The sequence below is a fragment of the Bradyrhizobium sp. USDA 3311 genome (assembly GCF_054062495.1).
This window is the reverse complement of sequence record NZ_JBSSFI010000001.1, coordinates 1,703,000-1,759,457: the sequence shown is the minus strand read 5'-3', so window position 1 is coordinate 1,759,457 and position 56,458 is coordinate 1,703,000. Positions and strand designations below refer to the sequence as shown.

Genomic DNA, 56,458 nt, shown 5'->3' with positions numbered 1-56,458 from the left:
CCCCTGCTGCGGACGACCGTCAGCCGGTCGGAGACGCTGCTCGTGGTGAGACCCGTATCATCCTGGGTCCGCAAATGGTCCACCAGCAGCTTCGTCACCGGCGGCAACGATTTGTAGTCGCGCACGCCCATGACCAGCTCGCGTCGCGCCCAGGACTCATCGAGCGCGACGGTGACGAGGCTGTCGACACCGTAGCGGCCGCGAACGATCTCGAGCGGCACGACCCCGACCCCCATCCTGGCATCGATGACGCGGAACAGCGCATCGAAGCTGCTGACGCGGATGCGCACCTTCAGGTGCTGCCCGAGAGCGGCCGCCGCCCTGATACACAGCGTCTCGATCGAGCTGCCCTTCTCCAGGCTGACGAAGTCGAAATCGACCAGCTCGCGGAAGCGAACGCTGCTGCGACCGGCCAGCGGATGGTCGCGCGTGACCAGCGCGACCAGGCTGTCGCTGCGATAGGACAGCAGCTCCAGATCCTGTGCGTCGATGTTGCCGCCGAAAATGCCGATGTCGGCCCGGTTCTCCATCACCGCGCGCACGATCGCGGGGCTTAGATCCTCCTCGATGTCGATATGCACCAGCGGATGCCGCTCCAGGAACAGGCTGAGCTCGTCGGCGAGAGCTTCGAGGATCGCGGACTTGTTGGCGCAGACCCGGATCAGCCCGCGCTTGCCCTGCCGGTATCCGGTCAATTCGGTCTCGAGCCGGCTCAGGTTTCCAAGGACGATGCGGGCATGCTCGAGCAAGGCAAAGCCGGCCGGCGTCGGCTCGATCCCCTTCGAATGGCGATGCAGCAGCTCGACCTGGAAACGGTCCTCGATATCCGAGATGCGCCGGCTGACCGCGGACGCGGCGATGTTCTTCTTCTCCGCCGCCTTCGCGATGCTCTGCTCCTCAACGATCGCCACGAAGAGCTGCAGCGTCAGCAGATCGATTTTGGCCGTCATCCGTCGGGTCCTCGGGGCGGGCTGTCATGACGGACATTGTGGAGAAGCTTGCCGCCCCGCCGCAAGTGCGGTGTCGGATTGCGGTCCCCTGGAGGCGACACCAGAAGCTGCTGCGATCTTGAGGATTCAGTGCTTGAGGCGAGGCTTTGTGGCCGATTGATATGGCGGAGAGGGAGGGATTCGAACCCCCGATAGGCTTGCACCTATGCCGCATTTCGAGTGCGGTGCATTCAACCACTCTGCCACCTCTCCTGAAGGCGCCAAGTAAGGAGCAGGGCCCCTGTGGTTGGGGGCGTTAATAGGCGAGGATGGCGGGCCAGACAAGGCGCGAAAGGGGAAAATCCGCTGCCTCTTTCAACCCCCATCCTTCGCCCGGGAGGAACCGCGATGGAGCATCTGACGATCAAGGCCAATGGCGCCAATTTCCACCTGGTTCGCGCTGGAAAGGGCAAACCGCTGCTTTTGCTGCATGGTTGGCCGGAATTCTGGCTGACCTGGGAGCCGGTGATGGTCCGGCTGGCCGATCGCTTCATGCTGATCGCGCCCGACCTGCGCGGCTTTGGCGACAGCGACAAGCCTGACGGGCCTTACGGGCCGGACGGCCATGCCGCCGACATGCTTGCGCTGATGGAGGGGCTCGGCATCGAGCGATTCGCCGTGGTCGGCCACGATGTCGGCGGCGCCGTGATGCAGCCCCTGGCGCGGCAGGCACCGGGGCGGCTCGCCGGTCTCTTCTTCTTCGATTTCGTCTATCCCGGCATCGGACCGCGCATGGCGGCGCCCGACCGGCTCAACCACATCTGGTACCAGTCCTTCCACCAGATGGAGATCGCCGTGCGGCTCGTCGGCGCGAGCCGCGAGAGCTGCCGGCTCTATATCAGTCACTTCCTGAAGGGCTGGGCGCATCGAAAAGACGCCTTCGACGACGTCCTCGACGCCTTCGTCGACAATTTCTCTAGGGTGGGCAACCTTGCCGGCGGCTTTGCGCATTATCGCGCCTCGCATGCCGGACGCGTCGCGATGATGAAGGGCGAAGCTCCACAGCTTCCGCCGATCGACGTGCCGACCTGCGTCCGCTGGGCCGAGCACGATCCGCTGTTTCCCTATGCGTGGACCGACCGGCTCGGCGAGACGTTCAGCGCGCTCGATCTCGCGATGTTTCCCGGCGCCGGCCACTTCCCGCATCGGGAAAATCCCGACCACGCGGCCGCGGAGATCGCGGCGTTCTTTCAGCGCGTCGGCTGGAGTTGAGTCCGAGGAAGGGGTGGGACCGCCAGACGCGGTAAACACTGGCGGTCCCGTGCCGCTCATTGCAATACTGACCGGGAAGGGCGGCTTCGCCGGCCAGGTGAGGCGACGATTCGACCGTAGCGGGTGCCCCATGCACCGCAACGCAATCCGTCCCTTAACCTAACCAGTCAAGGTTACTCCTTGTCAGACTTGGCCTTTTTCTTCCCATTCTCGGTAGAATCACGGTCTTTCCCATTGTCCTTGCGGCGGTTGGTGAAGCGCGCATTGCCGAGGCCCGTGCCGATGGTGAGCACGCCCCAGCGCTCGACATCCTGCATGAACGGAACCTCCGAGAGGCCCTGAACCACGCCGTCATTGTGCATCAGGATCGCGGTGTCGTGCTCGCCGATCTCGGGAATGCCCTCGATCAGGCTCGCCGGCAGGTTGAACTTGCTGCTCTCCCAATTGCCCGGCAGGTTCTGCGCGCCCTTCTCGATCGAGCCGTCGGCGTCGATCACACCGGGACAGGCGATGCCGATGAAGGGCGCGAGCTTGAAGCCTTCGGTCTCGGCCTCGGCGATCAGCCCCTTCAGCATCTTGGTGAGCCGCTTCACCGCGCCTTCGCGCGTCGGCTCGTCGTCGGCATGACGCCATAGCTCGGATTTCACGACCTTGGCCTTCGACAGGTCTTTTGCCTTTTTCCAGCTCGTTTCCACCAGGCCACAGCGGATATTCGTACCGCCGATATCGACGGCGAGGATGCTGTCATGAGCCTCGAAGATCCATGACGGCGCCAGATGCAGCGCACCTATCAGGCCGGCTTCATCAGGATGATGGCGGATCGGCTGCATGTCGATCTTGAAGTCCTCGGATTTCAGGATGATCTCGGTGCGCGCGATCGCAAGCTCGCCGAGCCTGGAATCACGAAATCCGCCGCCGACCATGATGCGCTCGGTCTTGGCCCAGGCCTTGGTCTTGAGGAAGCGGCGCGTGACATAGGCGAGCTGCTGGGCGAAATCCTCGATCGCGCTGTGGACCAGCGCCGAGGCCTCGGTGTCGTCGCCGATCAGGATCGCATCCAGCGTCTTCTTGCTGATCTGGTCCGAGGGCTCCTTGCCGAACGGGTCCTCGCCGGTCTTGCGCAGCGGCTTGCGCCAGCGGTCGAGGATCTCGCGGAACGCGCCCTTGCTGGCGCGGTCGCCGAGAAAACCGTCCTCGTCCTTGATCTCGATGTTGAAACTGTCGACGTCCACCGACGGCAGGCGGCTCGCGCCGTGCTGCGCAATGCCCGTCGTTGCGACCAGTTCGTCCGTTGCCATGGGACCCTTGCCCGCTTGCGAAATCTGGGGGACAACGGCGCGGGAACCCGTTGGTTGCAACGCCGGGGGAGAATCGGCGGATGGGCGGGCGGCCAAATCCTTCAAATCCGGGCCTTTTTCAGCGGTTTTCCTTGACTTGCGGCGTCCGGCGGCTATAAGTCCCACACCCGGCGCGGGGCGTTTCTCGCGCCGCTTGTTTTTGCGTGGGTTTTCAAAGGGATAACTCCCGCCCGCACAAAACTCGCATAAACCCATAGCGACTGACAAAAAGCCGGCCCCGACAGACTGTCGCGAGGCCGGGATTGAACACGAAGGAAAACAACGATGTTCGCAGTCATCAAAACCGGCGGCCGGCAGTACCGCGTCGCTCCGGATGATGTCCTGGAAGTAGGCAAGATCGAAGGCGAAGTCGGCTCGATCGTGCAGCTGAATGAAGTTCTGGTGGTCGGCGGCGACACGCCGATCCTGGGTCTGCCCACGGTGGCCGGCGCGTCCGTTGCGGTCGAGGTGCTCGACCACAAGCGCGGCCCCAAGGTCATCGCGTTCAAGAAGCGCCGCCGCAAGAATTCGCGCCGCAAGCGCGGCTACCGCGACGAGATCACGGTGCTGCGCGTCAGCGAGATCCTGACGGACAACGCCAAGCCCACCAAGGGGCCGCGTCCGAAGAAGGAGAAGGTCGCCAAGGAAGCGACCAAGGAAGACGCCGCCGCATAAATTGATCACGCCAATTCACGAATTGATGCGTGAGAAATTATGAAATGATTCCGTCAAGGAATTGATCTAGAACTACTCAGGATTTCGGAGACGAGCCATGGCTCACAAAAAAGCAGGCGGTTCATCGCGCAACGGTCGCGATTCAAAGGGCAAGCGCCTCGGCATCAAGGCGTTCGGCGGGGAAGTTGTGATTCCCGGCAACATCATTGCGCGTCAGCGCGGCACCACCTGGCATCCCGGCCTTAATGTCGGCATGGGCACGGACCACACTTTGTTCGCCAAGATCGAGGGTCGCGTCACGTTCCAAGCCAAAGCCAACGGCCGCACATTCGTATCGGTACTCCCGATCGCAGAGGCGGCTGAATAGACGGTGGATCAAATTTGGAGTCCGCCGGGTCCTGACCAAACCGGCGGAGTCCACAAATAGGCTCCAGGGGAGGCGGGAAACCGGCCTCCCCTTTCGTTTTGTCTTAGTGACTTCGACGGAGCCGGACATGTTGCAGGATTTTTCGAGCACCACCTTGCGGGAGGCGAGACCGAGCGTCGTCGCCACCGAACGGCTGACCTTGCGGCGGCCGACCCTCGCCGACGTCAGGACCATCGCCCGGCTCGCCAATGATCGCCGCGTCGCCGAGAACACGCGCCGCCTGCCGCATCCCTATTCGCAGGACGACGCCATCGAATTCGTCCGTGCCACCGCCGAGATCGGCAGCGAGACCGTGTTCCTGATCGAGCACGACAGCGGGCCGGTCGGCATGGTCGGGATCGACTGCTCGAAGCCCGACAATGCCGAGCTCGGCTACTGGCTCGGCGTCGAGCATTGGGGCCAGGGCTTCGCCACCGAGGCCGCGCGCGGCGCGATCGACTTCTTCTTCGAGGAGTTCGAGGACGACCACCTCTATGCCGGCGCGCGCGTCACCAACCCCGCCTCGCGCAAAGTGCTGGAGAAGTGCGGCTTCCAGTGGAGCGGCGTCCAGCTGCACCGCTTCCTGGCGCTGGGCTCGTCCACGCCCGTCGATTGCTTCCGCCTGTCGCGCGGGGTGTGGGCGTCGCTGAAGAGCTGGAGCAGCGCAAGACGGGTGAGGTAGGGCGCAGGCCGCGCCACAATCGACACTGTCGTCCCGGGGCGCGACGAAGTCGCGAGCCCGGGACCCATAATCCCAGGGAGAAGTGCGAGGCGAAGCGCCCACTCCGAGTCTTCGTCAAACCACTCCCTGTGGGTATGGGTCCCGGGCTCGCGCTGTGCGCGCCCCGGGACGACGGTGTGCGCGTGGCTACGCCGGCGGATTTACCTCGTTGCTTGGGCGCCCCAGATCGCGCTCACGCAAGTAGATATAGAACCCGGCGCCGATGATGATCGCGGCGCCGACGATCGTTGCTATCGACGGCACGTCGCCGAACACGACGAAGCCGAAGATCACGGCCCAGACGATCATCGAATATTGATAGGGCACGACGACGCTGGCCGGCGCGAGCTTGAGGGACCGGTTGACGCAGAACAGCGCCGTCACCGAGATGCATCCGGCCAGGGCGAAGATGACGAGGCTGCCTGATGTCGGCGGCACCCAGTGGAATGCCGACAACACCGCGCCCAGCAAAAACGTGCCGACGAATTGCGAGGACGCCATCACGATGTCGGGGGTCTTGCGCAGGCTGCGGGTGATCAGCATCAGGGTTGCAAAGGACAGGCTGCCGCCGAGCGCGATCAGCGCCGGCAGGCTGACGGTCTGCGCCGACGGCCGCAGCGCGATCACGACGCCGCAGAAACCGATCAAAATCGCCGTCCAGCGCCGCCAACCCACCTTCTCGCCCAGGAAGATCGCCGACATCGCGGTGACGAAGATGGGGCCGGCGAGGTAGTACGTGATGACGTCGGCGAGCGGCAGATAGACCGTCGCAAGGAAGAAGGCCGCCACTTCCAGCGTCGAGAGCACGACGCGGAACAGCTGCAAGCGCGGCCGCTCCAGATGCAGGAACTGGCGACGCTGCCGCCAGATCAGCGGCGACAGCAGCAACAGCGCCGCGCAGGCGCGCAGGAACAGCAGCTGCCCCACCGAATAGGTCCCCACCAGGAACTTGCCCATGGCGTCGCCGAACGAAAACATGAAGATCGACAGCACCATCAGCGCAATGCCGGCGAGGCGCGCGGAGCGGTCGTCATAGGCGGAGAGGTTCTTGAAGAAGGGCATTGAAACGAGTCGGAGTGTGAGAGGTCGTCATTGCGAGCGAAGCGAAGCAATCCAGACTGTCTCCACCGCGGCAGTCTGGATCGCTTCGTCGCTTCGCTCCTCGCAATGACGGGCGGAGAGAGCACGGAAAACCCGCGATTAGCGTCGCTTGCGGTCGTTTTAATGACGTGAGCGACTGGGACAAGCCCGCCACCGCCGAATTGAACGGATTGTCGCACTCTTCGCGTCGCGGTAGCGATAGGCGCCTCATCGACAAAGAGAGCTTTGACATGACCGACTTCGATCCGGCCCGGCACCGCATGATCCCCACGCAACGCTGGTTTGAGGATTTCGTCGTCGGCGAACGCTTCGTGCTGCCGAGCCGGACCCAGACCTCGGCGGTGTTCGCGGCGTTCCAGACCGCGAGCGGCGACACCCACCCCGTGCATTACGACGTGGAATATTGCCGCAGCCGCGGCATGCCGCATCTGCTCGCCCACGGCTTCCAGACCTTGATCCACACCGCGCCGGGCGCCGGCCTGTTTCCGTTCATGGTCGAGGACTCCCTGGTCGGCTTCCTCGAGCAATCGAGCCGGTTCCTCAAACCCGTGTTCGCCGACGACACCATCTATCCCGCGCTCGAGGTCACCGAACTCGCGCCGGGACGCTCGACCGGCGTGGTGACGCTCAAAAGCACCGTGTTCAACCAGCGCAAGGAGCTGGTGCTGGAGGGTACGCAGAAATTCCTGATCCGGCGACGGCCCCACTGAAGTCGTCTTGGGTTAAGCAAGGGGCGAAATTCGCGGAATTTCGGCCGGTTTGCGGGTAAGTCCGGGTTGCCGCGGGGGACCGGCTGGCCTACCTATGGCCCATGAAATTCCTCGACGAAGCAAAGGTCTATATCCGCTCCGGTGACGGTGGGAACGGCTGCGTGGCGTTCCGCCGCGAGAAGTTCATCGAATTCGGCGGCCCCTCCGGCGGCAATGGAGGCCGCGGCGGCAACGTCATCATCGAGGTCGCGGACGGGCTCAACACGCTGATCGACTACCGCTACCAGCAGCATTTCAAGGCCCAGAAGGGCGAGAATGGCGCAGGCTCGGACCGTCACGGCGCCAACGGCAAGAACATCGTGCTGAAGGTGCCGATGGGCACGCAGATCTTCGATGAAGACCGCGAGACGCTAATCCACGACTTCACCAATGTCGGCGAGAAATTCGTGCTCGCCGAGGGCGGCAATGGCGGCTTCGGCAACGCGCATTTCAAATCCTCGACCAACCGCGCGCCGCGCAACGCCAATCCCGGCCAGCCCGGCGAGGAGCGCTGGATCTGGCTGCGGCTGAAACTGATCGCGGATGCGGGTCTCGTCGGCCTCCCCAATGCCGGCAAGTCGACCTTCCTCTCCAAGGTCAGCGCGGCCAAGCCGAAGATCGCCGACTATCCCTTCACCACGCTGCATCCGCAGCTCGGCGTCGTGAATGCCGACGGCCGCGAATTCGTGCTGGCCGACATTCCCGGTCTGATCGAGGGCGCGCATGAAGGCGCGGGCCTCGGCGACCGCTTCCTCGGCCATGTCGAGCGCTGCCGCGTGCTGCTGCATCTCGTCGATGCGACCTGCGAGCACGCCGGCAAAGCCTACAAGACCGTGCGCACAGAGCTCGATGCCTATGGCGGGCTGCTCACCGACAAGATCGAGATCGTCGCGCTGAACAAGATCGACGCGGTCGAGCCGGACGAGCTCAAGAAGCAGAAGGACCGGCTGAAGCGCGCCGCCAAGAAGACGCCGCTGCTGCTCTCCGCCGTGACCGGAGAGGGCGTCAAGGAAGCGTTGCGCGCGCTGGTCGCAGTGATCGGCGAGGCCCCGGTGTCCGCCAAGGCGAAGAGCGCCGCCGAAGCCGAGCCCTGGTCGGCTTAAACTATCTCCCCTGGGTCGTCCCGGCGAAGGCCGGGACCCATAACCACCGAATGCGATTTGGCGAAGATTGGTCATTGCCATCTCGCGCCATAACATCTTCTGAGGAGTATGGGTCCCGGCCTTCGCCGGGACGACATTGGAGTGTAGGTTGCGGGCACCCGCATCACTGGCAGGTTGTCACCGGCGCTCTAATATCGCAGCATTAAACAAGCAAGAAACGGCAGGGATGACGCATGGCGCGCGCGAAGAACGTTCTCTGGATCATGTGCGACCAGCTTCGCTATGACTATCTCGGCTGCACCGGCCATCCCACGCTGAAGACGCCCAACATCGACGCCATGGCGAAGCGCGGCGTGCTCTTCAGCAAGGCCTACGTGCAGTCGCCGATCTGCGGGCCCTCGCGGATGTCGTTCTACACCGGCCGCTACATGCGCTCGCACGGCTCGCACTGGAACGGCTGGCCGCTGCGCGTCGGCGAGCCCACGCTCGGCGATCACCTCAAGAAGATCGGCGTGCGCAATGTGCTGGTCGGCAAGACCCACATGGCGCCCGACCTCGAAGGCATGAAGGCGCTCGGCATCCCGCCGGAGTCGATGATCGGCGTGCATGTCGCCGAATGCGGTTTCGAGCCTTATGAGCGCGACGACGGCCTGCACCCGACGGGACGGCCGCGCCCGAAATACGATGAATATCTGCGCAAGCAGGGATTCGAAGCCACCAATCCCTGGGAGCATTGGGCGAATTCAGGTGCGGCGGAAGATGGCAGTTTGCAGAACGGCTGGCTGCTGGTGCACGCCGACAAGGCCGCGCGGGTGCCGGAGGAGCATTCCGAGACGCCCTACATGACGCGGCGCGCGATGGACTTCATCAGTGAGGCCGAGACCGACGGCAAGCCGTGGTGCCTGCATCTGTCCTACATCAAGCCGCACTGGCCCTACATCGCGCCCGAACCCTACGCCAGCATGTATTCGACCGATGACATGATCCCGGTGATCCGCTCCGAGCGCGAGCGCCAGAATCCGCATCCGGTGTTCGGCGCCTATATGGACATGCGCTACTCCCGCAACATGGCGCGCGACGACGCTCGCGAGAAGGTGATCCCGACCTATATGGGCCTGATCACGCAGATCGACGACCAGATGGGCGCGCTGATGAAATTCCTGGAAGAGCGCGGCCTGCTGGACACCACCATGATCGTGTTCACCTCCGATCATGGCGACTATCTCGGCGATCACTGGATGGGCGAGAAGGATCTGTTCCACGAGCAGTCGGCAAAGATTCCGCTGATCATCATCGATCCCTCCCGGGAAGCCGACGCCACGCGCGGCACGCGCAGCGACGCGCTGGTGGAGGGCATCGATCTTGCGCCGACCTTCGTCGATTATTTCGGCGGCAAGGTGCTGGGCCACATTCTCGAAGGACGCTCGTTGCTGCCGCTGCTGCGCGGCGAAAAGCCGGAATGGCGCAAGGTCGCGTTCTCCGAATACGACTACGCCATGCAGGACGTGCGGCTGAAGCTGAACCAGCCGATCGAACGCTGCCGCCTGTTCATGGTGTTCGACGGCCGCTGGAAATACATCCACGCCTCGGGCTTCCGTCCGATGCTGTACGATCTCGAGACCGATCCGGAAGAGTTTTTGGATCGCGGCGATGATCCTGATTGCGCCGGCATCATCGCGCGGTTGCAGGCCGAGCTGTTCGACTGGGCGCTGCATCCCAACGACCACATCACCACGCCGCGCGAGAAGATCGCGGCTTATGCCGACAACCAGCTCCAGGTGAAGGGCGGCGTTTTGATCGGCATCTGGGACGAGGCCGAGCTTGCAGCGATCAAGGACGGCATCGCCCAGCGCGCGAAGCTTTGAGTCTGTCTTCGCCTCTCCCCGCTTGCGGGGAGAGGGAGAAGAATTCAATTCTCGATCTTGTATCCCGTCGCCTTCACGATCGGCTGCCAGAACGCCGTGTTGGCGGCGAGCTCCTTCGTCAGCTCATCCGGGCTGCTGCCGACCGGGATCAGTCCGATCGCAGTGAGCTTCTCCTTCACCTCGGCCTTGGCGAGGGCAGCGCTCGCGGCGGCGCCGAGCTTGCTGGCGAATTCCGGCGGACTCCCGGTGGGAAGCCACATGCCGTACCAGGCATCCGCAACGAGAGCGATGCCGCTCTCCTTCAGCGTCGGCACCTCCGGCGCGAAGGGCGACCGTTCCGCGCTCGAGACCGCGATGATCTTCACGCCCTTGGCGCGGTGCTGCGGCAGCGCATCCGCCAATGTCACGATGCCGAACGACAGATGGCCGCCGATGAGATCGTTGAGGATCGGCGCGCTGCCGCGATAGGGCACGCGGGTCAGGGGAATGCCGAGATCCTTCTCGAGCTTGGAGCCCATGAAATGCGGAATGGTGCCGTTGCTCGGCACCCCGAACGACGTCTCGTCCGGATGCGCCTTCAGCCAGGCCACGAATGACTTGAAATCGGCAGCATCGATCGCCGGGCCGATCACGACGGCGAATTCGAACCGCGCCAGCAGCGACACCGGCATGAAATCCTTGGCCGTGTCGAAGCTCGGCGTCGTCTCCACCATCGGCAGCAGATACATGGTGGGGCCCGTCGTCACCAGCACCATGCTGCCATCGGAGTTCGCACCCTTCACCGCCTTGATGCCGATCAGGCCGTCGCCGCCAGTGCGGTTCTCGACCACGATGGTCCGTTGCAGCACCGGCGCCATCTCCTGCGCGATCAGCCGGCACAGCGTGTCGCCGCCGGCGCCCGCCGCGAACGGAAAGATGATTTTTGAAAGCCCCGCCTGCGCTTGCGCCCCGCCCGCCTCTGCCAGCAGCGGCAGCCCAAGACCTCCTCCAAGACATCCGGCCATGAATTTGCGGCGATCCATACGTTTCCCCTTCCAGCCCGTTATTGGTTGCCGGCATTAGAACCGCCCCCGCGCTCAAGACAAGGCCGAAGACCAAGCCACGTTGCGCCGTTTACCGGGCCAGCCGCCTTGCGCCGGCCATCGTCCTGCTGCAAAAGCAGGCCTTATCGGAGCCGCTTGTTTGCTCCGCCGTTCCCGAACCCGAGCAATTCGTCACACGCGCCAACACATACACACATGGCCAGCCCCGAACTCAGTCAATTCCGCCGCATCGTCGTCAAGGTCGGCTCCGCTCTGCTGGTCGATTCCGACAAGGGCGAGGTGCGGACGTCCTGGCTCGCCGCGCTCGCCGACGACATGGCCAAGCTGCACAAGGAGGGACGCGACGTCCTCGTCGTCTCCTCGGGCTCGATCGCGCTCGGCCGCAGCCGGCTCAAGCTGCCGCGCGGCCCGCTGAAGCTGGAGGAGAGCCAGGCCGCCGCGGCCGTCGGACAGATCGCGCTGGCGCGGATCTGGTCGGAGGTGCTAGGGGCCCACGGCATCGACGCCGGGCAGATTCTTGTGACGCTCCAGGATACCGAGGAGCGCCGCCGCTATCTCAATGCGCGCTCCACCATCGGCAAGCTCCTGGAGTGGCGCGCCATCCCCGTGATCAACGAGAACGACACGGTCGCCACCACCGAGATCCGCTACGGCGACAACGACCGCCTCGCCGCGCGCGTCGCGACCATGGCGAGCGCCGATCTCCTGGTGCTGCTCTCCGATATCGACGGGCTCTACGACGCGCCGCCGAAGAACAACCCGAACGCAAAGCTCATTCCCGTCGTCGACAGCATCTCCTCGGAGATCGAGGCGGTGGCGGGCGACGCCGAGTCCGAGCTCTCGCGCGGCGGCATGCGCACCAAGGTCGAGGCGGCCAAGATCGCGACCACCGGCGGCACGCATATGCTGATCGCCTCCGGCAAGATCGAGCATCCGCTCCGGGCGATCGCCGATGGCGGCCGCTGCACCTGGTTCCTGACGCCGGCCAATCCCATTACCTCGCGCAAGCGCTGGATCGCGGGCACGCTGGAGCCGAAGGGCACGCTGACGATCGACGCCGGCGCGGTGACGGCGCTGCGTGCCGGCGCCAGCCTGCTGCCGGCCGGCGTGATCAAGGTCGAGGGCCAGTTCGCCCGCGGCGATGCCGTGATCGTGCGCGGCCCCGATACGAGCGAGATCGGCCGCGGCCTGATCGCCTATGACGCCGACGACGCCGAACGCATCAAGGGCCGCTCCTCCCCTGATGTGATGACCATCCTCGGCATCAGCGGCCGCGCAGAGATGATCCACCGTGACGATCTGGTGGTGGGCGGGTAAACCCGTTGCTCCGTCATTCCGGGATGGTCCGAAGGACCAGAGCCGGAATCTCGAGATTCCGGGTTCAATGCTCCGCATCGCCCCGGAATGACGCCCAAGGAAAACATGGACAAGCCCGCCACAACGTCGGGGCTGGGCCAATGACCCAGCCGTCGCGCGGCTGGGGAGACCTGCCATACCCTCCCCGCCCTTCGCAAAAGCGGGATTTCCGTGCTAGGACACCGTCTTAGCAGAAGGTTGAAACCCCATGGCCGCCCCCCTCAAAGCCGTTGACGGCAATGCCGATCTCCAGGCGCTGATGTCCGATCTCGCCGCCCAAGCCCGCGCTGCCGCGCGCGTGCTGGCGCTGGCGCCGCCGGAGCAGAAGAACCGGGCGCTGGAGGCCATGGAGCGGGCGATCCGCGCGAACGCGGCTCCGATTCTCGCCGCCAATGCCGAGGACGTCGCTGAGGCTCGCGCCTCCAGCAACATGACCGCGTCCTTCATCGACCGCCTGACGCTGACACCGGCGCGTGTGGAGAGCATGGCCGAGGGTATCGGCATCGTGCGCGGCATCGCCGATCCGGTCGGAATCGTCACCGAGAGCTGGCAGCGGCCGAACGGCATGACCATCGAGCGCGTGCGCGTGCCGCTCGGCGTCGTCGGCGTGATCTTCGAAAGCCGGCCGAACGTCGCAGCGGATGCCGGCGTGCTGTGCCTGAAGTCCGGCAATGCCGTGATCCTGCGCGGCGGCTCCGACAGTTTCCGCTCCTGCCGCGCCATCCATGAATGCCTGGTGCAGGGCCTGCGCGAAGCGGGCCTCCCCGAGGCCGCGATCACGCTGGTGCCGACGCGCGACCGCGCGGCGGTCGGCATGATGCTGTCGGGGTTGAACGGCGCGATCGACGTCATCGTGCCGCGCGGCGGCAAGAGCCTCGTCGCGCGCGTCGAGCAGGAAGCGCGCGTGCCGGTGTTCGCGCATCTCGAAGGCGTCAACCACGTCTATGTCGATGCCAGCGCCGACCTCGCCATGGCGAAGTCGATCGTGCTCAACGCCAAGATGCGGCGCACCGGCGTCTGCGGCGCAGCCGAGACGCTGCTGGTCGATCGCGCGGCTGCTGCAACGAGCCTGAAGCCGCTGGTCGAGATGCTGATCGAGGCCGGCTGCGAAGTGCGCGGCGACGACGTCGTGCAGAAGACAGACGCGCGCGTAAAGCCTGCGAACGACGACGATTGGGACACCGAATATCTCGACGCGATCATCGCGGCGAAGGTGGTGGACGGCGTCGACGGCGCGATCGCGCATATCCAGAACCACGGCTCGCATCACACCGATGCGATCGTGAGCGAGAACGGGGCCGCTGCGAAGAAATTCCTGAGCGAGGTCGATTCCGCCATCGTGCTGCACAACGCCTCGACGCAATTTGCCGATGGCGGCGAGTTCGGCTTCGGCGCCGAGATCGGCATCGCCACCGGCCGCTTTCACGCCCGGGGACCTGTCGGCGCCGAGCAGTTGACGAGCTTCAAATATCGCGTTCACGGCACCGGGCAGACGCGGCCGTAGATAACGTCGCGAGGCGCGGGCAATTGAGCAACAATTTCGTCGTGCCGCGTTTCGTGGCGCAAGCGATCCCGCCCTCGACCCCGGGCATGCGCGTCGGCCTGCTCGGCGGCTCCTTCAATCCACCGCATCAGGCCCATCGCGCGATCAGTCAGTTCGCGCTCAAGCGATTGCAACTCGATCGCGTCTGGTGGCTGGTCACGCCCGGCAACCCGCTGAAGGAGAACGGCACGCTGCATGAACTCGGCGCGCGCATGCAGGCCGCGCGCGACGTCGCCAACGATCCCAGGATCGAGGTGAGCTGTCTCGAATCCGTCATTCGCACGCGCTACACTATCGACACGATCAACACCTTGCGCCGCCGTCTCCGCGGCCTGCGCTTTGTCTGGATCATGGGCGCCGACAACCTCGCTCAATTCCACCGTTGGCAGGACTGGCGGCGCATCGCCGGCCAGGTGCCGATCGCGGTCATCGATCGCCCGCCGCAGAGTTTTCGTGCCCTCGCCTCTCCTGCCGCCAAGGCACTATCGCGCTACCGCCTCCCCGAGAATGAGGCGGCGTTGCTGGCGGATCGGCCGGCGCCGGCCTGGGTCTTCCTCACCGGACTGAAGCTGAACCTGTCCTCGACGGGCCTGCGGAACCCGGACGGGAGCTGGAAAGGTACGAAGTGAGACAGACTGTGCGGATCGGGGCTCTCTGGCATATTGAAACCCTTAACCCCACATGATGTAGTGTAACCCGCGAGGGTCGGATTCGGCTCTCGCGATACAGTGAAAGGAATGGTCCCTGGCCACATCTGTATTGTCCAAGTCTGTTTTACCCAAGGTTGCTAAGCCTACGCGTAAAACATCGACCAAAGCTGCGGCCTTGAAGGCGCAACCCGACGCCGACAAGACGCTGAGCCTGATCCTCTCCCGCCTCGAGGACATGAAGGCGGAAGAGACGGTCACAATCGACCTTCGCGGCAAATCGGCGTACTCCGACTACATGATCGTCACCACGGGCCGGGCCAACCGGCACGTCGGCGCGATCGCGGAAAACGTCACGAAGAGCCTCAAGGAAACCGGCATCAAGAACATCCACGTCGAGGGCTTGCCCAATTGCGACTGGGTGCTGATCGATTCCGGCGATGTGATCGTGCACGTGTTCAGACCCGAGGTCCGCGAGTTCTACAATCTCGAGAGATTGTACACGCAGGGCCCAGGGGCGGCGAAGGCGATCTAGAGGCTCAAAGAGCCGATTTCGAATCGGCTGACGCGCATGCTAGCGTCGTGCGCGCGCGAGATGCGCGCGGCCTCGAAAACACGACTCTGAACACATGCGTGTTGCTGTCATTGCGGTGGGCCGGCTGAAGCAGGGCCCCGAACGGGAGCTTGCCGACCGCTATTTCGAGCGGTTCGATGAGGCCGGCCGCAAGCTCGGATTCCGCGAGCTGTCGATCCACGAAATTCCCGAGAGCCGCGCGCGCGACGCCGCGACGCGGATGGCCGAAGAGGCTGCGGCGATCGGTGCGCACATCCCGGACAAGTCGATCCTGGTGGCGCTGGACGAACGCGGCCAGAATCTCGATTCCACCGTATTCGCACGGCACCTCGGGCGCTGGCGCGACGAGGGTGCCGGTCATACTATCTTCGTGATCGGAGGGGCGGACGGACTTTCGCCCGAATTGCGCCGTAAGGCCAAGCTCGCGATCGCGTTCGGCTCTGCGACCTGGCCGCACCAAATGGTCCGCGTCATGCTTCTGGAACAGCTTTATCGGGCCGCCACCATCCTGGCCGGCCACCCCTATCACCGCGCGTGATCCGCGCCACAACGAGCACCTTTGCCTAAAGCGATGCGAGCGCCTGTCCTCAACCTGCTGCTGATCGCGAGCGTCTCAGGCGCAAGTGTCTTGGATGCAAGTGTCTTGGGCGCAAGCCTCGCGCAAGCTCAGACGCCGGCACCGCAGACGGCAGCCGTCTCGCCCGATGCGATCAAGCAGCGCGAGCAGGAGCTGGAGGCCGCGCGCGCCAGGCAGAAGAGCGCGGAGGAGGCGCAGGCCAAGCTCAAGGCCGAGATCACCTCGCTCGGCCAGGACCGCACCCAGCTCAACCAGCAGCTGATCGACACTGCCGCCAATGTGCGCAGCGTCGAGACCAAGATCGACGAAGCCGAAGCGCGGCTGAAGACGCTCAACGGCCGCGAGCAGGCGATGCGCACCTCGCTTGATTCGCGCCGCGCCGACATCGTCGAGGTACTGGCGGCCTTGCAGCGCGCCGGCCGGCGCACGCCGCCCGCGCTGCTGGTGCGGCCCGAGGACGCGCTGCAATCGCTGCGCACGGCGATGCTGCTCGGCGCCGTCGTGCCGGAACTGCGCGGCCGCGCCGAAAAGATCGCGAGCGAGCTCGGCGAGCTCGTGGCTCTGCGCAAGAACATCGCCACCGAACGCGACCAGCTCGCTTCCGATCGCGACAGGGTCCGCAACGACCAGAGCCGGCTCGCCGCATTGGTCGACGAACGGCAGCGCCAGCAGGCCGCGCGCGAGAAGGACCTCGATGCCGAGAACTCGCGCGCCATCATGCTTTCAAGGCAGGTCGGCGATCTCCAGGGCCTGATCGCCAAGATGGAGCAGGACCTGCAAAGCGCCGCCAAGGCGGCGGAGAAGGCAGCCGAGGCCGCCAGGCAGGCGGAGGCAAAAGCGGCCGCCGGCGCCAAGTCGGGCCCTGGCGCTTTCAAGGACCGGTCCCGGACCAGCCCCGCGATCGCCTTCGCTTCGGCCAAGGGCCTGCTGCCGCTTCCGGTTAACGGTAACAAGATCAGGGACTTTGGCGGTTCCGATGGGGTCGGCGGGGTCCAGAAGGGCATTTCGCTGGCCACCAAGCCGGGCTCCCAGGTCACGACGCCGTGTGATGGCTGGGTGGTCTATGCCGGCCCGTTCCGCAGTTATGGACAACTCTTGATCCTCAACGCCGGGGGCGGGTATCATGTCCTGATCGCCGGGATGGAGCGCATTTCGGTCAACATCGGACAGTTTGTGCTCACGGGGGAGCCGGTCGCGACCATGGGGTCGACCTCTCAAGTCGCCTCCATTCTCGCCACGAACGCGAGTCAACCTGTGCTGTATGTCGAGTTCCGCAAAGACGGCACTCCAATCGATCCAGGCCCATGGTGGGCCGCAAATGAAGGCGAGAAGGTTCGCGGATGATGCGCAAGACTTCAGTTATCCTCCTCAGCGCGGCCACCGGTGCGGCGCTGACGCTGTTCGTGACCCAGCCGCGCGCGGTCTTCATGGGCTCCAGCGCGCGGGCCGCCACCGCGGACACCTATCGCCAGCTCAATCTGTTCGGCGACGTCTTCGAGCGCGTGCGCTCCGACTATGTCGAGAAGCCCGACGACACCAAGCTGATCGAATCCGCCATCAGCGGCATGCTCACCGGCCTCGATCCGCATTCGAGCTACATGGACGCCAAGAGCTTCCGCGACATGCAGGTGCAGACCCGCGGTGAGTTCGGAGGCCTCGGCATCGAGGTCACGATGGAAGACGGCCTGATCAAGGTCGTCTCGCCGATCGACGACACACCGGCCTCGCGCGCCGGCATCATGGCCAACGACATCATCACCAATCTCGACGACGAAGCGGTGCAGGGCCTGACCCTGAACCAGGCGGTCGAGAAGATGCGCGGTCCGGTCAACACCAAGATCAAGCTCAAGATCATCCGCAAGGGCCAGGACAATCCGCTCGACGTCACCTTGGTGCGCGACAACATCCGCGTCCGCTCGGTGCGCGCCCGCATCGAGGCCGACGACATCGCCTATATCCGCATCACCACCTTCAACGAGCAGACCACCGAAGGCCTGAAGCGCGAGGTCGCCAACCTCTCGAATCAGATCGGCGACAAGCTGAAGGGCTACATCATCGACCTGCGCAACAATCCGGGCGGCCTGCTCGAGGAAGCGGTCACCGTCTCCGACTCGTTCCTGGAGAAGGGCGAGATCGTGTCGACCCGCGGCCGCAATGCCGAGGAGACCCAGCGCCGCACCGCGCATGCCGGCGACCTCACCAAGGGCAAGCCGGTCATCGTTCTGGTCAATGGCGGCTCGGCCTCGGCGTCCGAAATCGTCGCCGGCGCGCTGCAGGACCACAAGCGCGCGACCATCGTCGGCACGCGCTCGTTCGGCAAGGGCTCGGTGCAGACCATCATCCCGCTCGGCTCGGGCAACGGCGCGCTGCGCCTGACCACGGCGCGCTACTACACGCCGTCGGGCAAGTCGATCCAGGCCAAGGGCATCGTGCCCGACATCGAAGTGCTGCAGGACGTGCCGGACGAGCTGAAGTCGCGCACCGACACCAAGGGCGAGGCTTCGCTGCGCGGCCATCTGAAGAACGACGGCGACGAGAAGACCGGCTCGCAGTCCTACGTCCCGCCGGACGCCAAGGACGACAAGGCGCTGAAGCTCGCCGACGACCTGCTCCACGGCATCAAGAACAGCGCCTCCGCGGCGCCCACGCCGGGTACCGACAAGGCCGCGGCCGACAAGCCCAAAGCGGCGAACTGAGTCGGCGCGACCCGCGCGATCCAACGCAAAGGGCGGCTCCCGGAGCCGCCCTTTTTGCTTGGATCTCCTGGCATCCCCGGCCTATCCCGGCCTGCCGCCGCTTGACCTCGGCGTGGTATCGTCGGCAGCAGTGATTCGGGATCGCGCATGACTGAAACGGCCGATGATCTGAGCGCCCCGCTCGGACAGGACAAGCTGCGCCGGAAACGCCGGCTGCGGCTGCCGTTCACGGCCATGCAGGCGCTCGCCATGCTGCTCGGCCTGTTCCTCGTCACCTTTGCCGGCTTCGCCATCTTCAACAAGGATCCGCTCGGCGGCGAGCCGATGACGCGGATCGCGATCCGCGAGCCCAAAGCCACGGACGAGAAGCCGGCCGCCTCCGGCCACGGCCAGGACAGCAAGCAAGAGAGCAAGCACGAGACCAGGGAGGCGCCGAAGCAGGCCGCTCCCGGCGAGCAGAAGACCGTCACCATGATCGACGGCTCCACCGGCGCGCGCCATGACGTGGTGATCGGCGCCGGCGAGGCCGCCGACAAGGGCGAGGCGGCGTCCGCACCGCCGCCCGTCATGGCCGGAATTGACCCGAAGCTGCTGGAGAAGTCGCGCTACGGTATGATCCCGGTGGTCGCCGACGGATCGAAGCCGTTCAACGTCTACGCGGCCGACGCCGACCGCGCCAAGGCCGCCAAGATGCCGGTCGTCGCGATCGTGATCGGCGGGCTCGGCGTCGGCGCCGCCAAGACCACCGACGCGATCATGAAGCTGCCGGCCGCGGTGACGCTGGCCTTCACGCCCTATGGCTCTGATCCAGGAAAACTCGCCGAGCGGGCCCGCGCCCAGCGCCACGAGATCTTCCTCCAGATCCCGATGGAGCCCTACGACTTCCCTGACAACGACCCGGGCCCGCAGACGCTGCTGACCTCGCTCAGCGCCGACCAGAACATGGACCGCCTGTACTGGCACCTGAGCCGGATGCAGGGCTATGCCGGCATCACCAATTTCATGGGCGCCCGCTTCGTGGCGACGGACGCGGCGATGCAGCCGATCATCCGCGAGGCGGCCAAGCGCGGCCTCGGCTTCTTCGACGACGGCTCCTCGCCCCGCAGCATCGCACCCCAGGCCGCAGCGAGCCAGGCGATGCCGTTCGGCAAGGGCGACATCGCTATCGACGTGGTGCCGACCCCGGCCGAGATCGACCGTGCCCTGAACAAGCTCGAATCGGCGGCGCGCGAGCGCGGCACGGCCATCGGCACCGCCTCCGCCCTACCCGTCTCGATCGAGCGCATCGGCGCCTGGACCAAGACATTGGGCGACCGGGGTATCCTTTTGGTGCCATTGACAACCGCGATGCTGAAATCAAAATCCAGCTAAATCAACGAATTGGTACGGTACGGGTCCCGCGGGGCCGAGATGCCCTGCCGGAAGCACGCGAGAGGTTTGGCGGAATGGCGCGTTACGAGGATCTGCCCTACCGGACTTGCGTCGGAGTGATGCTGATTAACGCGAAGGGACTGGTGTTCATCGGCCGCCGCGCCGGTGGCATCGAACATATCGACGACACCCATGTCTGGCAGATGCCGCAAGGCGGCGTCGATCCCGGCGAGGACACCTGGGCGGCCGCCAAGCGCGAGCTCTATGAGGAGACCAGCGTGCGCTCGGTCGAGCGGCTCGGCGAGGTTCCGGACTGGCTGATCTACGACATCCCGCGCACGGTCGCGGGACGCGCCTGGAAGGGCCGCTACCGCGGCCAGCGCCAGAAATGGTTCGCGGTGCGCTTCACCGGCAAGGACAGCGAGATCAATGTCGAGAACCCCGGCGGCGGCCACAAGGCCGAGTTCGTCAGCTGGCGCTGGGAGCCGATGAAGAATCTTCCCGGGCTGATCATCCCCTTCAAGCGCCCGGTCTATGAGCGCGTGGTGAAGGAGTTTTCCGCGCTGGCGGAGGAATAGTTTGCACCGTCACTCCGGGGCGTGCGAAGCACGACCCCGGGATCTCGGAATTCCGGGGCTGGTCTTTCGGACCATCCCGGAATGACGATCAGAGAAGTGACCGCATGTCGAACGACAACAAACCCTACCGTCCCAATGTCGGGATCGCGCTGTTCAATGCCGAAGGCCGCGTGCTGATCGGCCACCGCTTCAAGGGCGACGGCCCCGAGATCATCCTGCCGGGTCTCGACTGGCAGATGCCGCAGGGCGGCGTCGACGAGGGCGAGGACCTGCGCGATGCGGCGATGCGCGAGCTCTGGGAGGAGACCAATGTCGTCAGCGCGAGCTATCTCGGCGAGACCGACTGGCTCACCTACGAATTCCCGCCCTATGACGGACCGCAGACGCATCGACTGGCGAAGTTTCGCGGCCAGCGCCAGAAATGGTTCGCGCTGCGCTTCACCGGCAAGGATGACGAGATCGATCCGCTGACGCCGCAGAACGGGCAGCCCGCGGAATTCGACGCGTGGCGCTGGGAGCATCTCGATCGCGTCGCCGATCTCGTGGTGCCGTTCCGCCGCGAGGTCTATCGGGCCGTGGCGCAGCAGTTCGCGCCCTTCGCGAGCTAAACTGCGAAAACAACCCCATGCACAGTAGAATGGTGGTTGAAATCATTGGGACATTCTCGACGGAAATTTGCGCGTGCGGGCCGCACGATTCTCTCGTTCCTCCCCCCTTGTTGGGGAGGGAACGCACCTTTGTTGGCGCGTTCGTCGGGCCCAATCAGAGCAAGCGCTAGTTCGTCGGCCCGACCGTAAACGGGCCGATCGCGATCACGTGGCAGTCGCTGTCGCGCCTGGCGCAATCAGCTAGCGCGGAATTGACCGCGGTCTGCTCGTCCGCGGCCTTGAGGCCGAGGCCGGGGCGGCCTGCGGTGCCGACGGCGACGGCATTCCAGCCCATGCCATCGGCGAGCTTGCGCACGACCTCGTCGCGGGCGTCGGCCACGATCGAGGCATTGCTCGCAGCATGGAAGAAGCCGGTGATCCTGAGCAGGGTCGGAATCGGCACGACGAAATTATCGTCCACCGCGACGATCATGCAGGCGACGCCCGCGATCGCGCCGCACGATTCCAGCGCACGCCGCGCCGATTCCTCGGGCGATGATGAGCCCAGCACCATGAAATATTGTCCGCCCGGGCCGAGCGCGACCGACCGGGATTTCGCCGCCGGCACGAACATGTTCTCGAGCCGGACCTTTTGCGGATCGCGCACCATCGGAAAGTCCTTCGACGCAAAGGTTCGCTCGGTCATCGCGTCATGCCGAAAATAGGGAGACGGCGGCATCGGCGGCTTGCCATGCGTGTAGACGACATTGTTGCCGACCGCATAGAGCTCGCAGCGCCGCGGCGATTGCGCGGCATCGGCGCGCTTCTGGCACTGATCGAGCGCGGCGTTACGCGCGGCCTCCTCGTTCGGCTGGTTCAACGCTGAACCAGTGAAGCCGCCGATATTGAGCGCGAAGGCCTTGTAGTCGCCGGCGGCGGAATAGTCCCCGGCCAGGTAGTTGCGGATGCGCTCGTTGATGAAGGGCACGCTGTCGGCAGCAAACTTGCCCGTCATCGGCGAGGCGGATGGCGACGGTGCGGGCATCGGCGCCATCGCAGCGCCGGCATTCGGCGGCGCCGTCGGCGCTACCTGCGCCTTTGCGAGCTGGGTCGGCGTCGCGCTCGGCGCCGCACTTGGCGTCGCGGCCGGCGTCACCACGGCGGTCGCCGTCTGCTTGAGCTTGGTGTTGTAGAGGAAGCCGGTGACAACGATGGCAACGACCGAGACGACTGCCACCACCAGCGGCCACATCCACACGGGTGCGGCGGCGAGCCTGGAGGCGGGCTTCTTCAACTGCGGCTTCGAATAGGTGCCGTCCTCGCGCCGCATCGCCACCATGTAGGCATGCACCGGCGTCGGGATGTTCTTCACCTCCTGCGCGCCGATATCGGCGAACTGCACCGACAGCTTGTTGGCGACCTGCTCGTGCACGGCACGGGAAACGCAGATGCCGCCGACCTCGGCGAGGCCTTCCAGCCGCGCGGCGATGTTGACGCCGTCGCCGAGCAGATCGCCGTTGCGCTCGACCACGTCGCCGATGGTGATGCCGATGCGGAACGACATCTGCCGGCTCGGCGGATAGGCCATGTTGCGGGTCCGCAAGGACTCCTGGATGTCGATCGCGCAGCGCACCGCGTCCACCGCGCTCGGAAATTCCGCGAGCACGGCATCGCCGGCGGTGTTGAAGATGCGACCGTTCGCCTTTGCGATGAAATCGTCGATGACTTCGCGGTAGGAGGCCAGGCGCCGCAGCGTCTCCTCCTCGTCTTCCGCGACCAGCCTCGAATACCCGGCAATATCGGCTGCGAAAATCGCTGCGATCTTGCGTTTCATCTGTGACCCGCCCCGGAACAAATTCGCGGGCGAAGAATGCCGCTATCGGCTGCGCAGTGCAACAAAGTTTCAGCGCCCGCCACTTCCGTGACGAGCGCTGAACTTATTCAGGAATTTCTTGCAGGAATTTCGCGTTCGAGCCCCGAAGCGATGCCTCGGGGCTTAATGCATAGCCGTCGAGCTGAGCTGCTGCTGGATGCTCTTGTAGTGGTCCAGCCGCTCGATGGCCAGATCGAGCTCGCCGCCTTCGTGCTCCTTCAGGCCCTCCTCCATCTCCGCGATGGTCTCGGCGAACTGGGCACGATCGAGCTCGTCCAGCGAGGTCGCGACGTCGGCGAGCACGGTGAGGCCCTTTTCGGAGACTTCGGCGAGGCCGCCGAGCACGATGATCTTCTCGTGGCGGCCGGCGGTGGTGACGGTGAGGATGCCCGGCCGGATTGCAGCCACGACCGGCGCATGTCCCGCCAGCACGCCGAAGTCGCCCTCGACGCCGGGGATGTCGACCTGGTCGACCTCACCCGAGAATGCGAGCTTTTCCGGCGAGACGAGATCGAAGTGGAAGGTGGCCATGAGAAACCTGCGAATAGCGAGTGGCGAATGGCGAGCGGCGAGTGGGAGCGGCGACTATTCGCTACTCCCCATTCGCCATTCGCTTCTTAGGCCGCTTCAGCGGCGAGCTTCTTGCCCTTCTCGACCGCCTCTTCGATGGTGCCGACCATGTAGAAGGCAGCTTCCGGCAGGTGGTCGTACTTGCCTTCCACCAGGCCCTTGAAGCCCTTGATGGTGTCGGCGAGGTCGACGAACTTGCCGGGCGAGCCGGTGAAGATTTCGGCGACGTGGAACGGCTGCGACATGAAGCGCTCGACCTTGCGGGCGCGGGCCACCGTCAGCTTGTCCTCTTCCGAAAGCTCGTCCATGCCGAGAATGGCGATGATGTCCTGAAGCGCCTTGTAGCGCTGCAGCACCTGCTGGACCTGACGGGCGACCGCGTAGTGCTCCTCGCCGACGACCAGCGGCGAGAGCATGCGCGAGGTCGAGTCGAGCGGGTCCACCGCCGGGTAGATGCCCTTTTCGGCGATCGAGCGCGACAGCGTGGTGGTCGCGTCCAGATGCGCGAACGAGGTCGCGGGCGCCGGGTCGGTCAAGTCGTCGGCCGGAACGTAGATGGCCTGCACCGAGGTGATCGAGCCCTTCTGCGTGGTGGTGATGCGCTCCTGCAGCGCGCCCATGTCGGTCGCGAGCGTCGGCTGATAACCCACCGCCGAAGGAATACGGCCGAGCAGCGCCGACACTTCCGAGCCGGCCTGGGTGAAGCGGAAGATGTTGTCGACGAAGAACAGCACGTCCTGGCCCTTGTCGCGGAAGTCTTCCGCGATGGTCAGACCGGTGAGCGCGACGCGGGCGCGGGCGCCCGGCGGCTCGTTCATCTGGCCGAACACCAGCGCGCACTTCGACTTCACGCTCGGATCCGGATTGTGCGGATCGGCGTTGACCTTGGACTCGATGAACTCGTGATAGAGGTCGTTGCCCTCGCGGGTACGCTCGCCGACGCCGGCGAACACGGAGTAACCACCGTGCGCCTTCGCGACGTTGTTGATCAGCTCCTGAATCAGCACGGTCTTGCCGACGCCGGCGCCGCCGAACAGGCCGATCTTGCCGCCCTTCGCATAGGGAGCCAGGAGATCGACGACCTTGATGCCGGTGACGAGAATTTCAGCTTCGGTGGACTGGTCGGTGTAGGTCGGCGCTTCCTGGTGGATGGCGCGCAGGCCTTCCGACTTGACCGGGCCGGCTTCGTCGATCGGCTCGCCGATGACGTTGATGATGCGGCCGAGCGTGCCTTCGCCGACGGGAACGCGGATCGGCGAACCGGTGTCGGTCACTTCCTGGCCGCGGACCAGACCCTCGGTGGTGTCCATCGCGATCGTGCGCACGGTGGATTCGCCGAGATGCTGGGCGACTTCGAGCACCAGGCGGTTGCCGCCGTTCTTGGTCTCGAGCGAATTGAGAATGGCCGGGAGGTGGCCTTCGAACTGCACGTCGACGACGGCGCCGATGACCTGGGTGACGCGACCGGACTGGGCTGCCATTGAATGTCTCCTTCGATCCGAACTTCTAGACCACGGTCAACTGACCGGGATGTTGGGTTTAACGGGCAATGAAGCGCCTTGATCAGACGGCCTCGGCACCCGAGATGATTTCGATCAGTTCCTTGGTGATCTGCGCCTGACGCGTGCGGTTGTAGACCAGCGTCTGCTTGCGGATCATCTCACCGGCGTTGCGCGTCGCGTTGTCCATCGCGCTCATCTGCGCGCCGTAGAACGAGGCGTTGTTCTCGAGCAGCGCGCGGAAAATCTGGACCGCGAGGTTGCGCGGCAGCAGGCGCGTGAGGATCTCGTCCTCTTCCGGCTCGTATTCGTAAGACGTCGTGCTGGCGGCAGTGCCCTCCTCGACGACCAGCGGGATGATCTGCTGGGCGGTCGGGATCTGGGCGATCACCGAGCGGAAGCGCGAATAGAACAGCGTGCAGACGTCGAATTCACCGGCCTCGAAGCGCGCCAGAACCTTCTTGGCGATGTCCTCAGCGTTGACGAAGCCGAGCTGGCGAACGCTGCGCAGGTCGAGATGCTCGACGATCTGCTTGTCGAACTGGCGGCGCAGCTGCTCGTAACCCTTGCGGCCGACGCAGAAGAATTTCACTTCCTTGCCCTGCGCCATCAGCGCCAGCGCGCGCTCACGGGCGAGACGCACGATCGAGGAGTTGAAGGCGCCGGACAGGCCGCGCTCGCCGGTGCAGACCAGCAGCAGGTGGACCTGGTCCCTGCCGGTGCCGGCCAGCAGCGCCGGCGCGCCGGGCGAGCCCGCCGCGGCGCCGGCGATGTTGGAAATCACCGCGCTCATCTTGTCGGCATAGGGACGCGCAGCCTCGGCCGCGGTCTGCGCGCGGCGCAGCTTCGAGGCCGCGACCATCTGCATGGCCTTGGTGATCTTTTGCGTCGCCTTGGTGGAGGCGATGCGGACGCGCATGTCTTTAAGTGACGCCATTCTTCGTCCCCGACGGTTCGAGCCCTTGCGGCCAAACCGCTAGCCTGTCTCTGTCGTCATGCCCGGGCCTGTCCCGGGCATCCACGTCTTCGTCTCCCACGCGGTAAGGCGTGGATGGCCGGGACATCAAATGCGAAGACGCGCTTCGCGCTTTTGGCCCGGCCGTGACGGTTCTTACGCGAAGCTCTTCGCAAAACCTTCGACCACCGACTTCAGCTTGGCAGCGGTGTCGTCGGAGAGGTCGCGGCTGTCGCGGATCGAATTGAGGATCTCGACGTTCTTGCCGCGCAGCAGCGAGAGCAGACCGTCCTCGAACGCGCGCACCTTGTTAACGGGGAGCGGATCGAGATAGCCGTTGGTGCCAGCCCAGATCACGCAGACCTGCTCTTCCATCTTCAGCGGCGAGAACTGCGGCTGCTTCAGGAGCTCGGTCAGGCGCGAACCGCGGTTGAGCAGGCGCTGGGTCGAGGCGTCGAGGTCGGAGCCGAACTGCGCGAACGCCGCCATTTCGCGATACTGCGCGAGCTCGCCCTTGATCTTGCCGGCGACCTTCTTGGTGGCCTTGGTCTGCGCGGACGAACCGACGCGCGACACCGACAGACCGACGTTCACCGCGGGACGGATTCCCTGGAAGAACAGGTCGGTTTCCAGGAAGATCTGGCCGTCGGTGATCGAGATGACGTTGGTCGGGATGTAGGCCGACACGTCGTTGGCCTGGGTTTCGATAATAGGCAGCGCAGTCAGCGAGCCCGAGCCATGATCCTTGCTGAGCTTCGCCGCGCGCTCGAGCAGGCGGGAGTGCAGATAGAACACGTCGCCCGGATAGGCTTCGCGGCCCGGCGGACGGCGCAGCAGCAGCGACATCTGGCGGTAAGCGACGGCCTGCTTGGACAGATCGTCATAGATGATGACGGCGTGCATGCCGTTATCGCGGAAGAATTCGCCCATGGTGCAGGCAGTAAAGGGGGCAATGTACTGCATCGGCGCCGGATCCGAGGCGGTGGCGGCGACGATGATCGAGTATTCGAGCGCGCCCTGCTCTTCCAGCACCTTCACGAACTGGGCGACGGTCGAACGCTTCTGGCCGACTGCGACGTAGACGCAGTACAGCTTGATGTTCTCGTCGGGCTGCGCGTTGAGCGGCTTCTGGTTCAGGATGGTGTCGAGCGCGATCGCGGTCTTGCCGGTCTGACGGTCGCCGATGATCAGCTCGCGCTGGCCGCGGCCGATCGGGATCAGGGCGTCGATCGCCTTGAGGCCGGTCGCCATCGGCTCGCTCACCGACTTGCGCGGAATGATGCCGGGCGCCTTGACGTCGACGCGCATACGCTTGTCGGCCTGGATCGGGCCCTTGCCGTCGATCGGGTTGCCGAGCGCGTCGACGACGCGGCCGAGCAGGCCCTTGCCGACCGGCGCGTCCACGATGGCGCGGGTGCGCTTGACGGTCTGACCTTCCTTGATCTCGCGGTCGGCACCGAAAATAACGACGCCGACGTTGTCGGTTTCGAGGTTCAGCGCCATGCCGCGGGTGCCGTTCTCGAACTCGACCATCTCACCGGCCTGGACGTTGTCCAGACCGTAGACGCGGGCGATACCGTCGCCGACGGACAGCACCTGTCCGACTTCGGAGACTTCAGCTTCCTGGCCGAAATTCTTGATCTGGTCCTTGAGGATCGCGGAAATTTCCGCGGCGCGGATGTCCATCAGCCTGCCTCTTTCATCGCGTGCTTGATCGAATTGAGTTTGGTGCGAAGCGAACCATCCACCATGCGGCTGCCCAGCTTGACGACGAGGCCACCGATGATCGAGGGATCGACTTTCACGTTCAGCGCGACGTCCTTGCCGGTCACCGACTTCAGGGCAACCTTGAGGGCGTCGAGATTCTTGTCCGAGAGCGCCTCCGCCACGGTGACATCAGCGGTCGCCTCGCCCTTGAACTTGGCGACGAGGGCGCGGTAGGCGCGGATGACGTCAGCCACCACGAACAGGCGGCGGTTGGCGGTCAGCACTTTCAGGAAATTGGCAGAGATGCCGGCGATGCCGACCTTGTCCAGCACGGCCGTGAGGGCCCTGGACTGGGCATCGGCCGCGAACACCGGGCTGCGGACGAGGCGCTTCAGATCGGCGCTCTCGCCGAGCAAGGCCTCGAACCTGTCGAGGTCGGCCTTGACCTCGTCGACCGCTTTCTGGTCGCGGGCCAGTTCAAACAAGGCCGTTGCATAACGGCCGGACACACCGGAAACGGACGTATCTTCTGCAGCCACAGACGCGCTCTTTTTGCTGTCAAATTCGCAAGGGAAAAACCGTCGCCACGAAGCGGCGCCTAGCGATCCAAGCCCTTGGAATTCAAGCGGGACTTCGATTTTCGACCAGCACGGGAAGTGCCGGGCTCGTTAAAATCGCGGCTTTGCTAACATAGCAGGCGCGCACGTGCAACATGACGCCAAATTAAAGGCACGAGGTTCTGTCGCCAGTTCGTCGCACGCGACGGCGCTTCAATGACGAGGGGTCGGCGACCTCGACGATGACCTGCCACGCCACGGAATTGCCGCGAGCCTTGCGGCGGTGCGGCGCCGTTGGTTCCTGCTCTCAGCGCATAGCGGCCATGAACACGGATCGCTGAGGCGTGAATTCGGCCCCGGTCGCGCCGCCCGCTGAATACTTACCCAATTCTAAATGCTGAGAGCGATGACTTCACTCTACAGTATTCATAAGTAATAGTTTAGTTAATGAATTGTTAAAGTTAAATATTACGGAATGTCGGATGAATATACCGGCAGGTCACAAGATATTTCACGACGAAACAGAATGGAATTACTGCCCAATTCATGCCGCATTGCGCAACGAAACGCCAAACCGCTCACAAACTGATGAGGGCTCCACTGGCCACATATGTGGCAATACTAGCTTAGGGACCACTAAATGCTGTCTTTCAAGACGCTGGGCACTGTGACCCGGCCGCGCACGGCGATCGCTTTCATAGCCGCAACCCTCTTCATCGGTGGAACCGCCACCGAAGCTTCCGCCAAATCCAGGCATCACCGGCACCATCATCGCCACCACGCCCAGACCGACGCCAATGCAGGCTCTGATTGGCGCAATGCCAATGCGGCGATGACGCCGTCCTCGGGCACCGGGCACAGCTTCTCCGGCATGGCCTCCTATTACGGCAACGAGTCCGGCAGCAGGACCGCCTCGGGCCAGCGCTTCAACCAGAACGCCATGACCGCGGCACACCGTTCGCTGCCGTTCGGCACCAAGCTGCGCGTCACCCACGGCGGCTCGAGCGTGATCGTCACCATCAATGACCGTGGCCCGTTCATTCGCGGCCGTGTGCTCGACCTCTCCACGGGCGCTGCCCGCGCCATCGGCCTCACCGGCGCCGGCGTCGGCCGCGTCACCGCGGAAGTCATCTCCTAAGGCGCCACGGCGCCTCACATTGCCCGCGCACTTTCCATCAGTTTGATGCGCGCATGAAACAAGCCCGCCGTCTTGGGGGACGGCGGGCTTTTTGTTGTCGTCATTCCGGGGCGATGCGCAGCATCGAGCCCGGAATCCATCGGGCGGCAGGGCCCGCGGTGAAATGGATTCCGGGCTCACGCTTCGCGTGCCCCGGAATGACAGCGGAGAATGTGGCGGCGACCGCAGCCTTACAAAAAGCTCTGCGGATCGACGTCCACCTCCAGCTTCTGATTGCCCTTCGGCTTCGGACAGACCGCGAGCCAGTTGCGCAAATAGTCCGACAGGTCGAAACCGCGCGCCGATTTCACCAGGATGCGGAAGCGGTAGCGGCCCTTGATGACGGCGAGCGGCGCTTCCGCCGGGCCCAGCACCACCACGCGCTCGTCGCGCGGCGCGAGCGCAACGAGGCGGCGGCCAAAGCCTTCCGCGCTCGGGCGGTCGCCGGCCGAGATGATCAGGCTGGCGAGCCGGCCGAACGGCGGATACAGCGTGCGCTCGCGAAGATCGATCTCGCTGTCGTAGAAGGCTTCGCGGTCGCAGGCGATCAGCGCCTTCATCACGGGATGATCGGGCTGGTGGGTCTGGAGATAGCCGACGCCGCGGCCCTGCTCGCGTCCGGCGCGGCCGATCACCTGGTTGAGCAACTGCCAGGTGCGTTCCGCCGCGCGCGGATCGCCATTGGAAAGGCCGAGATCCGCATCCACGACGCCGACCAGATTGAGCCGCGGGAAATTGTGGCCCTTGGCGACGAGCTGCGTGCCGATGATGATGTCGACGCGGCCCTCCGCGATCTCGGCAAGCTCGGAGCGCATGGTCTCGATCGAGGTGATGAGATCGCTCGACAGCACCATGGTGCGCGCCTCCGGGAACAGCGCGGCCGCTTCTTCCTGCAGGCGCTCGACGCCGGGGCCGACCGCGACCAGCGATTCCTCCGCCGAACAGTTCGGACAGACATGCGGGCGCGGCATCGAGAAGCCGCAATGGTGACAGACGAGGCGCTGGCGGAAGCGATGATCGACCAGCCAGGCATCGCAGATGGTGCAGGCGAAGCGGTGGCCGCAGGCGCGGCACAGCGTCAGCGGCGCATAGCCGCGGCGATTGAGGAACAATAGCGCCTGCTCGCGCCGCTCGATCGCGGTCCTGATCTCGCCCGCCAGGCGCGGCGAGATGAAGCGGCCGCGCGCCGGCGGCTCGCGGCGCATGTCGATCGCCTCGATATGCGGCATGTGCTGGCCGCCGAAGCGCGAGGGCAGCGCGATGCGCTGATAGCGGTTCTTGCGCGCATTGACCTCGGATTCGACCGACGGCGTCGCGGAGGCCAGCACGATCGGAATTTTTGCGATATGCGCGCGCACCACCGCCATGTCGCGGGCATGGTAATGCACGCCCTCGTCCTGCTTGTAGGCCTGGTCATGCTCTTCGTCGACGACGATGAGGCCGAGATTGGCGTAGGGCAGAAACAGCGCCGAGCGCGCGCCGACCACGACCGGCGCGCTGCCTTCGGAGATCGCCGCCCAGTTGCGCGCGCGGGTGCGCGGGGTGAGCTCGGAGTGCCATTCGATCGGCCGCACGCCAAAACGCTGCGCGAAGCGGTCGAGGAACTGGCCGGTGAGCGCGATCTCCGGCATCAGGATCAGCGACTGCCTGCCGCGGCGGATCGCCTCCGCGACCGCCTCGAAATAGACCTCGGTCTTGCCCGAGCCGGTGACGCCGTCGAGCAGCGCGACGTGGAAGGTGCCGTTGGCCGCGAGCGCGCGCATCGTATCGACCGCGGTGCGCTGGAGCGGTGTGAAATCCGGCCGGCCGAAATCCGGATCGGGGGCCGGCGGCGGTGGCGGCGGCGGCATCGGCTCGACCGTGAGCGTGCCTTCGTCCACCAGGCCGTCGATCACGCCGGCCGAGACGCCCGCCTCCTTGGCCGCTTCGGACTTGCCGTGCAGCAGCCGGTCCGACAGCACCTCGATCACGCGTTGCCGCGCCGGCGTCAGCCGCCTGGGGGGATCGCCGATCAGGCGCACGCCGGGGCGCACCCGCTCGGGGCCGAGATTCTCGCCCATCCGCAGGCACATGCGCAGCACCATGCCGCGCGGGCTCAGCGTGTAATTGGCGACCCAGTCGACGACCGAACGCAACTCGGGCTTCAGCGGCTGGAGGTCGAGCTTCTCGCTGACCTCCTTGAGGCGGTTGTGCAGGCGCGGATCGGGATTGGCGTTTTCGGCCCAGACCACGGCGAGCACCTCGCGGGGCCCAAGCGGCACGCCGACGAGATCGCCCGCCTTCAGCTCCATCCCGCGCGGCACCTTGTAGGAATAGGTCTGGTCGAGCGCGACCGGCACCAGCACGTCGACCATGCGGGTCGCGTTGGCGGAAACGGTGCTGCTGCGGGACGTGTGGTCCATGAACTGAGAATCGGAACCCGGGGGCCTCAAGGCTAGCGCCGTGAGGCGGCCTTAGCGAACGATAAACGAGTGTGATGCGATATACTGTGCGGAATCACCACGTCCAGAGCGCATGAGCAAAGCGGCCGCCCCACAAATCGAGCTCGCCAGCGCCGATCCCTCGATCGCGCAGGAGATGACGCGCTGGCTGTCGCATCTCGGCGCCGAGCGGCGGCTGTCGCCGAAGACGCTGGAGGCCTATGGCCGCGACTTGCGGCAGTGCCTGGATTTCCTCTGCAATCATTGGGGCGAACGCGTCACGCTCAAGCGCTTCGCCGCGCTGGAGGCCACCGACGTGCGCGCCTTCATGGCGATGCGCCGGGCCGACGACATTGCCGGTCGCTCGCTGATGCGCGCGCTGGCGGGCCTGCGCTCGTTCGGCCGCTTCCTCGAGCGCGAGGGCAAGGGCAAGGTCGGCGCGCTCTCGGCGATCCGAGCGCCGAAAGTCGCAAAGAGCCTGCCGAAGCCGCTGCCGATGGCGTCGGCCAAACGTCTTGCGGACGCCGACGAGCGCGCCGGCGAGGAACGCGAGACCTGGATTCTGGCGCGCGATGCGGCGGTGATGGCGCTGCTGTATGGTTCCGGCCTGCGCATCTCCGAAGCGCTCGGACTGAAGCGCCGCGAGGTGCCGAAGCCGGGCGAAGGCGACGTGCTCGTCGTCACAGGCAAAGGCAACAAGACCCGCATGGTGCCGGTGCTGCAGAACGTGCTGGCGCTGGTGCAGGAATATGTTTCGATGTGCCCCTATCCGCTGCCGGCGGAAGGGCCGATCTTCGTCGGCGCGCGCGGCGGTCCCTTGAGCCCGCGCATCATCCAGCTCGCGATGGAGCGGCTGCGCGGCGCGCTCGGCCTGCCCGACAGCGCGACGCCGCACGCGCTGCGCCATTCCTTCGCCACGCATCTTCTGTCGCGCGGCGGCGACCTGCGCGCGATCCAGGAACTGCTCGGCCATTCCTCGCTCTCGACCACGCAGATCTACACCGGCATCGATTCCGAGCGGCTGCTGGAAGTCTATGCGAGCGCGCATCCGCGGCGGTGAATTCTGACATCAAGCTGTCATAGCAAGCTCTTGGCGCGCATGCCTCTTGCGCGGCGCCCGCGGTTCGGTCAATCGTGGGGCATCCAGGCAGGAGGGATTTATGAGCGCACATGAAAGCATGGAGCATGCCGAGCACGCCGAACACGCGTCCGGCTCGAACAAGAAGATCGCTCTTCTGATCGCCGTGCTGGCCCTGTTCCTGGCGATCTCGGAGACGCTCGGCAAGGGCGCCCAGACCGAATCGATCAGCAAGAACGTCGAGGCCGCCAATCTCTGGGCGTTCTTCCAGGCCAAGAGCATCCGCCGCACCGTGGTGGTGACCGCGGCCGAGCAGGGCAAGCTCACGGTCGTCGGCGCGACCGACGACGCCATGAAGGCAGCGGTGCAGAAGCAGGTCGACGACTGGACCAAGACCGCGCAGCGCTATCGCTCCGAGCCCGAGACCGGCGAAGGCACCGAGCAGCTCGCCGAGAAGGCCAAGCATGCCGAGCACGAGCGCGACGAGGCGACCGCGAAATACCATCACTTCGAACTGGCATCCGCCGCCTTCCAGATCGGCATCGTGCTGGCCTCGGCCACCATCATCACCGGCATCTTCGCGCTCGCCTATGTCGGCGGCCTCCTGACGCTCGCCGGCCTGCTCATGACCGCGCTCGGCCTGTGGTGGCCGCATCTGCTGCATTTGCATTGAGGGGGCTGATGAGGCGGTTGCGCTGCCAAAGAAGCGGCCACCTCCAGCGACAACGGCTTCGCCGTTGCGCGGGGGTGACGGTGATAGATTGATTGCCGCAGCAATCACCGCGCCTGATGCACGCTCTTGCGGAAGCGCTGGATCAGGCGGAGCGTGCGGGCGGACCAGCCTTCGCCGTTGCCGGTGATCAGCTCGCGGATGCGCTGCTTGATCGGGTCGACCAGCAGGTGCGCCTTGGCACGCACCTTCATCACGAGATCGTAGATCCGCTCGAACCAGTGCATCTCCAAAAGCTTGTCGCGCGTGACGTCGAACACGAAGGCGGTGACGCCGACGCCGACGAGCTTTGCGAACAGGATCGTGAAGACAGCGCTGGTCCAGTATTCATGCGTGAGCAGCCACAGGCCGACCAGCTTGAGCGGAAACAGCGGGATGATGGGGACCGCGAACACGATCAGCGTCATGGCCGGCGACAGCGCGTCGACACGCTCCGTCAGCCATTGCTTGAAACGCGCGAGCGGGATGGCGGCGACAACCCGCGCGACGATCGGTTCGAGATGGTCCCACAGCCAGGCTTCGATCAGGAAAATGATCGCAAGCAGGACCCAGACCGGTTGGAGAAGGCGGCGCAGCATGTGTTGTCCCGCCCGATTCGGCTCGGGGCGTCGCCTACATATGGATGGCCCGCTTGCCGACTGCAAGCGCGGCTTCCTTGATGGCCTCCGAGCGGGTCGGATGCGCGTGGCAGGTGCGCGCGAGATCCTCCGCACTGCCGCCAAACTCCATGAGAACGCACGCTTCATGGATCATTTCGCCGGCTTCGCGGCCGATAATGTGCACGCCGAGCACGCGATCGGTCTTCGCATCTGCGAGAATCTTCACAAAGCCATCGGTGGTCTGGTTGACCTTGGAGCGGCCGTTGGCGGTAAAGGGAAACTTCCCGACGGTATAAGCCACGCCCGCCTGCTTCAGTTCCTCCTCGGTCTTGCCGACGGAGGAGACTTCCGGGGTGGTATACACGACGCCTGGGATAACGTCGTAATTCACGTGGCCGGCCTGGCCCGCGATGATCTCGGCAACCGCAACGCCTTCGTCCTCGGCCTTGTGCGCGAGCATCGGGCCCGCGACGACGTCGCCGATGGCATAGACGCCCTTCAGGCTGGTGGCGAAATGCGGATCGATCTGCACGCGGCCGCGATTGTCGAGCGCAACGCCGGCTTCCTTCAGGCCGAGCCCATCGGTGTAGGGCACGCGGCCGATGCAGACGAGCACGACGTCGGCTTCCAGCGTCTCCGCAGCGCCGCCGTCGGCGGGCTCGATCGTCGCCTTCAGCGTCTTGCCGGAGGTATCAACGGCGGTGACCTTGGCGCCGAGCTTGAATGCAAAGCCCTGCTTCTCGAGGATGCGCTGGAATTGCTTGGCGATCTCGCCGTCCATGCCGGGCATGATGCGATCCAGGAATTCGACGACGACGACTTCGGCGCCGAGCCGCTTCCACACCGAGCCGAGCTCGAGGCCGATCACGCCGGCGCCGACGACGAGCAGCTTGCCGGGGACCTTGTCCAGCGACAGCGCGCCGGTGGACGAAACGATGCGCTTCTCGTCGATCTCGATGCCCTTGAGACGCGCGATGTCCGAGCCGGTGGCGATCACGATGCTCTTGGTCTCGACGACCTGCGACTTGCCGTCGGCGGAGACTTCGACCTTGCCGGTGCCAAGGATCTTGCCGGTGCCCTTGAGCACGTCGATCTTGTTCTTCTTCATCAGGAACTCGACGCCCTTGACGTTGCCGTCGATGCCCTGCTGCTTGAAGTTCATCATCGCCGGCAGCTCGAGCTTCGGCGCGGAGACCGACACGCCCATCTTGGCGAAGGAGTGCGCGGCCTCCTCGAACATTTCGGAGGCGTGCAGCAGCGCCTTCGAGGGCATGCAGCCGACATTGAGGCAGGTGCCGCCGAGCGTAGCGTTCTTTTCGACCACGGCGACTTTCATGCCGAGCTGGGCTGCGCGCACCGCGCAGACATAACCGCCCGGTCCGGTGCCGATGACGACGAGATCGTAGGTAGCCATGAGAGAAAGTCCCGTGAGTTTAGCGTGGAAAGATGCGTCAGCGTCCGCGCGGCGCGTCAGCGTCCGCCGGACACATCAAGAATGGCTGAGGTGACGTAGGAGGCATCGTCCGACATCAGCCAGACGATGGCGTTGGCGATTTCCTCGGCGGTGCCGACGCGCTTCATCGGCACCAAATGGGCCAGACGATGGGCGCGGTCGGGCTCGCCGCCGGCGGCGTGGATTTCGGTGTCGATCAGGCCGGGCCGGATCGCCGCGACGCGGATGCCTTCGCCCGCGACCTCGTAGCCGAGCCCGACGGTGAAGGAATCGACCGCGCCCTTGGACGCGGCATAATCGACATAGGTGTTGGGTGCGCCGAGCCGGGCTGCGACCGACGACAGGTTCACGATGACGCCGCCCTTGCCGCCGTGCCTGGTCGACATCCGCTTCACCGCCTCGCGCGCGCAGAGGATGGAGCCGGTGACGTTGACCGCCATCACGCGCTGGATGCGCTCGGCCGACATCTCGTCGACGCGCACGCCGCTCTTGCCGACGATGCCGCCGTTATTGACGAGTGCGCCGAGCGTGCCGAACTTGTCCGCCTGCTTGAACAGCTCGAGGATGTCGCTTTCCTCGGCGACATCGCATTTCACCGCGATGGCCTTGCCGTTGCTGGCCGCGATCTGCGCGACGACTTCATCCGCAGCCTGCTTGTTGCTGGCGTAGCCGACCACGACACGGAAGCCGCGTGCGGCCGCCGCGATCGCGGTCGCCCGCCCGATGCCGCGGCTCCCGCCGGTGATGACAACGACTTTATCGGTCATGCGCGCCTCCATGGTTCGACACGCGCCGTCGCGTGAGGGCGACGGCGCTCGCAGAGCATCAGCGATCAGAGATCGAGCACCAGGCGCGCCGGATCTTCCAGGCTCTCCTTGACGCGGACGAGGAAGGTGACGGCTTCCTTGCCGTCGATGACGCGGTGATCGTAGGACAGCGCCAGGTACATCATCGGGCGGACCTCGATCTTGCCGCCGACGACCATCGGCCGCTCCTGGATCTTGTGCATGCCGAGGATGCCGGACTGCGGCGCGTTGAGGATCGGGGTCGACATCAGCGAACCGTAGATGCCGCCATTGGTGATGGTGAAGGTACCGCCCTGCATCTCGTCGATCTTGAGCTGGCCGTCACGGGCGCGGCGGCCGAAATCGGCGATGCCCTTCTCGATGTCGGCGATCGACTTGTGGTCGCAGTCACGCACCACGGGCACGACGAGGCCCTTGTCGGTGCCGACGGCGACGCCGATGTGATAGTAGTTCTTGTAGATCAGGTCGGTGCCGTCGATCTCGGCGTTGACGGCCGGGATGTCCTTCAGCGCCTGCACGACGGCCTTGGTGAAGAAGCCCATGAAGCCGAGCTTGCTGCCGTGCTTCTTCTCGAACGCGTCCTTGTAGTGGGCGCGCAGCGCCATGACGTTGGTCATGTCGACCTCGTTGAAGGTCGTGAGCATGGCCGCGGTGTTCTGCACGTCCTTGAGGCGGCGCGCGATGGTCTGGCGCAGCCGGGTCATCTTGACGCGCTCTTCGCGGGCGGCGTCATCGGCCGGCGACAGCGCGCGGACCTGAACGGCGGCGGCGGGCTGGTTGACCGGGGTCGGCGCGGAGGCCGCACGCTCGATCGCGGCGAGCATGTCGCCCTTGGTGACGCGGCCGTCCTTGCCGGAGCCCGGAACGGTCGAAGCGTCGATGCCGGTCTCGGCCGAGAGCTTGCGCACGGAGGGGGCGAGCGGGGCATCGGCCGGCGGCGCCTTCGCGGCCGGAGCCGGTGCGGCAGCAGCCGCCGCGGCGGCCGGAGCAGCAGCGGGCTTGGCGGGAGCAGCGGCCGGCTTGGCCGCGCCGGCGGCGCCTTCGGTGATCTGGCCGAGCAGCGCGCCCACGGCAACGGTCGCGCCGTCAGCGGCGATGATCTCGCTCAGCGTGCCGGCGGAGGGCGCCGGGACTTCGATGGTGACCTTGTCGGTCTCGAGCTCCACCAAGGGCTCGTCAACGGCGACGGGGTCGCCGGCCTTCTTGAACCAGCGGCCGATGGTGGCCTCGGTGACGGATTCGCCGAGCGTCGGCACACGAATTTCAGTCATGGTCTTTTCCTTAAGGGATCGCCAATGCGGTCATGAATTCCAATTGTCACGGCCAGCGAAAAGCAGGCCATCCAGCAAGCCGGGACGTTCGCATTCACGAGGACGCCATGGCATGCCGGATGCCCCGCTTTTGGCGGGGCATGACGCAGTTCAAAAAGTTCAGCTCAGTGCTTCGTCCAGGAACGCCTTCAGCTGAGCCTGATGCTTGGACATCAGACCCGTGGCGGTCGCGGCGGAAGCGGCGCGGCCGACATAACGCGGACGCCGGCTCACACCGTTCACCTGGTTCAGCACCCACTCCAGATAGGGCTCGATGAAGTGCCAGGCACCCATGTTGCGGGGCTCTTCCTGGCACCACACCACTTCGGCCTTCTTGAAGCGCGACAGCTCGGCCACCAGCGCCTTCAGCGGCACCGGATAGAGCTGCTCGACGCGCATCAGGTAGATGTCGTCGATGCCGCGCTTCTCGCGCTCCTCGTAGAGGTCGTAATAGACCTTGCCGGAGCAGAGCACGATGCGGCGGATCTTCTCGTCCGGAACGAGCTTGATGGCATCGGTTGGCAGCATCTGGGCGTCGTCGTACAGGATGCGGTGGAAGGTCGTTCCCTTCGCAAGCTCCTCGAGACGCGACACCGCCCGCTTGTGACGCAGCAGCGACTTCGGCGTCATCAGGATCAGGGGTTTACGGATCTCGCGATGCAGCTGCCGGCGCAGCACGTGGAAGTAGTTCGCCGGCGTGGTCGGGTAGACCACCTGCATGTTGTCTTCCGCGCACATCTGCAAGTAACGCTCGAGGCGCGCCGAGGAGTGCTCCGGTCCCTGCCCTTCATAGCCGTGCGGCAAGAGGCAGACGAGGCCGGACATGCGCAGCCATTTGCGCTCGCCCGAGGAGATGAACTGGTCGAACACGACCTGCGCGCCGTTGGCGAAGTCGCCGAACTGCGCTTCCCACAGGGTCAGCGTGTTCGGCTCGGCGAGCGAATAGCCATATTCGAAGCCGAGCACGGCTTCTTCCGACAGCAGCGAGTTGATGACCTCGTAATGGCCCTGCTCGTGGCCGAGATGGTTGAACGGCGTGTAGCGGCTCTCGTCTTCCTGGTCGATCAGGACCGAGTGGCGCTGCGAGAAGGTGCCGCGCTCGGAATCCTGGCCGGACAGCCGGACGTGATGGTTCTCGTTGAGCAGCGAGCAGAACGCCAGCGCTTCGCCGGTCGCCCAGTCGATGCCGGCGCCGCTGTCGATCGCCTTGGAGCGGTTCTCCAGGAAGCGCTGGATGGTGCGGTGGACGCGGAAACCATCCGGCACCTTGGTGATCTTGCGGCCGATATCCTTCAGCGCGGTGATGTCGACGCCGGTGACGCCGCGGCGGGCGTCCTCTTCCTGGTCGGCGATCTTGAAGCCCGCCCACTTGCCGTCGAGCCAGTCGGCCTTGTTCGGCTTGTAGGAGGTGCCGGCCTCGAACTCGGCATCGAGCCGCGCGCGCCAGTCGGCCTTGGCCTTGTCGACCTCGCCCTCGGTCATCACGCCTTCGCTGATGAGGCGGCGGGCGTAGAGCTCGAGCGTGGACGGATGCGCCGCGATCTTCTTGTACATCACCGGCTGGGTGAACGCCGGCTCGTCGCCCTCGTTATGGCCATGCCTGCGGTAGCAGAACATGTCGATGACGACGGGCTTGTGGAACTTCTGCCGGAATTCGGTCGCGACCTTGGCCGCGAACACCACGGCTTCCGGATCGTCGCCGTTCACGTGGAAGATCGGCGCGTCGATCATCTTCGCCACATCCGACGGATAGGGCGAGGAACGCGAGTAACGCGGATAGGTGGTGAAGCCGATCTGGTTGTTGACGATGAAGTGCACGGAGCCGCCGGTGCGGTAGCCCTTCAAGTCCGACAGGCCGAAGCATTCCGCGACCACGCCCTGGCCGGCGAACGCGGCGTCGCCGTGCATCAAGAGCGGCATGACGGAGATGCGCATATCCGGCGGATCGCCGTGCTGGTCCTGCTTGGCGCGGACCTTGCCGAGCACGACGGGATCGACGATCTCGAGATGCGAGGGATTGGCGGTCAGCGACAGATGGATGCGGTTGCCGTCGAACTCGCGGTCCGAGGAGGCGCCGAGGTGATACTTGACGTCGCCGGAGCCTTCGACCGCGTCAGGGTTGGCCGAGCCGCCCTTGAACTCGTGGAACAGCGCGCGGTGGGCCTTGCCCATCACCTGGGTCAGCACGTTGAGGCGGCCGCGATGCGGCATGCCCAGCACGATTTCCTTCACGCCGAGATTGCCGCCGCGCTTGATGATCTGCTCGAGCGCGGGGATCAGGGATTCAGCACCGTCGAGACCGAAACGCTTGGTGCCGGTAAACTTGGTATCGCAGAACTTTTCAAAGCCTTCGGCTTCGACCAGCTTGGTCAGGATGGCTCTGCGGCCCTCGCGGGTGAAGGAGATTTCCTTATCGGGCCCCTCGATGCGCTCCTGGATCCAGGCCTTCTGCGCGGCATTGCTGATATGCATGAACTCGACGCCGAGCGTCTGGCAGTAGGTGCGCTCGCAGATCGCGGTGATCTCGCGCAGCGTGCCGTATTCGAGGCCGAGCACGTGATCGAGGAAGATCTTGCGGTCAAAATCGGCCTCGCTGAAGCCGTAGGTGCGCGGGTCGAGCTCTTCGCGGTTGCGCGGCGCCTCGATGCCGAGCGGATCGAGCTTGGCGTGGAAGTGGCCGCGCATGCGGTAGGAGCGGATCAGCATCAAGGCGCGGACCGAGTCGCGCGTCGCCTGGAGCAGATCGGCGGAGGAGATATCGGCGCCCTTGGCCTGCGCCTTGGCGGCGATCTTGCCGCCGACCGCCTTCTCGACCTCGGCCCAGTTGCCGTCGAGGGCGGAGGTCAGGTCGTCCTGCGGCGTCAGCGGCCAGTTGGCGCGCTCCCAGGACGGGCCCTCGGCGTTCCTGCGGACGTCGTCCGGCTGGTCCTTCAGGCTCTTGAAGAACTCCTGCCACTCGGCGTCGACCGAGGACGGGTCCTTCTCGTAGCGGGCGTAGATTTCGTCGATGTAGGTGGCGTTGGTGCCCTGCAAAAAAGATGAGAGGGCAAAGGCTGCGTTCGCGTCTTGGCGAGACATACTTGAGTTCCTGGCGATTTCGGTTCGCGCATAACAAACGGCGCTGGCGCTGGGCTCCCCGGCAGAGGCCCAGCGCGATTGGCACCATTTACCCTATTTGCTGCGAAACTTCGCCCGGAAAAGTACGAAGAAGTGAATTAGCCTTTCAACTTTTCGGCAAGCGTGTGCCCGAGGCGGGCGGGCGACGGCGACACTGTAATCCCAGCCGATTTCATCGCGTCGGTCTTGGAACCGGCGTCGCCCTTGCCGCCTGAAATGATCGCGCCGGCATGACCCATGCGGCGGCCGGGAGGGGCGGTGACGCCGGCGATGAAGCCGACCATCGGCTTCTTGCGGCCGCGCTTGGCCTCGTCCTTGAGGAACTGGGCGGCGTCCTCCTCGGCGGAACCGCCGATCTCGCCGATCATGATGATCGATTCCGTCTTGGGGTCGGCGAGCAGCATTTCCAGCACGTCGATGAACTCGGTTCCCTTGACCGGGTCGCCGCCGATGCCGACCGCGGTGGTCTGGCCGAGGCCTTCCTGCGAGGTCTGGAACACGGCTTCATAGGTCAGCGTGCCGGAGCGGGAGACGATGCCGACGCTGCCGGTCTTGAAGATGTTGGCCGGCATGATGCCGATCTTGCATTCGCCGGCGGTCATGACGCCCGGGCAGTTCGGCCCGATCAGGCGGGACTTGGAACCGGCCAGCGAGCGCTTCACGCGGACCATGTCGATGACCGGAATGCCTTCCGTGATGCAGACGATCAGCGGGATCTCGGCGTCGATGGCTTCGCAGATCGCATCGGCCGCGCCCGGCGGCGGCACGTAGATCACCGACGCGTCCGCGCCGGTCTTCTCACGCGCGTCGCGCACGGTGTCGAACACCGGCAGGCCCAGATGCGTCGAGCCGCCTTTGCCCGGCGAAGTGCCGCCGACCATCTTGGTGCCGTAGGCAATCGCGGCCTCCGAATGGAAGGTGCCGTTCTTGCCGGTGAAGCCCTGGCAGATGACCTTGGTGTTCTTGTCGATCAGGATGGACATGAGGTCTGCTTTCGCGAAACTAACGAGTGAGAGGTCAGTGGATGCGGCGGTAGACGCCGGTGAGCACGTCAGCCCAGCCTTCCGCGTCCGGCGAGAACTGGATCTTCAACGAGTAGGAATTGTCGTCGATGATCTCGTAGACGTGGCGCGCATTGCCGCGGAGCGAGCCGCGCACCAGCGTCAGGGTCTTGCCGACCCACCCGCCGGAGGCGGGCGAAGGCGGCGTGTAGCCGAGCGAGTCGTACCAGAACAATTTGTAGGTCCGGTCCTCGCGGTCGAAGGTGAAGATGCCGTGGGTGGCGAAGATCTGCTTGCCGTCGCGCATCTGCACTGAGTCCTGGATCAGGTAGAACCCGTTGAGATCCATGCGCGCGACGGTGTGCGAGGTGGCCGGCCCGCCCGCCGTCCAGCGCGACGGGAAGACCACCTCTTCGCCATCCCATTCGCCGGCGAACGCGGCGAGACGCGCGTGCTCTGCAAGCGGAGATGATGCGGCGAGATGGTCCTGGGCCATGGCGTTAGCCTCCCTTGACGGCCTTCACGATCTTCTGCGCGGCGTCGTCGAGATTGTCGGCCGGCACCACGTTCAGACCGGATTCAAGGATGATCTTCTTGCCGAGCTCGACATTGGTGCCTTCGAGGCGAACCACCAGCGGCACGCTGAGGCCGACCTCGCGCACGGCGGCGGTGACGCCCTCGGCGATCACGTCGCACTTCATGATGCCGCCGAAGATGTTGACCAGGATGCCCTTCACGTTGGGATCGGCGGTGATGATCTTGAAGGCGGCCGCGACCTTCTCCTTGCTGGCGCTGCCGCCGACGTCGAGGAAGTTCGCCGGCGCCATGCCGTAGAGCTTGATGATGTCCATCGTCGCCATGGCGAGACCGGCGCCGTTGACCATGCAGCCGATGTTGCCGTCGAGGGTGACGTAGTTGAGGTCGTACTTGGACGCCTCGATTTCCTTGGCGTCTTCCTCGGTCTCGTCGCGCAGCGCGAGCACCTCGGGATGACGGAACAGCGCGTTGTCGTCGAACGACACCTTGGCGTCGAGCACGCGGAGCTGGCCCTGCTTGGTCACGACCAGCGGGTTGATCTCCAGCATCGACATGTCCTTGGCGACGAAGGCCGCGTAGAGCTGCGCGGTGAGCTTCTCGGCCTGCTTGGCGAGATCGCCCGAGAGCTTCAGCGCGTTGGCGACGGTGCGGCCGTGATGGCCCATGATGCCGGTCGCGGGATCGACCGAGAAGGTGACGATCTTCTCGGGCGTGTTGTGCGCGACGTCCTCGATGTTGACGCCGCCTTCCGTCGACACGACGAAGGAGACGCGCGAGGTCTCGCGGTCGACCAGGATCGAGAGATAGAATTCCTTGTCGATGTCGGAGCCGTCCTCGATGTAGAGGCGGTTGACCTGCTTGCCGGCAGGGCCGGTCTGGATCGTCACGAGCGTCGCGCCGAGCATCTGCTTGGCGAATTCGGAGACCTCGGCGGCCGACTTGGCGATGCGGACACCGCCCTTGTCGCCGGCGGAGGCTTCCTTGAACTTGCCCTTGCCGCGGCCACCGGCATGGATCTGGCTCTTCACCACATAGACCGGACCAGGCAGCGCCTTGGCGGCGGCCTCCGCGTCTGCGGCTTTAAGGACCGGCACGCCCTTGGAGATTGGGACGCCGAACTCGCCCAGCAGCGCTTTGGCCTGATATTCATGGATATTCATATGGTCGCTCCCTGAATCCGCGGGCGGTGACCTCGTAGGCCCACCTCAGTCTTGTGGCTGGCATACCATATACCACAGGAACTGCAACCCGGATTCTTTGACATCGAGATCTTTGGACTGCTGAGCCGGAACCCGCCAGGCCTTCAACAAGAGTTGCTGCCGGGCCCCAGAAGTGAAACCGCCGAAGACCGGTTTTCCGATCTTCGGCAGGATTTGTTTGCGCCTTAGCGGCCGAGAAGATCGGGGGCGATCTTCTTGCAGGCGTCGACCAGGCCCTGCACCGCGCCGACCGACTTGTCGAAGGCCTCGCGGTCCTTGCCGGCGAGCTCGATCTCGACGACGCGCTCGACACCCTTGGAGCCGATCACGACGGGCACGCCGACATACATGTCCTTCACGCCGTATTCGCCGTTGAGGTAGGCGGCGCTGGGCAGCACGCGCTTCTTGTCACGCAGATAGCTCTCGGCCATTGCGATCGCGGAAGCGGCCGGGGCGTAGAAGGCCGAGCCGGTCTTGAGCAGGTTGACGATCTCGGCGCCGCCGTTGCGGGTGCGGTCGACGATCTCGTCGAGGCGCGCCTGCGAGGTCCAGCCCATCTTGACGAGGTCAGGCAGCGGAATGCCGGCGACGGTGGAGTACTTCACCAGCGGCACCATGGTGTCGCCGTGGCCGCCGAGCACGAAGGCGGTGACGTCTTCAACGGAGACGTTGAATTCGTCGGCCAGGAAGTAGCGGAAGCGCGCCGAGTCCAGCACGCCGGCCATGCCGACGACCTTCTTGTGCGGCAGGCCCGAGGCCTTCTGGAGCGCCCACACCATGGCGTCGAGCGGGTTGGTGATGCAGATGACGAAGGCGTCGGGGGCATACTTCTTGATGCCGGCGCCGACCTGCTCCATGACCTTGAGGTTGATGGAGAGGAGATCGTCGCGGCTCATGCCGGGCTTGCGCGGCACGCCGGCGGTGACGATGCAGACCTTGGCGTTGTCGAGCGCCTCGTAGGAGTTCGCGCCGGTGTAGTGGGCGTCAAAGCCGTCGACCGGCGAGGACTGCGCAATGTCGAGCGCCTTGCCCTGCGGCACGCCCTCGGCGATGTCGAACATCACGACGTCGCCCAGTTCTTTCAGGCCGATGAGGTGAGCCAGCGTTCCGCCGATCTGACCGGAGCCAATCAAAGCAATCTTGTCGCGCGCCATGTGAACCTGTCCTTTAGACACGTAAGGAGGGGAAAACTGACAGGGTGGTTATCCCTTTCGCTTCGCCCGTTCAAGTCGGTGGATGCCCAATTGTCGGGCTTGCCGAGATCGCAGCCAGCATACCCCCCGTCCGTCATTCCGGGATGCGCCGACAGGCGCAGGCCCGGAATCCATCGGGCTGCAGAGTTGGTGGCGTGATGGATTCCGGGCTCGCGACTTGGTCGCGCCCCGGAATGACGGCGGAGAAAATGGTGAAATAGGACTTAAGTCTCCACCAGGCCCTTGGTGGAGCCGCTCGCGGTGGAATCCTTGCGGCCGTGAGGCAGCGCCAGATAGGATTCCGAGCTCATTTCGATCAGGCGCGAGGCGGTCCGCTTGAACTCGTTGGCCTCGTTGCCCTCGTCGGCGACGTACAGCGAGATCGGGTTGGCGTCGGCCGAGGCCATCAGCTTCACGGCATTGTCATAGAGCGTATCGATCAGCGTGATGAAGCGCTTGGCGGCGTTGCGCTGGGAGAAGTCCATCACTGGAATATGGTCGACCAGGATGGTGTGATAGTCGTGCGCGAGCCTGAGGTAATCCGATGCGCCGAGCGGCTTCTCGCAGAGATCGGCGAACGAGAACCGCGCCACGCCATGGGCCGAGCACGGCACGTGCAGGATGCGGCCCTTGATCGAAATATCGCGCGACTTGCATTTGGCGCTGCCGCTCATCCGCGACCAGGCGCGGTCGAGGGCTGCGTCCGCATCGCCATCCGCCGGCGTCAGCCACATCGGCACGCCCTGAAGCTTCTCCAGCCGGAAGTCGGTGCGCGCATCGAGCCGCGCCACGTCCATGTGGTCGGTGATCTGCTTGATGAAGGGCAGGAACAGCGAACGGTTGAGGCCGCCCTTGTAGAGATCGTCGGGCGCGACGTTGGAGGTTGCGACCACCACGGTGCCGAGCTCGAACAGCTTTGCGAACAGGCGGCCGAGGATCATCGCGTCCGCGATGTCGGTGACGTGGAATTCGTCGAAGCAGAGCAGCCAGCTCTCCTCGAAGATCGCGTTCGCGGTCAGCGCGATGACGTCGCCGTCGGCGATCTCGCCGCGCGCGATGCTCTGGCGATAGTCGTAGATGCGCTCGTGCACATCGGCCATGAACTCGTGGAAATGCGCGCGGTGCTTGTGCTCGACGGTACTGTGCTGGAAGAACAGGTCCATCAGCATGGTCTTGCCGCGGCCGACCTCGCCATGGATGTAGAGCCCGTGCGGCGCCTCGTCCTTGTCACTGCTGAACAGACGGCTGAGCAGGCCCTGCTTGCGCTGCGGCTTGTAGCTGCCGAGCCGCTGGTCGAGCGCCGCATAGGCTTCGGCGACTTCGGCCTGCGCAGCATCGGGCTCGATCGCGCCGTCGGCGATCTGGGCCTGATAGGCCTCGCGGAATTGGGAACTGGGGGTCGAGAGCATGGCTCTTTACCGCCAGAGACGGACGGAAATTGCAAGCCGTGAATTGGTGTCAGGGGTATGCGAATTTCCTCACTCTCCCCGCAGGCGGGGAGAGGTAAAGACCTACTCACACAGCTCGTAGGCGTCCTCGACCACATACGGTCCGCCGCCGGTCGATGCACGGGACGAGAACAAGACAAAACGTTCGGCCATGAACGCCTTGCTCGGGAAGTAGCCGCGCAGCGACAGATAGTCGGCGACGTCACGGTCGGTGGCGTCGTGCAGTCGCGCCAGCGTGACGTGCGGGATGAACTTGCGTCCCTCCGGATTAAGGCCGATCCGCTGCATCATCCGCTCGAGCTCGGCCTGCAATTCGATCAGCGGCTTGCTCGGCGCGATGGTGGCGACCACCGCGCGCGGCTTGCGGCCGCCGAAGCTCGTCAGCCCCTGCACCTTCACCTCGAACGGTTTGCGGTTGACGCGAAACAGCATCGAGGCGATCTCGTTGGCGGAGACGCCGTCGATATCGCCGATGAAGCGCAAGGTGACGTGATAATTTTCGGGATCGATCCAGCGGGCGCCGGGAAGGCCGCCCCTCAAGTTGGAAAGCGTCTGGCCGATCTCGGCCGGGATTTCCAGACCAGTGAACAAACGCGGCATCGTTTCGCACTCCCGATGCTTGGGTACGGTCCCTTGAAGCAGGACCTTATCCAAATTAGAGCCGGCGACGAATCACCGGTACCCTGATTCCTATCGCAGTTGTGTGACTCTGCGAAGCATCGCGCGGGCCACCCCGTGAAAACCCTGGGAATTAGGGTTAGCGTTGCCTGCTTTTCAACGGCGTTGCTCGCTTATGTTGCGCAGGAATGCCTCCACCGTGGGCATCATGTTGCCGACGATGATGTCCACGCCCGCCGCGGTCGGATGGATGCCGTCGGCCTGGTTGAGCTTGGCGTCGGCCGCAACGCCGTCGAGAAAGAACGGATAGAGCGGCACGTCGAATTGTTTCGCAAGATCCGGATAAATCGAATTGAAGCGGGCGGCGTAGTCGGCGCCGTAATTCGGCGGAGCCAGCATGCCGCACAGCATGACCGGAATCCTGCGCGCCTTCAGCCGCTGGACGATGTCGGTCAGCGCGGTGCGCGTCAGGCCGGGATCGATGCCGCGCAGCGCGTCGTTGGCGCCGAGCTCGACGATCACCCCCTCGGTTCCCTCAGGGACCGACCAGTCGAGCCGGTCGCGGCCGCCGGAGGCGGTGTCGCCGGACACCCCGGCATTGGTCATGCCAACCTCTATGCCTTTGGCCTGCAAGGCTTTTTGAAGTTTCGTGGGGAATGCCTCCTGGGCCGGGAGGCCGAGGCCGGCGCTCAAGGAATCGCCGAGGACCACCAGCTTGATCGGTTTGGCGGCCGGCTGGGCCTGTGCCGACGCATTTGTCGCAATTGTCATCACGGCGAGCACCAACACGGCTATGTGCATGAACAATCCGTAACGCCTCTCGACCGCGCTATCGGAGTTGCCATATGACCGGACCATGGACACTCGCATCGAATCCTCTTCGCTCGCCGGCACCACGCCGGACACCATCGCCATCTCCAACGTCAATCTCTCATTGGGTACGGGCGCGGCACGCGTTCACATCCTCAAGGATATCAGCTTGCGGGTCGCCTCGGGCGAGACGATTGGCCTGATCGGCCCGTCAGGCTCGGGCAAATCCACGCTGCTGATGGTGATGGCGGGGCTGGAGCGTCCTGATAGCGGAGAGGTGGTGGTGAACGGCACGCCTTTCAATGCCCTCGACGAGGACGCGCTCGCCCGCTTCCGCGGCCGCCAGGTCGGCATCGTCTTCCAGTCCTTCCATCTGATCCCGACCATGACGGCGCTGGAGAATGTCGCCGTGCCGCTTGAGCTTGCCGGCAATCCCGAGGCCGCGAAACGCGCGGCGCAGGAGCTGCAATCGGTCGGGCTCGGCGACCGCCTGCATCATTATCCGACGCAGCTTTCCGGCGGCGAGCAGCAGCGCGTCGCGCTCGCGCGCGCGCTGGCGCCCGATCCTGCGATTCTCGTCGCCGACGAGCCGACCGGCAATCTCGACGAGGCAACCGGCAAACAAATCGTCGACCTGCTCTTCACCAAGCATGCCGAGCGCGGCATGACCCTGGTGCTGGTCACGCACGATTCCTCGCTCGCGCATCGCTGCGATCGCGTCATCCGCCTGCGCTCCGGCCGCATCGACACGCAGTCTGCACCGGCATGAGCGCCGCGGCCGAACCGTTCGTGCGGCCCAACGCCGCCGCGTTGTCGCTCCGCTACGCCTTACGCGAATTGCGCGGGGGCCTGCGCGGCTTCTACGTCTTCATCGCCTGCATCGCGCTCGGCGTGATGGCGATCGCCGGCGTCGGCTCGGTGTCGGCGAGCCTCTCCGACGGCCTCGCCCGCGAAGGCCGCACGCTGCTCGGCGGCGACGTCTCCTTCGTGCTGTTCCAGCGCGAGGCCAAGCCCGAGGAAGTCGCCTTCCTGCGTTCGCGCGGCACCGTCTCGACCGCCGCGACCCTGCGCGGCATGGCGCGCTCGGCCGACGGCCAGCTCGCGCTGGTCGAGATGAAGGCGGTCGACGACACCTATCCGATGCTCGGCCAATTGACGCTGGCGCCACAGCTGCCGATGTCCGACATCCTTGCGGAGCGTGACGGCGCGTTCGGCGCGGCTGCCGATCCGACGCTGCTGGCGCGGCTCTCGCTCAAGACCGGCGACCGCGTCACCATCGGCTCGGCGACCTTCCAGATCCGCAGCACGGTCGAAGCCGAGCCCGACAAGCTCGCCGGCGGCATCGGCTTCGGCCCGCGCTTCCTGATCAGCGAGGCGGGCCTGCGGGCCACCGGCCTGATCCAGCCCGGCAGCCTGGTGCGCTGGGTCTACCGGGTGAAGCTGCCCGATACCGCCAACAACGAGCGCGCCACCGACGCCTTCATCGCCGATGCGCGCAACGCCGCGCCGCAGGCCGGCTGGGAAGTCCGCAGCCGCTCCAACGCCTCGCCGCAGCTCGAGCGCAACATCAGCCGCTTCACGCAGTTCCTGACGCTGGTCGGCCTCGCCGCGCTGCTGGTCGGCGGCGTCGGCGTCGCCAACGCGGTGAAGAGCCATATCGACCGGAAGCTCGAGGTGATCGCGGCCTTCAAGGCCGTCGGCGCCACGGGCCGCGACGTGTTCGGCATCTATCTCGCCCAGGTCATCCTGCTGGCCGCGATCGGGTCCGTGATCGGGCTCGCGCTCGGCGCCGCCATGCCCTTCGCCATCGTCGGGCTGTTCGGCAAGCTGCTGCCACTGCCGGTGGTGCCGGCCGTGCATGCCGACGAGCTCGCGCTGTCCTTCGTCTACGGCCTTTTGACCGCGCTCGCCTTCGGCCTGTGGCCGCTCGGACGGGTGCACGACGTGCCGGTCGCCGCACTGTTCCGCGACACCATCAGCTCCGAATGGCACCGGCCGCGCTGGAGCTATCTCGTGTTCATGGGCGTCGTGATCGCCCTGCTCGTCGCGGTCGTGATCGGCCTGTCCTTCGACAAACGCATTGCCGCGGTGTTCGTGGCCTCCTCGGTCGTCGTGTTCGCGCTGCTGCGCGGCATCGCCGCCCTGCTGATGACGATCGCGCGGCGGATGCCGCGGACGCGGCTGCCGATGCTGCGGCTCGCGATCGCCAACATCCACCGGCCGGGCGCGCTGACGCCCTCGGTCGTGCTGTCGCTCGGCCTCGGGCTCGCCGTGCTCGTCACCATCACCCAGATCGACGGCAATCTGCGCCGGCAGTTCCTCGCGGCCCTGCCGGACCAGGCGCCGTCGTTCTTCTTCATCGACATTCCGAGCACGCAGGCCGCGCAGTTCGACGGCTATCTGCGCCAGATCGCGCCCGGCGCCAAGGTCGAGGACGTGCCGATGCTGCGCGGGCGCATCGTCGCCGCACGCGGCGTCCGCGCCGAAGAGCTCAAGCCGACGACCGATTCCGAGTGGGTGCTGCAAAGCGACCGCGGCCTCACCTATACCGGCGAGCTGCCGAAGGGCTCCAAGGTGGTCGAGGGCGAGTGGTGGAGCGCCGACTATTCCGGCCCGCCGCTGGTCTCGATGGAGAAGAAGATCGCCGACGGGCTCGGCCTCAAGCTCGGCGACGAGGTCGTGGTCAACGTGCTCGGCCGCGACATCCCGGCGAAGATCAGCAATCTGCGCAACATCGACTGGCAGGGGCTCGGCATCAATTTCGTCCTGGTGTTCTCGCCGAACGCCTTCAAGGGCGCGCCGCATACCCATATCGCGACGCTGACGGAAGCCGGCAGCAATGCCGAAGGCGACGGCAGGATCATCAAGCAGGTGGCCGACACCTACCCGATGGTGACGAGCGTGCGGGTGCGCGAGGTGATGGAGACGGTCGGCTCGGTCGTGACCAATCTTGCGCTGGCGATCCGCGGCGCCAGCGCCGTGACCCTGATCTCGGCGATCCTGGTGCTCGGCGGGGCGCTCGCGGCCGGCCATCGCCACCGGGTCTACGATGCGGTGATCCTGAAGACGCTGGGCGCGACGCGGTTGCGGCTGCTTGGCGCCTATGCGCTCGAATACCTCCTGATCGGGCTTGCAACCGCGGTCTTCGGCGTGATCGCCGGCAGCATCGCCGCCTGGATGATCGTGACGCGGCTGATGACGCTCAGCTTCGTCTGGCAGGCCGGCAGCGCGGCCGGCGTGGTCGTGGCCGCCCTGGTCGTCACCGTCGGGCTAGGGCTCGCCGGCACGCTCCTGGCGTTGAACAAAAAGCCCGCCACGGTGTTGCGGAATTTGTGACAAAAGGTAGCGGGCCGCCGCGCGGGTGCGGAAACGCACGATTCTTGCGATTAACCACGTCCGCTCGCCAGGATTGCCGGCGAGGGCGACATTCGGCCGCGCGTGGACGGTTGCAGCGAATGTGTTAGTTTCCCACATATCCAATGGGTTCGGACCCCCGATTGTTAGCCAAAATTTAGTCGGCAGACATCGGTATCCGAGATAGAGTTTGACGAACCGGCGGCATGGCGACCCTCATGCCGGACCGGCCAACCAACGGGAATTCGACCATGTCGGACCTAGACCGTAATTACGCTTCTCCTTTCGGCAGGGCCGCCGGGCGTGTTGACGCCGCGACGGTCGATGCCGGCCTGCGCGCCTACATGCTGCGCATCTACAACTACATGAGCATTGGCCTCGCCATCACGGGCCTTGCCGCACTCGGCGTCTACATGGCCGCCGTGACCGACGTTCCGACCCCGGAAGCCGTCCGCGTCGGCAAGCTGTTCCTGACGCCGTTCGGCTATGCGATGTTCGTCAGCCCCCTGAAGTGGCTGTTCATGCTCGCGCCGCTCGCCATGGTGTTCGTGATCTCGGCAGGCATCAACCGTCTGGCGCCCTCGACCGCCCAGATCCTGTTCTGGGTGTTCTCGGCGCTGATGGGCATCTCGCTGTCGTCGATCTTCCTGGTGTTCACGCACACCTCGATCGTGCGGGTGTTCTTCATCACCGCGGCGACCTTCGGTGCGCTCAGCCTCTACGGCTACACCACCAAGCGTGATCTGACCGGGATGGGCTCGTTCCTCTTCATGGGCCTGATCGGCATCATCATCGCGAGCCTGGTGAACCTGTTCCTGGCGAGCTCGATGCTGCAGTTCATCGTGTCGGTGGTCGGCGTGCTGGTGTTCGCGGGCCTCACCGCCTGGGATACCCAGCGGCTGAAGAACGACTACATCTACGGCTACGCTGCGGCCGGCGGTGACATCGCAGAGCGTGCGGCCATCACCGGCGCGCTGTCGCTGTACCTGAACTTCATCAACCTGTTCACGCTGCTCCTGCAGCTCCTCGGCCAGCGCGATTAAGCGATCGGCGAGAGAGTGGACGACACGAACCCCGGCCGAGAGGCCGGGGTTTTTGTTTGAGCCGGTGCCTCCACGAACACCGTCATTGCGAGCGCAGCGAAGCAATCCAGAGTGCTTCCGCGGATGCATTTCTGGATTGCTTCGTCGCAAGGGCTCCTCGCAATGACGGAGTATATGGAAACGATGTTGCCTCTTCCGGCCGCCGCGGGAAGGCTCTAATCTTTCCCCATGTCCGCACCTGAAATCAGGCCCACCCTTGAGGCCGACCTCCCCGCCATCACCGCCATCTACCAGCAGGCTGTCCGCGAGGGCACGGCGACGTTCGAGCTGGAGCCGCCGGATCTTGCCGAGATGACGCGGCGCTACCGCGCGCTGGTCGACGGCGGCTATCCCTATTTCGTCGCCATCCTCGACGGCCGCGTTGCCGGCTACGCCTATGCCGGCGCCTACCGGCCGCGGCCAGCCTATCGCTTCACGGTCGAGAACTCGATCTATCTCGACCCCTCCTTCCACCGCCGCGGCGTCGGCTCGTTGCTGCTGGAGCGGCTGATCGCCGAGTGCGAGGCGCGCGGCTTCCGCCAGATGATCGCGGTGATCGGCGATTCCGCCAATGCCGGCTCGATCGGCGTGCACACCAAGGGCGGCTTCAGGATGATCGGCACGCATCCCAATGTCGGGCTGAAATTCGGCCGCTGGCTCGACACGGTGATGATGCAGCGCGAGCTCGGCGAGGGCGCCAGCACGGTGCCGGGGAAGTAAGCGTTTCTTCATCGTCATTCCGGGGCGCGACGAAGTCGCGAGCCCGGAATCCATAACCACAGGCCGGGGTTATGGATTCCGGGCCTGCGCCTATCGGCGCATCCCGGAATGACGAGAGGAGTTTGCTACACCACGGCCAGCTTGCGATCGATCACCAGCAGCACGCGCTCGAGCTCGTGGCCGCGGCGCAGGATCAGGCCGGTCGCCGAGATCACGCTGTACATGCCCTGCTTGCGCGCGAGGCGCGGGTCCTTCTCGATGCGATAGATCGGCACTTCCGAGGCACGGCGATAGACCGAGAACACCGCACGGTCCTTCAGGAAGTCGATGGCATAGTCGCGCCACTCGCCGTCGGCGACCATGCGGCCGTAGAGATTGAGAATTCGGCGCAGCTCGAGCCGGTTGAAGGTCACCTGGTTCGGCTGCGCATTCGCAGCGGGGGGACGCGCCGCCGCGCGCTGCTCGCTCGGATCGGCATCCTCCGACGTCAGACTCATGGAGCGCCTCCTGATCGCACGGCATGATCGCGTCCGCGAAAACCGTCCCCGGAACCGCGGATCATGACAATCGCATGATTGCGCCAACCGTTCCCCACCGCAAGGGGCTCTCGAGGGCTGTTTGAAGAGCTCTCGGTGCAACCCATTGAACCGGGGGCGAATCGGAACACACGCAACGGTGGAACTCTGTCGCGACGAACCGTCACGGGATCGTTAGCAGGAATCATAGTATCGCCGCTTTTCCGCCCAGCGCCTGCCGCCCTGCACTGCGAAAAGAGCTGTGTGCGTTGACCCGGTCCTTTCGGTTCCGGATTCCTCAGCCCCCAGCCCCCCGGGGTCGACGGGATCGGGTCTGTACGCGCGACAAGGAGGGCCAACGCGAGTTGGTCCTTTTTTGTTTGTGTCGGGATGTTTCTTCCCCCGCTGTCATTCCGGGACGCGCGAAGCGCGGGCCCGGAATCCATCAATCCAAGGTTCCCAGTTGAGAAATGGATTCCGGGCTCGCGCCAAAGAGGCGCGCCCCGGAATGACGAGGGACAAGATTTTTCCGACACGATCTTGCGTACGCTCTCTCCCCTCATCCTTCGCGCGGCGTCCCGAAGGATCGAGGCCCGAGCGGCATCAGCGGGGCCTTTCATGGTTCTCGCGGCGATGCGCAGCATCGTCCGCCGCGCGCGCAAGGGGCGCGCTCCTCACCATGAGGAGATAGAGCCAGACCGCGCATCAGGAAGAATGCGAAGCGTGCGCGTCAGTGCAGCGACGTGTATGCCGCGCCCAGCATCGGGCCGGGTTTCTCGCGGCTGCCGTCCTGGACATAGACCACCGCGCCATCGACGCCGTCGCGCGTGAGGTTCTCGATCGGCACCGTCCAGCTTTCCGGACGACCGTTCCAGTCGCCGACCTTGAGCAGGTTGCGCACCACGTTGTGATAGGTGATCTGCTGTCCGCGATTTTCGCCTTTGGCGATCGCGATCGGCACTGACTTCGCAATCGAGCAGATCCAGACTTCGCCGTGCGAGATCGCCGGCTCCTTGCTCGCGGCCACCGACACGTTGATCTGCTTGCCCGAGAGCGACATCGTCACCGGCACGCTCATCACGCCCATGCCTTTGTCGGTCTTGCCGATCGCACTCTCGATGCCGGCACGATCACTGCCGACGACATGCGTCGAGCCGTTCACCACGACCTGCGGGGTGTAGACCTCGCGGTCGCCGCGCATGCGCGAATAAGCGCGCTGCCGCGCCGAGAAGCGCGAATCCGCCAGCGTGTCCTTCCAGCCGAGATAATCCCAATAATCGATCGGCATGCTCAGCGCGATGATCGAGGGATCGCTGGAGAGATCGCCGATGATCTTGTCGGCGGGCGGGCAGGAGGAGCAGCCCTGCGAGGTGAAGAGCTCAACCACGGCGCGGGGATCAGCCTCAGCGGGACGGATGACGGCGACGATCGCACAGATGCCGAGTGCTCCCGACCAGAAGGCCCCGGACCAACGTGAAATCAGATGAGAAGCCGTCATTGCTGTCATGTCGAACGCCGCACACCGTTGCTCGTGGGAAGGGAAATCTTATCGCCTGATGGTCACCGTAGTCTTACGGGCACGGCACATTCGACCGTCCAGGGCGGAGTTTCCGCCGGGCGGGCCCATCCGAAGCATGCCGCAAACGCGCGAAGGCGGCCTTGTGATAGGCCGCCTTCGTTTAACCTTCTACTCACTTCGCAGTGAGCCACCGTTCACAAATCCGCGCTTAAGCCGCGAGCTTGCGCAGCACGTAGTGCAGGATGCCGCCGTTCCGGTAGTAGTCGAGCTCGTCCAGCGTATCGATGCGGCAAAGCAGCGAAACGCGCTGCAACGAACCGTCGCCGGAGACGATCTCCGCGGTCAGCTTCTGGCGCGGCTTCAGATCGCCGACGAGACCACGCAGCGTGACCTTCTCGTCGCCCTTCAGGCCGAGCGACGACCAGGAGGTGCCTTCCTCGAAGGTCAGCGGCAGCACGCCCATACCGACAAGATTGGAGCGATGGATGCGCTCGAAGCTCTGGCAGATCACCGCGCGCACGCCGAGCAGGCGCGTGCCCTTTGCAGCCCAGTCGCGCGAGGAGCCGTTGCCGTATTCGGCGCCGGCGAACACCACCAGCGGCACCTGCTCCTGCTGGTACTTCATCGCGGCGTCGTAGATCGACATCTGCTCGCCGTCGGGCCAGTGCTTGGTGAGGCCGCCTTCCGGGATGTTGCCGTCGGCGCCCTTGAGCATGAAGTTCTTGATGCGGATGTTGGCGAAGGTGCCGCGCATCATCACTTCATGGTTGCCGCGCCGGGTGCCGTACTGGTTGAAGTCGGCGGGACGCACCTGGTGCTCGCTGAGATACTTGCCCGCGGGCGAGGTGAGCTTGATCGAACCGGCCGGCGAGATGTGGTCGGTGGTGATCTTGTCGCCGAACATGGCGAGGATGCGCGCCTCGACGATGTCGGTGACCGGCTCCGGCTCCTTCTTCATGCCTTCGAAGTAGGGCGGGTTCTGCACGTAGGTCGAGCTCATGTTCCAGCGATAGGTCTCGCTCTCGACGGTCTTGATCTTGCGCCAGTTGGTGTCGCCCTTGAACACGTCGGCATACTTCTTCTTGAAGATCGACGCGGTCACGAACTTCTTCATGAAGGCGTTGATCTCCTTCGACGTCGGCCAGATGTCCTTGAGGTACACCGGCTTGCCGTCCTTGCCTTCACCGAGCGGCTCGACGGCGAGGTTCTTGGTCACGCTACCCGCGAGCGCGTGAGCGACGACCAGCGGCGGCGAGGCCAGATAGTTCGCCTGCACGTCCGGCGAGACGCGGCCTTCGAAGTTGCGGTTACCGGAGAGCACGGCGGCGGCAACGATGCCGTTGTCGTTGATCGACTTCGAGATCTCCTCCGGCAGCGGACCGGAATTGCCGATGCAGGTGGTGCAGCCGAAGCCGACCAGGTTGAAGCCGACCTTGTCGAGGTGGGCCTGGAGGCCGGAATCGGCGAGATAGGCCGCGACC

The 56,458-nt window shown here is 65.1% G+C and carries 50 protein-coding genes and 1 tRNA gene (2 of these 51 cut by a window edge); 24 read left to right on the top strand and 27 right to left on the bottom strand.

Going from position 1 to position 56,458, the window contains the following annotated elements:
* On the bottom strand, positions 1 to 950 hold the 5' portion of the coding sequence (locus ACVWW6_RS08345; RefSeq protein ID WP_456680499.1) for a LysR family transcriptional regulator. Its footprint begins 4 nt before the window's first position; the window shows 950 of its 954 coding nt (coding positions 1–950); it begins with the start codon at positions 948 to 950; its stop codon lies beyond the left edge, outside the window.
* Positions 951 to 1,112: 162 nt separating this feature from the next.
* Positions 1,113 to 1,202: transfer RNA gene (locus ACVWW6_RS08340), tRNA-Ser, on the bottom strand.
* Positions 1,203 to 1,337: 135 nt separating this feature from the next.
* On the opposite strand from ACVWW6_RS08340, the gene ACVWW6_RS08335 reads away from it, so the two are divergent.
* The gene (locus ACVWW6_RS08335) at positions 1,338 to 2,201 is read left to right on the top strand and encodes an alpha/beta fold hydrolase (protein ID WP_456680498.1); all 864 of its coding nucleotides are present in this window, start codon (positions 1,338 to 1,340) and stop codon (positions 2,199 to 2,201) included.
* 173 nt (positions 2,202 to 2,374) lie between these two features.
* Here the strand turns inward: ACVWW6_RS08335 and ACVWW6_RS08330 are convergent, their stop codons facing one another.
* Positions 2,375 to 3,499, bottom strand: coding sequence for an ROK family protein (locus tag ACVWW6_RS08330; protein ID WP_011083251.1), 1,125 nt, complete (start codon positions 3,497 to 3,499; stop codon positions 2,375 to 2,377).
* A 324-nt stretch (positions 3,500 to 3,823) separates the two neighbouring features.
* Between ACVWW6_RS08330 and rplU the strand changes: the two genes are divergently transcribed.
* The 3 genes from rplU (at position 3,824) to ACVWW6_RS08315 (ending at position 5,301) form a co-directional block, all read left to right on the top strand.
* Entirely contained in the window at positions 3,824 to 4,213 is a 390-nt protein-coding gene (gene rplU, locus ACVWW6_RS08325) for a 50S ribosomal protein L21 (protein WP_011083252.1), read from the top strand.
* A gap of 97 nt (positions 4,214 to 4,310) precedes the next feature.
* Positions 4,311 to 4,580 (top strand): 50S ribosomal protein L27, encoded by a 270-nt coding sequence (gene rpmA, locus ACVWW6_RS08320; RefSeq protein ID WP_011083253.1) that lies wholly within the window; start codon positions 4,311 to 4,313, stop codon positions 4,578 to 4,580.
* Positions 4,581 to 4,707: 127 nt separating this feature from the next.
* On the top strand, positions 4,708 to 5,301 hold the full coding sequence (locus ACVWW6_RS08315; RefSeq protein WP_456680497.1) for a GNAT family N-acetyltransferase: 594 nt from the start codon (positions 4,708 to 4,710) through the stop codon (positions 5,299 to 5,301).
* A gap of 186 nt (positions 5,302 to 5,487) precedes the next feature.
* Here the strand turns inward: ACVWW6_RS08315 and ACVWW6_RS08310 are convergent, their stop codons facing one another.
* Positions 5,488 to 6,402, bottom strand: a complete 915-nt coding sequence (locus ACVWW6_RS08310; RefSeq protein WP_060909732.1) for a DMT family transporter — start codon at positions 6,400 to 6,402, stop codon at positions 5,488 to 5,490.
* A gap of 269 nt (positions 6,403 to 6,671) precedes the next feature.
* Here ACVWW6_RS08310 and ACVWW6_RS08305 point away from each other — a divergent pair, with 269 nt between their 5' ends.
* From ACVWW6_RS08305 to ACVWW6_RS08295, 3 genes are all read left to right on the top strand, one after another.
* The gene (locus ACVWW6_RS08305; protein ID WP_404524954.1) at positions 6,672 to 7,151 is read left to right on the top strand and encodes a MaoC family dehydratase; all 480 of its coding nucleotides are present in this window, start codon (positions 6,672 to 6,674) and stop codon (positions 7,149 to 7,151) included.
* Positions 7,152 to 7,252: 101 nt separating this feature from the next.
* A complete protein-coding gene (gene obgE / locus ACVWW6_RS08300; RefSeq protein ID WP_404524953.1) occupies positions 7,253 to 8,293 on the top strand; it encodes a GTPase ObgE in 1,041 nt (346 codons plus the stop codon).
* 233 nt (positions 8,294 to 8,526) lie between these two features.
* Positions 8,527 to 10,158, top strand: a complete 1,632-nt coding sequence (locus ACVWW6_RS08295; RefSeq protein WP_456680496.1) for an alkaline phosphatase family protein — start codon at positions 8,527 to 8,529, stop codon at positions 10,156 to 10,158.
* A gap of 44 nt (positions 10,159 to 10,202) precedes the next feature.
* Here the strand turns inward: ACVWW6_RS08295 and ACVWW6_RS08290 are convergent, their stop codons facing one another.
* Complete coding sequence (locus tag ACVWW6_RS08290; RefSeq protein ID WP_456680495.1) at positions 10,203 to 11,180, bottom strand: Bug family tripartite tricarboxylate transporter substrate binding protein; 978 nt, start codon at positions 11,178 to 11,180, stop codon at positions 10,203 to 10,205.
* Positions 11,181 to 11,396: 216 nt separating this feature from the next.
* Here ACVWW6_RS08290 and proB point away from each other — a divergent pair, with 216 nt between their 5' ends.
* The 10 genes from proB (at position 11,397) to ACVWW6_RS08240 (ending at position 21,151) form a co-directional block, all read left to right on the top strand.
* A complete protein-coding gene (gene proB, locus ACVWW6_RS08285; protein WP_028174855.1) occupies positions 11,397 to 12,518 on the top strand; it encodes a glutamate 5-kinase in 1,122 nt (373 codons plus the stop codon).
* A gap of 247 nt (positions 12,519 to 12,765) precedes the next feature.
* Positions 12,766 to 14,061: a glutamate-5-semialdehyde dehydrogenase gene (locus ACVWW6_RS08280; RefSeq protein WP_456680494.1), complete on the top strand. Its 1,296-nt coding sequence runs from the start codon at positions 12,766 to 12,768 to the stop codon at positions 14,059 to 14,061.
* A gap of 23 nt (positions 14,062 to 14,084) precedes the next feature.
* Positions 14,085 to 14,729 (top strand): nicotinate-nucleotide adenylyltransferase, encoded by a 645-nt coding sequence (locus ACVWW6_RS08275; RefSeq protein ID WP_038965055.1) that lies wholly within the window; start codon positions 14,085 to 14,087, stop codon positions 14,727 to 14,729.
* Between the two features lie 196 nt (positions 14,730 to 14,925).
* A complete protein-coding gene (rsfS, locus tag ACVWW6_RS08270) occupies positions 14,926 to 15,282 on the top strand; it encodes a ribosome silencing factor (RefSeq protein ID WP_027523570.1) in 357 nt (118 codons plus the stop codon).
* A gap of 94 nt (positions 15,283 to 15,376) precedes the next feature.
* Positions 15,377 to 15,859 (top strand): 23S rRNA (pseudouridine(1915)-N(3))-methyltransferase RlmH, encoded by a 483-nt coding sequence (rlmH, locus tag ACVWW6_RS08265; RefSeq protein WP_028174858.1) that lies wholly within the window; start codon positions 15,377 to 15,379, stop codon positions 15,857 to 15,859.
* Positions 15,860 to 15,892: 33 nt separating this feature from the next.
* Positions 15,893 to 17,242: a murein hydrolase activator EnvC family protein gene (locus ACVWW6_RS08260; RefSeq protein ID WP_028174859.1), complete on the top strand. Its 1,350-nt coding sequence runs from the start codon at positions 15,893 to 15,895 to the stop codon at positions 17,240 to 17,242.
* Positions 17,239 to 18,594, top strand: coding sequence for a S41 family peptidase (locus ACVWW6_RS08255; RefSeq protein ID WP_130362857.1), 1,356 nt, complete (start codon positions 17,239 to 17,241; stop codon positions 18,592 to 18,594). Before ACVWW6_RS08260 ends, ACVWW6_RS08255 begins: the two co-directional genes overlap by 4 nt.
* Positions 18,595 to 18,741: 147 nt before the next feature.
* On the top strand, positions 18,742 to 19,965 hold the full coding sequence (locus ACVWW6_RS08250) for a divergent polysaccharide deacetylase family protein (RefSeq protein ID WP_028174860.1): 1,224 nt from the start codon (positions 18,742 to 18,744) through the stop codon (positions 19,963 to 19,965).
* 74 nt (positions 19,966 to 20,039) lie between these two features.
* Positions 20,040 to 20,543, top strand: a complete 504-nt coding sequence (locus ACVWW6_RS08245) for an RNA pyrophosphohydrolase (protein WP_011083268.1) — start codon at positions 20,040 to 20,042, stop codon at positions 20,541 to 20,543.
* Between the two features lie 104 nt (positions 20,544 to 20,647).
* Positions 20,648 to 21,151, top strand: a complete 504-nt coding sequence (locus ACVWW6_RS08240; RefSeq protein WP_456680493.1) for an RNA pyrophosphohydrolase — start codon at positions 20,648 to 20,650, stop codon at positions 21,149 to 21,151.
* 166 nt (positions 21,152 to 21,317) lie between these two features.
* Here ACVWW6_RS08240 and ACVWW6_RS08235 read toward each other — a convergent pair whose 3' ends face one another.
* The 6 genes from ACVWW6_RS08235 to ACVWW6_RS08210 form a co-directional block, all read right to left on the bottom strand.
* On the bottom strand, positions 21,318 to 22,964 hold the full coding sequence (locus ACVWW6_RS08235) for an adenylate/guanylate cyclase domain-containing protein (RefSeq protein ID WP_456680492.1): 1,647 nt from the start codon (positions 22,962 to 22,964) through the stop codon (positions 21,318 to 21,320).
* A gap of 162 nt (positions 22,965 to 23,126) precedes the next feature.
* Positions 23,127 to 23,534 (bottom strand): F0F1 ATP synthase subunit epsilon, encoded by a 408-nt coding sequence (locus ACVWW6_RS08230; RefSeq protein ID WP_011083271.1) that lies wholly within the window; start codon positions 23,532 to 23,534, stop codon positions 23,127 to 23,129.
* 86 nt (positions 23,535 to 23,620) lie between these two features.
* Positions 23,621 to 25,054: a F0F1 ATP synthase subunit beta gene (gene atpD / locus ACVWW6_RS08225; protein ID WP_011083272.1), complete on the bottom strand. Its 1,434-nt coding sequence runs from the start codon at positions 25,052 to 25,054 to the stop codon at positions 23,621 to 23,623.
* 82 nt (positions 25,055 to 25,136) lie between these two features.
* Complete coding sequence (locus ACVWW6_RS08220; protein ID WP_011083273.1) at positions 25,137 to 26,009, bottom strand: F0F1 ATP synthase subunit gamma; 873 nt, start codon at positions 26,007 to 26,009, stop codon at positions 25,137 to 25,139.
* Positions 26,010 to 26,183: 174 nt separating this feature from the next.
* On the bottom strand, positions 26,184 to 27,713 hold the full coding sequence (atpA, locus tag ACVWW6_RS08215; RefSeq protein ID WP_011083274.1) for a F0F1 ATP synthase subunit alpha: 1,530 nt from the start codon (positions 27,711 to 27,713) through the stop codon (positions 26,184 to 26,186).
* Positions 27,713 to 28,273, bottom strand: a complete 561-nt coding sequence (locus tag ACVWW6_RS08210; protein WP_011083275.1) for a F0F1 ATP synthase subunit delta — start codon at positions 28,271 to 28,273, stop codon at positions 27,713 to 27,715. Before ACVWW6_RS08210 ends, atpA begins: the two co-directional genes overlap by 1 nt.
* 658 nt (positions 28,274 to 28,931) lie before the next feature.
* Between ACVWW6_RS08210 and ACVWW6_RS08205 the strand changes: the two genes are divergently transcribed.
* Positions 28,932 to 29,429, top strand: coding sequence for a septal ring lytic transglycosylase RlpA family protein (locus ACVWW6_RS08205; protein ID WP_011083276.1), 498 nt, complete (start codon positions 28,932 to 28,934; stop codon positions 29,427 to 29,429).
* 230 nt (positions 29,430 to 29,659) lie between these two features.
* Here ACVWW6_RS08205 and ACVWW6_RS08200 read toward each other — a convergent pair whose 3' ends face one another.
* A complete protein-coding gene (locus tag ACVWW6_RS08200; RefSeq protein WP_456680491.1) occupies positions 29,660 to 31,870 on the bottom strand; it encodes a primosomal protein N' in 2,211 nt (736 codons plus the stop codon).
* 112 nt (positions 31,871 to 31,982) lie between these two features.
* Here ACVWW6_RS08200 and ACVWW6_RS08195 point away from each other — a divergent pair, with 112 nt between their 5' ends.
* Positions 31,983 to 32,948, top strand: coding sequence for a tyrosine recombinase XerC (locus ACVWW6_RS08195; RefSeq protein WP_011083278.1), 966 nt, complete (start codon positions 31,983 to 31,985; stop codon positions 32,946 to 32,948).
* Positions 32,949 to 33,048: 100 nt separating this feature from the next.
* Positions 33,049 to 33,639: a DUF4337 domain-containing protein gene (locus ACVWW6_RS08190; RefSeq protein WP_060909718.1), complete on the top strand. Its 591-nt coding sequence runs from the start codon at positions 33,049 to 33,051 to the stop codon at positions 33,637 to 33,639.
* A 104-nt stretch (positions 33,640 to 33,743) separates the two neighbouring features.
* Here ACVWW6_RS08190 and ACVWW6_RS08185 read toward each other — a convergent pair whose 3' ends face one another.
* The 12 genes from ACVWW6_RS08185 to ACVWW6_RS08130 form a co-directional block, all read right to left on the bottom strand.
* Positions 33,744 to 34,274 carry a hypothetical protein gene (locus ACVWW6_RS08185; protein ID WP_011083280.1) on the bottom strand — a complete coding sequence of 177 codons (531 nt, stop codon included), beginning with the start codon at positions 34,272 to 34,274 and terminating at the stop codon, positions 33,744 to 33,746.
* Positions 34,275 to 34,308: 34 nt separating this feature from the next.
* Positions 34,309 to 35,709, bottom strand: a complete 1,401-nt coding sequence (lpdA, locus tag ACVWW6_RS08180) for a dihydrolipoyl dehydrogenase (protein WP_456680490.1) — start codon at positions 35,707 to 35,709, stop codon at positions 34,309 to 34,311.
* 56 nt (positions 35,710 to 35,765) lie between these two features.
* Positions 35,766 to 36,515, bottom strand: coding sequence for an SDR family oxidoreductase (locus ACVWW6_RS08175; RefSeq protein ID WP_028174864.1), 750 nt, complete (start codon positions 36,513 to 36,515; stop codon positions 35,766 to 35,768).
* A gap of 65 nt (positions 36,516 to 36,580) precedes the next feature.
* Positions 36,581 to 37,825 (bottom strand): 2-oxoglutarate dehydrogenase complex dihydrolipoyllysine-residue succinyltransferase, encoded by a 1,245-nt coding sequence (odhB, locus tag ACVWW6_RS08170; protein ID WP_060909716.1) that lies wholly within the window; start codon positions 37,823 to 37,825, stop codon positions 36,581 to 36,583.
* 159 nt (positions 37,826 to 37,984) lie between these two features.
* Complete coding sequence (locus ACVWW6_RS08165) at positions 37,985 to 40,942, bottom strand: 2-oxoglutarate dehydrogenase E1 component (protein WP_011083284.1); 2,958 nt, start codon at positions 40,940 to 40,942, stop codon at positions 37,985 to 37,987.
* Positions 40,943 to 41,079: 137 nt separating this feature from the next.
* On the bottom strand, positions 41,080 to 41,964 hold the full coding sequence (gene sucD, locus ACVWW6_RS08160; protein ID WP_011083285.1) for a succinate--CoA ligase subunit alpha: 885 nt from the start codon (positions 41,962 to 41,964) through the stop codon (positions 41,080 to 41,082).
* Between the two features lie 34 nt (positions 41,965 to 41,998).
* Positions 41,999 to 42,478 carry a DUF1579 domain-containing protein gene (locus ACVWW6_RS08155; RefSeq protein WP_011083286.1) on the bottom strand — a complete coding sequence of 160 codons (480 nt, stop codon included), beginning with the start codon at positions 42,476 to 42,478 and terminating at the stop codon, positions 41,999 to 42,001.
* 4 nt (positions 42,479 to 42,482) lie between these two features.
* Positions 42,483 to 43,679 carry an ADP-forming succinate--CoA ligase subunit beta gene (gene sucC, locus ACVWW6_RS08150; protein ID WP_456680489.1) on the bottom strand — a complete coding sequence of 399 codons (1,197 nt, stop codon included), beginning with the start codon at positions 43,677 to 43,679 and terminating at the stop codon, positions 42,483 to 42,485.
* 224 nt (positions 43,680 to 43,903) lie between these two features.
* Entirely contained in the window at positions 43,904 to 44,872 is a 969-nt protein-coding gene (gene mdh, locus ACVWW6_RS08145; RefSeq protein ID WP_008145224.1) for a malate dehydrogenase, read from the bottom strand.
* Positions 44,873 to 45,135: 263 nt separating this feature from the next.
* Positions 45,136 to 46,320, bottom strand: a complete 1,185-nt coding sequence (gene zapE, locus ACVWW6_RS08140; RefSeq protein ID WP_456680488.1) for a cell division protein ZapE — start codon at positions 46,318 to 46,320, stop codon at positions 45,136 to 45,138.
* A gap of 102 nt (positions 46,321 to 46,422) precedes the next feature.
* On the bottom strand, positions 46,423 to 46,959 hold the full coding sequence (gene thpR / locus ACVWW6_RS08135; protein ID WP_011083289.1) for an RNA 2',3'-cyclic phosphodiesterase: 537 nt from the start codon (positions 46,957 to 46,959) through the stop codon (positions 46,423 to 46,425).
* Positions 46,960 to 47,133: 174 nt separating this feature from the next.
* Positions 47,134 to 47,778 (bottom strand): arylesterase, encoded by a 645-nt coding sequence (locus ACVWW6_RS08130; RefSeq protein WP_060912819.1) that lies wholly within the window; start codon positions 47,776 to 47,778, stop codon positions 47,134 to 47,136.
* Positions 47,779 to 47,833: 55 nt separating this feature from the next.
* On the opposite strand from ACVWW6_RS08130, the gene ACVWW6_RS08125 reads away from it, so the two are divergent.
* The 4 genes from ACVWW6_RS08125 to ACVWW6_RS08110 all read left to right on the top strand — a co-directional run bounded on the left by ACVWW6_RS08125 (position 47,834) and on the right by ACVWW6_RS08110 (position 52,943).
* Positions 47,834 to 48,556, top strand: coding sequence for an ABC transporter ATP-binding protein (locus ACVWW6_RS08125; protein WP_060909711.1), 723 nt, complete (start codon positions 47,834 to 47,836; stop codon positions 48,554 to 48,556).
* Positions 48,553 to 51,123: an ABC transporter permease gene (locus ACVWW6_RS08120; RefSeq protein WP_456680487.1), complete on the top strand. Its 2,571-nt coding sequence runs from the start codon at positions 48,553 to 48,555 to the stop codon at positions 51,121 to 51,123. The genes ACVWW6_RS08125 and ACVWW6_RS08120 overlap by 4 nt, the downstream gene beginning before the upstream one ends.
* Positions 51,124 to 51,392: 269 nt before the next feature.
* The gene (locus ACVWW6_RS08115) at positions 51,393 to 52,184 is read left to right on the top strand and encodes a Bax inhibitor-1/YccA family protein (protein WP_028174871.1); all 792 of its coding nucleotides are present in this window, start codon (positions 51,393 to 51,395) and stop codon (positions 52,182 to 52,184) included.
* Between the two features lie 228 nt (positions 52,185 to 52,412).
* Entirely contained in the window at positions 52,413 to 52,943 is a 531-nt protein-coding gene (locus tag ACVWW6_RS08110) for a GNAT family N-acetyltransferase (protein WP_028174872.1), read from the top strand.
* A 125-nt stretch (positions 52,944 to 53,068) separates the two neighbouring features.
* On the opposite strand, the gene ACVWW6_RS08105 is transcribed toward ACVWW6_RS08110, so the two are convergent.
* The 3 genes from ACVWW6_RS08105 to acnA form a co-directional block, all read right to left on the bottom strand.
* Entirely contained in the window at positions 53,069 to 53,440 is a 372-nt protein-coding gene (locus ACVWW6_RS08105; protein WP_011083295.1) for a DUF2794 domain-containing protein, read from the bottom strand.
* 748 nt (positions 53,441 to 54,188) lie between these two features.
* Complete coding sequence (locus ACVWW6_RS08100; protein WP_011083296.1) at positions 54,189 to 54,965, bottom strand: DUF1223 domain-containing protein; 777 nt, start codon at positions 54,963 to 54,965, stop codon at positions 54,189 to 54,191.
* 220 nt (positions 54,966 to 55,185) lie between these two features.
* On the bottom strand, positions 55,186 to 56,458 hold the end of the coding sequence (gene acnA, locus ACVWW6_RS08095; RefSeq protein ID WP_011083297.1) for an aconitate hydratase AcnA. 1,448 nt of this gene lie beyond the right edge of the window; 1,273 of the gene's 2,721 nt are visible here — the last part of the coding sequence; its start codon lies off the right edge, out of view — the gene reads right to left on this strand; it ends in the stop codon at positions 55,186 to 55,188.

What these genes read in the sequence shown, in the direction of transcription:
- sucD (WP_011083285.1), bottom strand. Translation starts at nt 41,964, where the DNA reads ATGTCCATCCTGATCGACAAGAACACCAAGGTCATCTGCCAGGGCTTC.
- ACVWW6_RS08190 (WP_060909718.1), top strand. Translation starts at nt 33,049, where the DNA reads ATGAGCGCACATGAAAGCATGGAGCATGCCGAGCACGCCGAACACGCG.
- lpdA (WP_456680490.1), bottom strand. Translation starts at nt 35,709, where the DNA reads ATGGCTACCTACGATCTCGTCGTCATCGGCACCGGACCGGGCGGTTAT.
- ACVWW6_RS08175 (WP_028174864.1), bottom strand. Translation starts at nt 36,515, where the DNA reads ATGACCGATAAAGTCGTTGTCATCACCGGCGGGAGCCGCGGCATCGGG.
- odhB (WP_060909716.1), bottom strand. Translation starts at nt 37,825, where the DNA reads ATGACTGAAATTCGTGTGCCGACGCTCGGCGAATCCGTCACCGAGGCC.
- ACVWW6_RS08105 (WP_011083295.1), bottom strand. Translation starts at nt 53,440, where the DNA reads ATGAGTCTGACGTCGGAGGATGCCGATCCGAGCGAGCAGCGCGCGGCG.
- rplU (WP_011083252.1), top strand. Translation starts at nt 3,824, where the DNA reads ATGTTCGCAGTCATCAAAACCGGCGGCCGGCAGTACCGCGTCGCTCCG.
- zapE (WP_456680488.1), bottom strand. Translation starts at nt 46,320, where the DNA reads ATGCTCTCGACCCCCAGTTCCCAATTCCGCGAGGCCTATCAGGCCCAG.
- ACVWW6_RS08295 (WP_456680496.1), top strand. Translation starts at nt 8,527, where the DNA reads ATGGCGCGCGCGAAGAACGTTCTCTGGATCATGTGCGACCAGCTTCGC.
- atpA (WP_011083274.1), bottom strand. Translation starts at nt 27,713, where the DNA reads ATGGACATCCGCGCCGCGGAAATTTCCGCGATCCTCAAGGACCAGATC.
- ACVWW6_RS08240 (WP_456680493.1), top strand. Translation starts at nt 20,648, where the DNA reads ATGTCGAACGACAACAAACCCTACCGTCCCAATGTCGGGATCGCGCTG.
- ACVWW6_RS08220 (WP_011083273.1), bottom strand. Translation starts at nt 26,009, where the DNA reads ATGGCGTCACTTAAAGACATGCGCGTCCGCATCGCCTCCACCAAGGCG.
- ACVWW6_RS08130 (WP_060912819.1), bottom strand. Translation starts at nt 47,778, where the DNA reads ATGCACATAGCCGTGTTGGTGCTCGCCGTGATGACAATTGCGACAAAT.
- ACVWW6_RS08235 (WP_456680492.1), bottom strand. Translation starts at nt 22,964, where the DNA reads ATGAAACGCAAGATCGCAGCGATTTTCGCAGCCGATATTGCCGGGTAT.
- ACVWW6_RS08315 (WP_456680497.1), top strand. Translation starts at nt 4,708, where the DNA reads ATGTTGCAGGATTTTTCGAGCACCACCTTGCGGGAGGCGAGACCGAGC.
- ACVWW6_RS08165 (WP_011083284.1), bottom strand. Translation starts at nt 40,942, where the DNA reads ATGTCTCGCCAAGACGCGAACGCAGCCTTTGCCCTCTCATCTTTTTTG.
- ACVWW6_RS08310 (WP_060909732.1), bottom strand. Translation starts at nt 6,402, where the DNA reads ATGCCCTTCTTCAAGAACCTCTCCGCCTATGACGACCGCTCCGCGCGC.
- rlmH (WP_028174858.1), top strand. Translation starts at nt 15,377, where the DNA reads ATGCGTGTTGCTGTCATTGCGGTGGGCCGGCTGAAGCAGGGCCCCGAA.
- ACVWW6_RS08120 (WP_456680487.1), top strand. Translation starts at nt 48,553, where the DNA reads ATGAGCGCCGCGGCCGAACCGTTCGTGCGGCCCAACGCCGCCGCGTTG.
- mdh (WP_008145224.1), bottom strand. Translation starts at nt 44,872, where the DNA reads ATGGCGCGCGACAAGATTGCTTTGATTGGCTCCGGTCAGATCGGCGGA.
- ACVWW6_RS08110 (WP_028174872.1), top strand. Translation starts at nt 52,413, where the DNA reads ATGTCCGCACCTGAAATCAGGCCCACCCTTGAGGCCGACCTCCCCGCC.
- ACVWW6_RS08280 (WP_456680494.1), top strand. Translation starts at nt 12,766, where the DNA reads ATGGCCGCCCCCCTCAAAGCCGTTGACGGCAATGCCGATCTCCAGGCG.
- ACVWW6_RS08155 (WP_011083286.1), bottom strand. Translation starts at nt 42,478, where the DNA reads ATGGCCCAGGACCATCTCGCCGCATCATCTCCGCTTGCAGAGCACGCG.
- ACVWW6_RS08230 (WP_011083271.1), bottom strand. Translation starts at nt 23,534, where the DNA reads ATGGCCACCTTCCACTTCGATCTCGTCTCGCCGGAAAAGCTCGCATTC.
- ACVWW6_RS08125 (WP_060909711.1), top strand. Translation starts at nt 47,834, where the DNA reads ATGGACACTCGCATCGAATCCTCTTCGCTCGCCGGCACCACGCCGGAC.
- proB (WP_028174855.1), top strand. Translation starts at nt 11,397, where the DNA reads ATGGCCAGCCCCGAACTCAGTCAATTCCGCCGCATCGTCGTCAAGGTC.
- ACVWW6_RS08250 (WP_028174860.1), top strand. Translation starts at nt 18,742, where the DNA reads ATGACTGAAACGGCCGATGATCTGAGCGCCCCGCTCGGACAGGACAAG.
- ACVWW6_RS08115 (WP_028174871.1), top strand. Translation starts at nt 51,393, where the DNA reads ATGTCGGACCTAGACCGTAATTACGCTTCTCCTTTCGGCAGGGCCGCC.
- ACVWW6_RS08245 (WP_011083268.1), top strand. Translation starts at nt 20,040, where the DNA reads ATGGCGCGTTACGAGGATCTGCCCTACCGGACTTGCGTCGGAGTGATG.
- ACVWW6_RS08330 (WP_011083251.1), bottom strand. Translation starts at nt 3,499, where the DNA reads ATGGCAACGGACGAACTGGTCGCAACGACGGGCATTGCGCAGCACGGC.
- rpmA (WP_011083253.1), top strand. Translation starts at nt 4,311, where the DNA reads ATGGCTCACAAAAAAGCAGGCGGTTCATCGCGCAACGGTCGCGATTCA.
- thpR (WP_011083289.1), bottom strand. Translation starts at nt 46,959, where the DNA reads ATGCCGCGTTTGTTCACTGGTCTGGAAATCCCGGCCGAGATCGGCCAG.
- ACVWW6_RS08305 (WP_404524954.1), top strand. Translation starts at nt 6,672, where the DNA reads ATGACCGACTTCGATCCGGCCCGGCACCGCATGATCCCCACGCAACGC.
- ACVWW6_RS08195 (WP_011083278.1), top strand. Translation starts at nt 31,983, where the DNA reads ATGAGCAAAGCGGCCGCCCCACAAATCGAGCTCGCCAGCGCCGATCCC.
- sucC (WP_456680489.1), bottom strand. Translation starts at nt 43,679, where the DNA reads ATGAATATCCATGAATATCAGGCCAAAGCGCTGCTGGGCGAGTTCGGC.
- ACVWW6_RS08290 (WP_456680495.1), bottom strand. Translation starts at nt 11,180, where the DNA reads ATGGATCGCCGCAAATTCATGGCCGGATGTCTTGGAGGAGGTCTTGGG.
- ACVWW6_RS08200 (WP_456680491.1), bottom strand. Translation starts at nt 31,870, where the DNA reads ATGGACCACACGTCCCGCAGCAGCACCGTTTCCGCCAACGCGACCCGC.
- ACVWW6_RS08205 (WP_011083276.1), top strand. Translation starts at nt 28,932, where the DNA reads ATGCTGTCTTTCAAGACGCTGGGCACTGTGACCCGGCCGCGCACGGCG.
- ACVWW6_RS08335 (WP_456680498.1), top strand. Translation starts at nt 1,338, where the DNA reads ATGGAGCATCTGACGATCAAGGCCAATGGCGCCAATTTCCACCTGGTT.
- ACVWW6_RS08185 (WP_011083280.1), bottom strand. Translation starts at nt 34,274, where the DNA reads ATGCTGCGCCGCCTTCTCCAACCGGTCTGGGTCCTGCTTGCGATCATT.
- ACVWW6_RS08255 (WP_130362857.1), top strand. Translation starts at nt 17,239, where the DNA reads ATGATGCGCAAGACTTCAGTTATCCTCCTCAGCGCGGCCACCGGTGCG.
- ACVWW6_RS08100 (WP_011083296.1), bottom strand. Translation starts at nt 54,965, where the DNA reads ATGACAGCAATGACGGCTTCTCATCTGATTTCACGTTGGTCCGGGGCC.
- ACVWW6_RS08260 (WP_028174859.1), top strand. Translation starts at nt 15,893, where the DNA reads ATGCGAGCGCCTGTCCTCAACCTGCTGCTGATCGCGAGCGTCTCAGGC.
- obgE (WP_404524953.1), top strand. Translation starts at nt 7,253, where the DNA reads ATGAAATTCCTCGACGAAGCAAAGGTCTATATCCGCTCCGGTGACGGT.
- atpD (WP_011083272.1), bottom strand. Translation starts at nt 25,054, where the DNA reads ATGGCAGCCCAGTCCGGTCGCGTCACCCAGGTCATCGGCGCCGTCGTC.